We start from the raw sequence: 56,009 nt of genomic DNA on the forward strand, positions 1-56,009 counted from the left end.
ATGTACGCGCAGCTCAAGCCCACGTCCGACGCGCTGGTGAAATGCCTGCGCTGGAGCAGCCTGCTGCATGAGGTGGGCCTGGCCGTGTCGCAGACGGGCTACCACAAGCACGCCTCCTACATCGTGGAAAACGCGGACTTGCCCGGTTTTACCACGCGCGAGCAGAAGACCATGAGCCGGCTGATCCTGGCGCAGAAGGGCAACTTGCGCAAGATCGGCGAAGTGCTGTCCGACCCCGATTTCGCCAAGGCCGTGCTGGCGCTGCGCCTGTCGATTTTGCTCATGCATGCGCGCATCGAAGCCGATTTCAGCGAACTGCGCCTGCGCATGAAGAACCGCATCGAGCTCGATATCAAGCGCGGCTGGGTGGCGCACCATCCGACCGTGTCGTTCTGGATCGAGAAGGAGCAGGAATTCTGGGACGAGGTGGGGGTCGATTTCACCATCCGCGCCAGCGCGTAGTGGGTCATTGGGTCATGCCATGCGCATGACTTGATGTGCAGCAAGCAAGATTTTTAAAAACAGTATATATTGTTTATATTATTTACTAGATTGGAAAATCCATGACCAAAACCGTCCCAGCGAAAAAGCCCGACAGCGCGCCCGTATCGATGTTCCCTACCAGCGCCTCGATCAATGCGGCAGCGGCCAAGGCCGCACCGGCCGCCAAACCGGCAGTGAAGCCTGCCGCCAAGCCGGTGGCAAAAGCCGCCGTCACGCCAGTGGCCGCCAAACCGGCCGCTGCGAAGCCGGCAGCAGTGAAGCCAGTAGCAGCGAAACCTGTCGCCGCCAAGCCTGCCGCTGCCAAGGCGCCAGCCGCCAAGCCGGCGGCCAAGGCCGTTGTCGCCAAACCAGCCGCCAAGGCGGCAGTGAAAGCCGTTGCCAAGCCAGCGGCCAAAGTCGCTGCGAAACCCGCCGCAAAGCCTGCCGCCAAGCCGGCCGCGAAAGCCGCCGTCAAAGCGGTAGCCAAACCAGCCGCCAAGCCTGCGCCAGCGAAAAAAGCGCCGGCCGCCAAGGTCGCCGCCGTCAAGGAAAAAGCCCGCAAGCCGAAACTGGTGCGCGACAGCTTCACCATGCCGGAAGCGGAATACGAAGTCCTGGGCCAGGTGAAGAAAGCCTGCCTGAAGGCCGGTTTCGAGATCAAGAAAAGCGAATTGCTGCGCATCGGCGTGGCGCTGATCAGCCAGATCGACCTGGCTACCCTGCAAAACGTGCTGGCCGGCTTGCCGCAGCTGAAAACGGGCCGTCCGAAGAAGGATTGATGGCGCGGGCAGGGGCCGCCCCCTGCCTGGCCGTTCTGGTTTACCATGGGGCCTGTGAAAGTTCCCCCATGGTTGCCATGTCAGAAGATACAGAGATCGAACGCGCCGGCTTCGTCGAGCGCGCCATCGTCCGCCACCAGGCGGGCGTTGCTACCCCCGCCATCGACCACGTCGCCGAGGAAATCCCCGTCGCGCTGGTCTTCAATGGCATTTCCCACGTCGTCATGATGGCCACCCCGCGCGACCTGGAAGCGTTTGCCTACGGCTTCGCGCTGACGGAAGGCGTGGTCGCTTCCGCCGATGCCATCTTCGATTGCGAAGTGTTCCTGCGTCCCGATTCCGCCGAAGTGGCCTTGAGCATCGCCCAGGAGGATTTCGTGCGCCTGAAGGACCGGCGCCGCCAGCTCACGGGCCGCACGGGCTGCGGCGTGTGCGGCATCGACAGCATCGACATGCTCGACTTGCAGCCGGCGCCGCTGCCGCCACCCCTGATCCGCGTCGACCTGCCGGCCGCGCTGGCGCGTGCCTCCGCCGGCTTGCGCGAGCACCAGACGCTGATGCGGGAGACGGGCGGCGTGCACGCGGCCGCGTGGTGCACGCCCGATGGCGATATCGTGCACGTGTGCGAGGATGTCGGCCGCCACAACGGCCTCGATAAACTGATCGGCCATCTCGCGCTGCACGGTATCGACATGCGGCGCGGCTTCGTCTTCCTGTCCAGCCGCGGCAGCTACGAGCTGGCGCGCAAGGCGGCGCGCATGCAGATTCCCTTGCTGGCGACGATTTCCGCCCCCAGTTCGCTGGCCATTTCCATCGCCACGCAGGCCGGCATGAAGCTGGCGGGATTCTGCCGCCAGGATGCCTACGTCGACTACACGCCCGGCATTACCTTGTAACTTACGCTGCGCTCCAGCAGCACGGGCACGGACTTCGATGTGGGCGTGCCGGCGCCGTCGGCCGTGCTGGCCAGCGGCACCAGCGCGTTCGTCTCCGGGTAGTACGCGCCCAGGCAGCCGCGCGGGATGTCGTAGGCGACGAGCCGGAAGCCATCGGCGCGGCGCGCCACGCCATCGTCCCAGGCGCCGGTCAAGTCCACCATATCGCCATCGGCAAAGCCCAGCATGGCGATATCGTCCGCATTGGCGAAGACGACCTTGCGCGTGCCGTACACGCCCCGGTAGCGGTCATCCATGCCGTAGATGGTGGTGTTGTACTGGTCGTGCGAACGCGTGCTCATCAAGACCATCAGGCGCTCGCCGTGGCGCGCTCTAGCGTGGTGCAACGGCGTATCGAGGTCCAGCGGGGCGACGAGGAAGCTGGCCTTGCCGCTGGCCGTCTTCCACACGCGTTCGCGCGACGCCACCGTCAGATGAAAGCCACCCGGCTGCGCCACCCTGGCGTTGTAGTCGTAAAAATCGTCAAACACCTTTTCGATGTCGTCGCGGATGCGCGCATAGTCGGCCGCATACGCGCGCCAGTTCACCAGGACGCTCCCCACCGTCGCTTCGGCCATGCCGGCCACGATGGCCACTTCCGAGCGCAGCTGCGGCGAAGCGGGCGCATTGCGGCCGTACGAGATATGCACCATGCTCATCGAGTCTTCCACCGTCACGCCCTGCGCCACACCGCCTTGCACGTCGATTTCCGTGCGCCCCAGGGTGGGCAGCAGCAGCGCTTCCTTGCCGATGACCAGGTGGCTGCGATTGAGCTTGGTGGCCACCTGCACCGTCAGCGCGCACTGGCGCAGGGCGGCAAAGGTCAGCGGCGTGTCCGGCGTGGCGGCCGCGAAATTGCCACCCAGCGCAATGAACACTTTTACCTCGCCGCGCTGCATGGCTGCGATGGTGGCCACCACGTCGTGGCCATGCGCGCGCGGCGGCGCAAAACCATATACCTGGCCCAGGCGGTCGAGGAAGGCCGCCGTCGGCTTTTCCTCGATGCCCACCGTGCGGTCGCCCTGCACGTTCGAGTGGCCGCGCACGGGACACAGGCCGGCACCCGGCTTGCCGATCTGCCCGCGCAGCATCATCAGGTTCGACAGCATGCGGATGGCCGCCACGCTGTGCTTGTGCTGCGTCAGGCCCATGCCCCAGGTGGCGATGACGCGCTGGCCTTTGATGAAGATGTCGGTCAATGCCTCGATCTGCGCACGATTCACGCCCGATTCTGCCACGAGCAGTTGCCAACTCTCTGCGCGCAAGTCGTCGCGGAAGGCGTTGAAACCGCTGCAGTGTTCAGCGATGAAGGCGTGGTCGATGACGGCGGGCCTGCCTGCCGCCTGCGCCGCATCGTCATGCTCGACGATCCGCTTGGCGACGGCCTTGATCAGGGCGAAGTCGCCGCCCAGCGTCGGTTGCACGAACAGGCCGGCCAGGCGCGTGCTGCCCAGGGTCGCCATTTCCAGCGCGCTTTGCGGGTCCATGAAGCGCTGCAAGCCCCGTTCGCGCAGGGGATTGATGGAGACGATGCTGCCGCCGCGGCGCGCGCAGTCGCGCAGTTCGCCCAGCATGCGCGGATGGTTGGTGGCGGGATTCTGGCCGAAGATGAGGATGGTGTCGGCCAGTTCGAAGTCGGCAAGGGTCACCGTGCCCTTGCCGATGCCCACGGTGGCCGGCAAGCCGCGGCTGGTCGCCTCGTGGCACATGTTGGAGCAGTCGGGGAAGTTATTCGTGCCGTACAGGCGCGCCATCAGCTGGTACAGAAAGGCGGCTTCGTTGCTGGCGCGCCCCGACGTGTAGAACGCGGCCTGGTTCGGGTCGGGCAGGGCGCGCAGGTGGCGGCCCACGAGGGCAAAGGCGTCTTCCCAGGAAATCGGCACATAGCGGTCGCTGGCGGCGTCGTACACCATCGGTTCCGTCAAACGGCCGTGCTGTTCGAGCGCGTAGTCCGATTGCTCCAGCAGCTGCGTGACGGTATGGCTGGCGAACAGCTCGGGGCCGGCGCGGCGGCTGGTCGCTTCGGCGGCGACGGCCTTGGCGCCGTTTTCGCAAAAGGCAAACGTGGAAGCGTGGTTGCGGTCGGGCCAGGCGCAGCCGGGGCAATCGAAGCCGTCCGGCTGGTTTTGTGCCAGCAGCGCCTTCAGGTTCTCGGGCGCGACCCGTTCCTGGCGCAGGCTGATGGCCACGTGTTTCAGCGCGTCCCAGCCGGCGGCCGGCTTGGTGTAGGGCGTGATGTGCGGTGCGTCCTGGTCTTTCATGGGCTCTTTCGGCTGGGCGAGTGTGGTAATTATGCACGATCCCAGAATGACATTGACTTGCGTCACGGAAATGACATTCGGCTGTCATTTTCCTGACATATTAGGCAAGTACGCTGGAGTCGTCTTGATCACAGGGATGAAACCATGCAAAACATAATCGCATCAAACGAAGCCAAGGCCCGTCCGGTCCAACTGGTGCTGAGCCAGGCCACGACAGCGGCGGAATTGCGCGAAGTGCAGCGTTTGCGTTACAAGGTGTTTATCGAGACCATGGGGCTGACGTCGCTGGCCAACGCCGATGGCCTCGACAGCGATGAATTCGACGCGCATTGCGATCACCTGATCGTGCGCGACGCCGATACCCTGAAAGTGGTGGGCACCTACCGCGTGCTGAGCGCGGCCAAGGCGGCCAAGATCGGCCGGCTGTATTCGGAAAACGAGTTCGACCTGAGCCGCCTGAAGAACCTGCGCGGACGCATGGTCGAAGCGGGCCGCGCCTGCATCCATCCGAAATACCGGGGCGGCAGCGTGATCATGCTGCTGTGGTCGGGCCTGGCCGAGTACATGCGCCGCGAGCGCTGCGACTACCTGGTCGGCTGCGCCAGCATCAGCCTGGCCGATGGTGGCCATAACGCCGTCGCCGTGTACCAGGCGCTGGCCGAAAAGCACATGGCCCCAAGCGAATACCGCGTCACGCCGCACCTGCCTTTCCCTATCCACCAGGTGGAAGCGGCGCACAAGCCGCAAGTGCCGCCGCTGATCAAGGGCTATCTGCGTTCGGGCGCCTGGATTTGCGGCGAACCGGCGTGGGATCCTGATTTCGAAAGCGCCGACATGTTCATGATGATGCCGCTGGCGAATCTGGACGAACGCTATGCGCGCCATTACGGGGTGGTGCCTGGCTAAGGCTAGCGCCGGGAAGTGATGCCTGCAGCTGGCCGGCCAGGGCCTGCACGGCGCTGCGCAAGCCGGTGTCCGGGCTGTCGGACGGCAGCAGTTCAAGCAGGAAGCGCAGCGGCGCCGTGATCGTTTCGGGTTCGCCGATGCTGCCGTGGCGCCGCACGGCGTCGTGGTACAGGGCCAGGAAAGCGGCGCGCGCGGGCGCGTCGAAGGGCTGGCCGTCCGGCACCTGCCACAGGGCCGCCAGCAGTGCGGCGCGCACGGGGGCGCCGGCGTCGATGGCGCGGTGTTCGTCCGCGTGGCGCTGGCGCGCGTAGGCGATGGCGTCGTGCAGCAAGTCGCCCAGCTGCGGATCGAGCGCGCGCCAGGCGCCGCCGTCGCCATGGGCTTTCAGCAGCAGGGCACCGGCCAGCACCTGGAAAATCAGGTCGCAGTCGGCCACGCCGCTGCGCCGCCGCGCTTCTTCCAGCGCGGCCAGGCAGGCATCCGTCATGGCGCGCAGGGCCTGCGCGCCCGGGTTTCCTTCGCGGCAGGCCAGGCGCGCCTGCAAGGCCCAGTAGCTTCCCAGCAGGGCCAGGCGCTGTGCCGTGGGCGCCAGCGCCACCAGCAGGTCGATATGCTGTTTTCCATCCTGCAGCAACCGGCGTCCCTGCGCCATATCGGGCACGGCCGGCACCTCGATGCCGGCGCCCGCATCGAGGCCGCACAGGGCCGCGCCCTGGCGTATCTCCAGTTCCGCCCAGTGCGCCAGCGCGCGCAAGCCCACCTTGCCGTCGGCCGCGCTGTGCGCCGCCCGGTAGTGTTCGATGGCGCGCAAGGTGTTCTCCAGTCCACCGAGGCCGGCGCGCGTGGCGGCCATGTTTTCGCGGATGTCGGCGCAGCCGAAGAAGCGGGCGCGCACGGCTTCCTCGATGCTGGCCAGCTTTTCCTCGATGGCCGCGCGGCGCGCAGGATCGGCGCCGGCCAGGCGCGCGTGCAGGGTTTCCAGGTCGGCCAGCAAATGGCCGTGGTAGTGGTAGTCGGGCGCTTGCCAGGGGCGGCTCTGGGTGTTCGGAAAGCGGTAGCGGTCGTCGCCATACGCCTGATAGGCGCCCCAGGTGTTCGAGGCCGGGAACTGCAGATAGGCCGCCTCGCGCGCCAGGCGCACGGCGTCGCCGAAATATTCGCCGCTCAGCATGGCGTGATAGAAGCTGTGCGCGAAGATGCTGGCCGCCTGGTCGTCGATGCGCCAGCCGGCCGCGATCACGGCCTGCGAACCCATTTCAATGAAGGCCGTGGCCAGGCTGGCGGCAAGTTTCGACCACGGCGCGATGGCGTCCGGGCGCATGTCGCCCAGGTGGCAGCAATTGATGAAGACGAATTGCGGCACGCGCTTCAATTTACCCACCTGCGCCGCCGTCAGCCGCGTCTTCGGTCCCAGCACCAGGCCCGTATGGGCGATGCCGGGGCCGGCCACTTCGCCGTGGCCGGCCAGGTGGATGGCGAAATAGCGCTCGTCGAACAGGTGCACGAGCACGCGCTGGGCCTGCGTGCGCAGCAGCTCGCGCACCTGGTAGCCGTACGTGCTGAACATGTGCGCCACGTCCTGCGCCTCGGCCTGCGCGGCGGGCAGTTCGGGCAGGCCGGAATCGGTGTCGCCGATCACCAGCACGCTGTTGCTGGGCGGGCTGACGGCGGGCGGCTGCTCGCGCAGGCTGGCCAGCTGGCGCACCATGCCGATGCGCGTCGACAGCGGGCTTTCCTCGCTGCCCGCCTCGTCGCGCATCAGTTCCCACGGATAGATGGCGGCGCTCTGGTCGACGGCCAGGATCAGGCCGCGCATTTCGGGGATGGCCGCCTTCAGGCCATTGGGCAGCATCAGTTCGTACAGGGCGCGCGACAGGCCCGGCTGGTCGGTGGTGTTGTCGGTGGCGTCCATGATCAGGCCATCGACGGCCTGCCGCTGGTTCGGTTCCTCGTCGACGCTGTTGTGGGCGCGGTCCGTCAGCACGGTGAAGCGCAGGGCGCCGGAGAGGTCGGCGGCGACGATCTGCACGCGGCGCCAGCCATTGTCGCCGCTCAGGCTGGGCAGGATGCGCCGGTAGCCGCCGGGGCTGTGGCGGATGCGCCGCTCGAACGTGAAGCTGCCCTGGTAGCGCGCTTCGGCCATGATCTGTTCGATGGCCACGGCGGCGGCGATGGCGCGCGCCTCGGACTGTTCATAGATGGCGATGTGGCCGATGCGGCACGCCATGCCCGCGTCTTCCAGGCGCCGGTTGGCACTGCGCGCGCCATCGATCAGGGCCCGCGCGCACAGGGCGATGCTCAAGCCGCCATAGCCGGAACCGGACAACAGGCTGGCCACGCGCAAGCCGTGTTCGCCCATCGGCGGCGCGGCCACGTGGCCGGCGGCGCGCACCTGCAGGCAGACGCACGCGTATTCGAGCAGGCCGCCGGCAAAGGCGCGCGCCAGTTCGCCCGGCGTCAGCTCGCCCAGCGCGCCCAGGCCGATGACGATGGCGCCGCCGGGACGGCGCGCCGCGTCGGGCTGCAGCACCACGAGGGCGGAGTCGGGGCGTTGCGGAAAGCGGCCCAGCGCGTGGATTTCCTGCAGCTTGCCCGCCAGCAGGCGGTCGAGAAAACTCATGCTGCCGCGCAGCGATTCGGACGCGTAGCAGCCGCTCATGACGGGCGCGTCGGCCGAGGCCATGCTGCCGTGGATGACGGATAGGCTCAGCTGCGGCGCGCGGCTTTCCGGCGCGCTGGCCGGGCCGGCGGCGCCGATGGCCGCGTCGAGCAATTCCTGCGGCTGCGGGTACAGCGGCGTCGCCTCGGGCACGTAGGGATGGAAGCGGGGCGGGGCGCCGCCGGGCGCGTGCGGCGGGTGGCGCGGCAGGGCTGCGGCCTGGCCGCTGTCGAGCAGCTGCGCGATGGCCGGGTAGTAGTCTTTTTGCAGCAGCAGGTCGCCATGCGCCACGGGCAGGTAGCAGGCCGCCACGCCGTCGGGCACCGCGCCTTGCCAGGCCGTGCGGCCATCGCCGTCGGGCGACCAGGCCGTCTCGATGCCGCCGTCGCGCAGGCGCAGCGCCACCGGCGTGTCGGCGCAGCCGGCCAGGTAGCTGCAAAGGCGGGCGTCGAGCGGGGCCGCTTCCAGCAAGGCGACGGTGGCGCGCGCCGCAGCCAGCGCTTGGGCCTCGGGCGCCTGCCAGCCGCCGGGCAGGTTCGCTTGCGCGTCGCCGGCGGCCAGCTGCGCCCAGGCCTCGGGGTCGAAATAATCGATGCCGCCCGCCTGCGGCCACGGCAGCATGTCCAGCACGCCGGGAAAGGCGCGCACGAAGCCGAGAAACTGGCGCCGCGTGTGCTTCCAGCCGATCCAGCACGCCAGCATCTGCACCAGCCAGTCGCGCCCCAGCAGCACTTGCACCATCGCCTGCGTGCCGCGGTTGGCCGTGCCCACCTGCAGCAACCGGCTGCCGGGCAGGGCGCCGAAGCGCTGCCAGCGGTCTTTCAGGGCCAGGCGCGCCACCAGTCCGCCCATGCCGTGGGCGACGATGCGCAACGGTTGTCCGCGCTGTTCCGCGTCGCGCATGGCGTCGTCGAGCACGGGCAGGAAGGCGCGGCACGACTCCTGCAGCGACAATCGCCAGTCATAGGTAAAAGGCCGCACTTCCTGGCTTTGCGCGAGAAAGCGGGCAAACGGTTCATAGCACGATTCGATCCAGCCGGCGCTGACGATGTGCGGCTGGCCCACGGCCAGGCGTTCGATGCGTCCTTCAACGAGGTTGACAGGGTCGAACCAGATGCGGTTGCTGCCCACTTGCAGATGGCTGCCCATGATATCGGGCAGCAGCAGCACGATGGGCGCGTGCGCGCGCCGTTTCGGCACTTCGCCGCCGCGCGCCAGCGGGCCGTGCTCGATGCCGGGCAGCGGCTGGTAGGCTGCCTCGTCGCCGGTGAGCACCTGCACGGCGGCCTGGCTGGACGGCGCGCGCTCGAAGTAGTTCAGGTGGTGCGTGTGCGGCCCGCGCAGCAGCAGTTGCCGCACCGGCGTGCTGCGCGTGGCGCCGCCGGCCATCGAGGCGCAATTGACCACCAGGTCGTTCTGCCCGCCGTACAGCTGGTCGCCGAGGCAGTCGCCCAGCCAGCCCAGCAAGCCATCGCCGCTGCAGGCGCCGGCCAGCACGTGCAGCGGACTGGCCACGCGCACGTCGGGCGCGTTGAGCAGCGCTACCAGCGGCGAGTCGGGCATCATCGCTTCCAGGCCGGGCAGGATGCGCGCGTCGCAGCGCTGCCGCACCACGGCCAGCAGGAAGGCCATGGCGCCGTCGGGAACGCCGCCGTGCAGCAGCAGGTTGAACATCACGCTGGCCCAGCGGTCGAGGCGGCCCGACATCAGGGTGGTGCCGCGCGCAGGACACGCCACGCGCACGAAGCGGGCGATGCGGATGGCGCGCGTCTTCAGTTCCACGCTGAGTGCGCGCAGGCGCGCCGCATCCTCGTCGTAGCCGCCGCGTCCGCCCAGCCGCGCCTGCGCCGTGAAGTGTTCGATATCGTGGCTGTTGAACGCTTCGCCACCCACCGTGTTTTCGCTCAGCCGCTCCAGGCCGTCGCCGGCCAGGTCGACGGCGCCGCGGCTGTCGATGCGCTGCGCGCGCGCCAGCAATTCGCCCACCAGGCCGCCGCGCGAATGGGCCAGCAGGTGCAGCACGGCGCCGTGCGGCAGCTGGCGCACGAGGGCCAGCGCATTCTCGATGGGGCTGTCGCTGAGGCTGCGGTGCTCATAGCCGTAGATGCGGTTGCCGTATTGCGCCGCCAGTTGCGGCGCCAGGCCGTTGCGCCACAGGCCGCCAAAGCTGCGCCGGGTCGACGAGGCCGTGCCGTGCAACAGCAGCAGCACCGGTTCCGGCCCGGCGGGCAGGCTGGCGACGGCCGTCATGCTGCCCGCCTCGATGCCGCAGCGGTACAGGCCCAGGCGCTGTTCCAGCTGGCGGTCCTGGAAGGCGCCCGCCGCCGCCAGCGCCGTCATGGCGGCGGCGCCGCAGCGGTACACGCGCACGGCGCGCAGCATCCAGGCGCCCAGGCCGTCGCGGCTGGCGCCGGGCGGCTGGCGCGCCGCCTGCGGACGCAAGGCCAGTCCCACTTCGATGCTGGCGGGCGCGCCGTCGCGCGCCACCGTGGCCGGCCCCAGGTAGCGTGGCAGATCGAGGCTGCCCGCCAGCAGCGAACTGCCGTCGCACAGCAGCAGTTGCACGACGTCGGCCGGGCCGATATCGAGCATGGTGCGGCAGCTGCCGATGCCGCGCGCGCTGGACAGCACATGGGTTTCGGCGTGCCAGCCGGGCGCGGCGGGGCAGTCGCCGGCGCTGGCGAGGGGATCGCGCGTGAGCGTCAGGCGCAGCACGGACGGCGCAAGGGGATCGCTGGACATGCGGTTGGGATCGCTGGTTAAAAGCTGACCTTGATGCCTGCTGGGACTATGCGTGTTGTGTCAGATCAAGTTTGCGTGGAAATGCAGGGGGGGAGAAGCTGGAGAGGGCTTGCTGGAGCGGGAGGGCAGAGAAACGGTCAGCATGGTTTGGGCTGGGTCTCTTCGCTATCGTGCTCGGATGTTGTGCGGTGAGCGAACTACGCGAATTGTATGGCAAAAGTTCATTGCGCCGGGAACCTGGGGTGCCTGGCATGGCATTACAACAGCGGGTGCTTCAATGGACTGGCGTGGCGGACAGTTCCTTCAGTTCGCGGATGGTGATGTCCGATTTTTCATGCATGCGCAATAAAATCGTTGCACCGACCGACAGTTTTCCGTGCCGAATCTTGCTGATGATGGGAGGCTGAACTTCCAGGACACGGCACAGTTCCGCATCATTTTTCAAGTTCAACTTCTCGATCAAGGTATCGAGCAGCTTGTTGGGCACAAAACTCGATGGTTCGAGCGCACGCGCCCGGTTCATCGCTTCAATCATTTCCAGCTTCTTTTGCCGAACGTTCATTTACTCCTCCTTCAGGTTATGCAAGGGACGAGACCACTTTATATGGTCCCGGCTATAGTTCGTCATCGCAGTACGGCTGTCTGGGTGACGTGACAACATTCGCGTTACAACATTGATAACCAGGCAAGTGTTTAAATAATACTACGATAACAAAACTTGTGACAGATGGTCAGTTAAATTAACTGATTGTTTGATCAATTTGGTTGACGATTGTTGTATTTTGTAATCCGCTTTTCGTCAGGATCATGGTCCGGTCCGCCATTTCGGCGGCGGCCAGCGAATGCGTGACCATGATCGCGCAACTGCCGTTGGCCTTGATTTCGGCGCGCAGCAATTGCAGGATGCTGTGCGCCGTGTCCGGGTCGAGGTTGCCGGTCGGCTCATCGGCCAGCACCAGCGCCGGCTTGTGGACGAGCGCGCGGGCGATGGCCACGCGCTGCATTTCGCCGCCCGACAATTGCTGCGGGAAGTCGCCGCCGCGTCCGCCCAGGCCGACGGCCTCGAGCATGCTGGCGGCACGCTCCTGGGGCAGTCCGTTGAGCAGCAGCGGCAGGGCCACGTTTTGCAGCAGGGTCAGGTGCGGCAAGACGTGGAACGCCTGGAAGATAAAGCCCATGCGGGCGCGACGCAGCCGGGTCGCGGCGGCGTCATCGAGGCTGGACATGGCAATGCCGTCCACCAGGATAGGGTGCGCTTCGGCACCCGCGTCGGGCGTATCGAGGCCGGCGATCAGGTTCAGCAGTGTCGACTTGCCCACGCCCGAGTCGCCCATGATGGCGATGAATTCCCCGGCCTTGAAGCGGCAGGAAATGTTGGCCAGCACGGGACGGGCATTGGCATAGGACTTCGACAGATGGCGCAATTCGAGCATGGTGTTAACGGTTACCGTAAAGGGAGGCACGCGGGGGAGAGGGGGGCCTGGGAACTGCAATGGCGCGCGGATTGTTTGGCCGGCAATGTGTAGTATACGACAGGCTTATGCTTTTTGCTTGGTAATACCAATTTTTCTGTGCGCAGCCTGTTTGACCTTAAGTTACCTGCCGCACGGCTGGCTTGTGCGGATTCCGTTATGATGGAAAAAAGTCATCGGCAAGGCGCCTGCAAACCGCTATGGCAGGGGCGGCGCGCCCGTTGGCTGACCGTGCAAGCCCTTCGTGAACCTAATATTGACGACGCCAGCCCATGACCATGCCACTTGCGCAACAGCAGTCCAATTTGTATCCCGCCAGCAACGCAGAAGCGGCCAGCGCCACTCCTGCCACGATAGCCGAGATCAGCAGCGGCCTGCTGGCGCGCGATGCCTGGACCTCGCCCAAATACCTGTACGACGCGCTCGGTTCGAAACTGTTCGAAGCCATCTGCGCCTTGCCCGAGTACTATCCGACGCGCACGGAAGCGGCCATCTTCGCCCGCCACGGCGCCGAGATCGCGCACGCCGTGGGGCCGGGCAGCACCCTGATCGACTTGGGAGCGGGCAATTGCGCCAAGGCCGCCAGCCTGTTTCCGCTGCTGCATCCGGCCCAGTACGTGGCCGTGGATATTTCCTACGATTTCCTCAGCGAATCGCTGAGCCGGCTGCAGCAGCGCTTTCCGCACATCGAGATGACGGGTCTGGGCCTGGATTTCTCCAGCCGCCTGGACTTGCCCGACAGCGTGCGCGACGCGCGACGCCTGTTCTTCTACCCCGGCTCGTCGATCGGCAATTTTGCGCCTGAGCAAGCGACCGCCTTTTTGCGCCGCCTGCGCGCGAATGCGGACGGCGATGGCGGCCTGTTGATCGGTGTCGACCTGATCAAGGACGACGCCATCCTCGACGCCGCCTATGACGATGCGCTGGGCGTCACGGCCGCCTTCAACCTGAACATGCTGCGCCACGTGAACGGCCTGATCGGCGCCGACTTCGACGTGCGCGCGTGGCAGCACCACGGCTTTTTCAACGCCGACGAGCGCCGCGTGGAAATGCACCTGGAAGCGCGCAGCGAGCAGCTTGTCCATTGGAAAGGCGGCCAGCGGCGTTTCGCGAAAGGCGAGCGTATCCATACGGAAGATAGCTACAAATACACGCGCGCCAGCTTCGTCGGCTTGCTGGAGCAGGCCGGGTTTTCCACCGTGCAAGTCTGGACGGACCCGCAGCAGTGGTTTGCCGTGATTTACGCACGCGTGATCAGGGACTAAGAAAAAGATGCTGATCGATCACTACAACAAGGTGCGCCAGCACTCGCTGCTGCTGGCCGAACCGCTGTCCGACGAGGATTGCGGTGCCCAGTCGATGCCGGACGCCAGTCCCGTGAAATGGCACCTGGCGCATACGACCTGGTTTTTCGAAACGTTTATCCTGGAAAGCATGGAAGCGGCGTTCGCGCCCTTCCACCCGGCCTTCCGCGTGCTGTTCAACTCGTATTACAACGGCGTGGGCGAGAAGCACCCGCGCGCCCAGCGGGGCTTGCTGACGCGCCCCGGCATGGCCCAGGTGCGCGCTTACCGCGCCGACGTCGATGCGCGCATCGCGCGCCTGCTGGCGGGCGAACTGGCGCGCGAGGAGCGCGAACGGCTGACCATGCTGCTGGCGCTGGGCCTCGAGCATGAGCAGCAGCACCAGGAGTTGCTGTTGACGGACGTCAAGCACCTGCTGGCGCAGAGCGCCCTGTTTCCCGCTTACCTTGACACTGCGCCTGCGCCGGCGCAAGAACACGTGCAGCCGGCGGCCTGGCTGGCGTTCGACGGCGGCCTGGCGCAGATCGGCCATGCGGGCGATGGCTTTTGTTTCGACAATGAATTGCCGCGCCACCCGCAATACGTGGCGCCGTTCGAACTGGCCAGCGCGCTGGTGACGAATGGGGAATTTCTCGCCTTCATCGAGGCGGGCGGCTACCGCACGGCGCATTTGTGGCTGGCCGAAGGCTGGGACTGGGTACGCAGCCAGCAGCTGGCATGCCCGCTGTACTGGCAGCGCGACGAGGCGGGACACTGGCAGGAATTCACCTTGTTCGGTTTGCGCCCGCTCGACCTGCGGGCGCCGGCCACGCATCTGTCCTTGTTCGAGGCGGACGCCTATGCGCACTGGGCTGGCGCGCGCCTGCCGACGGAAGCGGAGTGGGAGCTGGCGGCGCAAGGCACCGCCGTGGAAGTTGGCCAGCTGCATCCGGAGGCCGCCGGCGCGCCGGGAACGGGATTGCGGCAGATGTTCGGCCACTGCTGGCAATGGACCAGCAGCAGCTACGCGCCGTATCCGGGCTACCGCACGGCACCCGGGGCGCTCGGTGAATACAACGGCAAGTTCATGCTGAACCAGTATGTGCTGCGCGGCTCGTCCTGCGCCACGCCGGCCGGCCATGCGCGTGCCAGCTACCGCAATTTCTTCCCTGCCGGCGCGCGCTGGCAATTTTCCGGCATCCGCCTGGCACGCCAGGTGGAGTAATCGGCTTAGTGCAAGCGCGGGACGGCAGGTGGCGGCGTTTTGCCTCCGGCATTCTGTTCCAGCTTGAACTGGCTGACGAGGGTTTCCAGTTCGCCCGCCTGTTCATGCATGGCCGCCGCAGCCGCGGCCGCTTCCTCGACAAGGGCCGCGTTTTGCTGCGTCGTCTGGTCCATCTGCATGATGGCGGCATTGATCTGCTCGATGCCTTCGCTTTGCTCGTGGTTGGCGACGCTGATTTCACCGACGATGGCGCTGACCCGGCCCACGCTGGCCACCACTTCATCCATTGTGGCGCCCGCCTGGCTGACCAGCTGCGCGCCCTGGCCGACCCGGTCGACGGAGTCGGCGATCAGTTCCTTGATTTCCTTGGCCGCCGCGGCCGAGCGTTGTGCCAGGTTGCGCACTTCGGAGGCTACCACGGCAAAGCCGCGTCCCTGTTCGCCGGCACGCGCTGCCTCGACTGCCGCATTCAGGGCCAGGATATTCGTCTGGAAAGCGATGCCGTCAATGACGGCGATGATGTCGACGATCTTGCGCGACGATGCATTGATGGCGTCCATGGTGCCGACCACTTCCGCCATGGCCGAGCCGCCGCGCTGCGCGATGGCCGACGCCGAGCGGGCCAGGCTGTCGGCCTGGCGCGCATTGTCGCTGTTGCTGCGCACGGTGCCCGTCAGTTCGATCATCGACGAGGCTGTCTCTTCCAGCGCGCTGGCCTGCGCTTCCGTGCGGGCCGACAGGTCGGCATTGCCGCTGGCGATCTGGCTCGACGCGACGGCAATGGTGCCCGTGCCGCCGCGCACTTGCCCCACCAGGGTGGCCAGGTTGGTGTTCATGTCGCGCAGCGCTTGCAGCAACTGGCCAGCTTCATCCTTGCCGTCGGCCACAATCTTGCTGCTCAAGTCGCCTCCGGCCACCGCTTGCGCCACGCGCAGGGCATATGCGATCGGCGTGGTGATCGAGCGCGTGACCCGCCAGGCAAAGAGCACGCCCAGCAGCAGGGCGGCCGTGCCCAGGCTGGCCATCAGCACATTGGCTGCGGAAATATTTTGCTTGATTTGCTGGCCGCCATGCACGACGACGCCGCGCTGGATTTCATTCAGGCGGTTCACGGTCTTTTGCAACTGGTTCAGGGCGGGCAGGGTGTCGTCGCGCACGTGCGAGGCCGCTTCCGCGCGCTGTCCCGCCACCAGCAGCTTGTCGGCCTGGCTGAACGAGACGACATAGGCCTTGCGCTGCTGCTTCAGCGTAGCCAGTAGTTCCTTGCCTTCAGGCAGCACGATCAGGCGGTCGAGGATGGTCAGCGCATCGGTGATGGTGGCCTTGTTGGCGTCGATTTCACCGTGGATGGCGTTGGCGCGGGCCGGATCTTCATGGATGAACAGTTCCAGCACCAGTGCCGCGTTCGAACGCGTGGTGCTGCGGATGGTGGCGATGGCGTCGGCCTTGGCCCAGTCTTTCTCGATGATGGCTTCGCTGAGCGCGCCGATCTTGTCCAGCCGGAAAAGGCCCGTGCCTACCAGCACTGCCATCAGCAGCAGCACCACGCCAAAACCGGCGCCCAGGCGCACGCCTATCTTCATATCCGTCAATTTCATACTGATTCCCTCGGTAGCTAGTGATCTGTCTCCGGTGGTCTTGTTATGAAATGATTATACGGCTGGCGATACCTGATTTGCACTACTAATTGCCTTATAGAAATGAAAAAGCGGCACGGCGATCAAGCCGTACCGCTTTTTCTCCCTATGAGAGATGCTTGATCCGTGTTCAGGCGGCGCTGGCAGCCACGTCGGCCGCTGTTGTTTTTTCGGCGTCCGTCTGCTTGATGCGGCGGTTCACGGCCGACAAGACGGCCTTGAACGAGGCGGTGACGATATTGCTGTCGATGGCGGCGCCGAACAGGGTCGGACCGTTATCGAGGCGCAATTCCACGTAGCAAGCCGCTTGCGCGTTGGCGCCGGAGCCGATCGAGTGCTCATGGTAATCCATCAGCTTGATGTCGAGACCGAGCGCGTTGACGAAGGCATCGATGGGGCCGTTGCCGCCGCCTTGCAGGGCCAGCGGCGTCTGGCGGTGCGACAGGCTGATGTCGATTTGCACGGATTCGTCGCTGCTCGTGTCTTCCACCATGCGGTGCGAAGCGTAGGCGTACGGCGCCGTCTGCTCCAGGTATTCCTGCTGGAAGATTTCATGGATATCCTGCGCGGCGATTTCGCGGCCCGTGGCATCAGCCACCGCTTGCACGGCGCGCGAGAATTCGATCTGCAGGCGGCGCGGCAAGACCAGGCCGTATTCCTGTTCCAGCAAGTACGCCATGCCGCCCTTGCCGGACTGGCTGTTGACGCGGATCACGGCGTCGTAGCTGCGGCCCAGGTCGGCCGGGTCGATCGGCAAGTACGGCACTTCCCAGATGCTGTCCGGTTGTTGCTTGGCGAAACCTTTCTTGATCGCATCCTGGTGCGAGCCGGAGAAGGCCGTGAAGACCAGGTCGCCCGCATACGGGTGGCGCGGGTGGACGGGCAACTGGTTGCACTCTTCCACGCATTTGCGCACGCTGTCGATGTCGGAGAAATCGAGGCCCGGGTGCACGCCTTGCGTGTACAAGTTCATCGCCAATGTCACCAGGTCGACGTTGCCCGTGCGCTCGCCATTGCCGAACAAGCAGCCTTCCACGCGGTCGGCGCCCGCCATCACGGCCAGTTCGGCCGAGGCGACGGCCGTGCCGCGGTCGTTATGCGGGTGCACGCTGATGATGATGGAATCGCGGCGCGCCAGCTTGCGCGACATCCATTCGATCTGGTCCGCATACACGTTGGGCGTGCTGCATTCCACGGTCGATGGCAGGTTGATGATCATCTTGTTGGCGGGCGTCGGCTTCCAGATGGCGCTGACGGCGTCGCAGATATGCTTGGAGAAATCGAGTTCCGTCGTCGAGAACGACTCCGGCGTGTATTCAAAGCCCCATTCCGTTTGCGGATGCTGGGCCACCAGCTGTTTGACGAGGGTGGTGCCGGTGGTGGCGATGTTCGTGATTTCCTCGCGCGACATGCCGAACACGACCTTGCGGAACACGGGCGCCACGGAGTTGTACAGGTGGACGATGGCGCGCTTGGCGCCGACGACGGATTCCACCGTGCGGCGTATCAATTCTTCACGCGACTGTGTCAGCACGATGATGGTGACGTCGTCCGGGATGCGGCCTTCATCGACGAGCTTGCGTACAAAATCGAAATCCGTCTGCGATGCCGATGGGAAGCCCACTTCGATTTCCTTCAGGCCGATGGCGATCAGCATCTCGAAGAACCGCAGCTTCTTTTCCGCGCTCATCGGCTCGATCAGCGACTGGTTGCCGTCACGCAAGTCGGTGCTCATCCAGATCGGCGGTTTGCTGATGATCTGGTTCGGCCATTGACGGTCGGTCAATTTAACTGGAGGAAAGGCGCGGTATTTGGAAGCTGGGTTTTGCAACATCATGATCGGGTACTCCTGAAAATAGGGGGAAATCAATGGTTGTGGCGCAAGCTTGCCGGGCGGCCACGAGACACTAGGCCAGGCAAGCGATCGGTAGCGGTAGCAGAGCGGCTGCGATGCCAGCAGGGGCGGTCGCAGTGGGGATTACGTGTACGAATGGGGATGGTGCAAACATCATCAAACCTTCCAGGGTTTTTTGAAACACGCCGGCGTGTGGCCAGGCGAAGCAAAGCGGCAAACTTATGCGCGTGCTAGGTGTAGTCGCGATAGCGACAGCAGGGAAGGGGATGGATGTTTGAAGGAGGACATGCACTCAATGTAAGGGAAGTCGGGCCGGGCTGTCAAGCGTTTCCGTGCTACATGTAAAGCACATGCGCTGCCTCGTCGGGCATTTCCTGTGCCATGCGCGCCAGGATGCGCTGCAACTGGGCCGCATCGTGAGGGAGCCGTGCCGCGAAGGCTGGCCAGCCGCGCAGCTCGATCTGTTGCGGCATGTCCACCAGGCCCGTGACGGCATCCCAGAACGCATCCCAGTTCATGCCATAGAAGGAAGGGAAAGCCAGCGCGGTAGCCAGGGCCGCATGCAGCTGGCGCGGCGAGTTGATCTCGCTCAAGTCGATTGTCACGAGGGCTTGTCGATTCATCCTATTTCCTTGAGCAAGTTCCGCAGGTCCGTTTCGGCAAAATGGACTGGACGCCGCTACGGCGCCGATTTTTGGCAGCGTGCGGAAAATTGCATGGTGGCACTGTTTTCAAAAGGGGAATTGAACTCGCCCTTTACCTGCGTCAAGTTGCCAGTAAAGCGCATGGTCAGCGGGCCGCTGGCCGGCCCTGCGTCGTATGTGCAAGACAGGCGGTCGCCGCTTTGCCGGCAGCCGTAAAAGTTGCCCGCTTTGCCGCGCCCGTCAACCAGGTGGGTGCCTTGCGCGCCGTGCTGGTCGGGGGCGTCGAAGCTGAGCTCAATCGTGTGCTCCTGCGTATCATTGGGAATTTGTATGTTCCCCGTACAAGTAAAGCCCTCCATTCTTGCCGCGATGCTATCCTGGCGCTCCGTCGCCGTGACGGGGGCGGCGTTGGCGCAGGCCGCACCCAGCAGGGCTGCAACGAGCAAGCATGGGTGCGCGATGAGATGGAACAGGTCTGTTTTCATAAGCCGCTTAATGAAAGTGGGGGAGGTGGGACGCCAGGGGCCAGTCTAGCAGCCGGCGTGGCGCGCACGGTTCGGAACATTGTCATTTGTAAACATTTAAGACGGGCTTCAGTGCGGGCGGCCCCGCTTGCGCTACAATCGGCTCTCCTTTATTGCCACTGCCGCGCGCGGTTTCCCCTCTCCACCATGCTCCCTAAACGCCTGACCCTGCTTGCCCTGGCCGCCTTCGTGCTGGCCGGCTGCGATACCACCGCCCCGAAACCCATCCAAGTATTGACGCCACCCGAACCCATCGTCGTCACGCCGCGCAAGATCAAGATCGGCCTGGCGCTGGGCGGCGGCGCGGCGCGCGGTTTCGCGCATATCGGCGTGATCAAGGCGCTCGAATCGCAAGGCATCCAGGCTGATATCGTCACCGGCACCAGCGCCGGCAGCGTGGTGGGCGCCATGTATGCGGCTGGCAACTCCGGCTTTGCCCTGCAAAAGATGGCGTTCGACATGGACGAGGCGGCCATTTCCGACTGGGCCTTGCCCCTGTTCGGCAAGTCGTCCGGCGTGCTCAAGGGCGAAGCGCTGCAAAGCTATGTCAACAAGGCTGTCGGCGGCGTGCCGCTGGAAAAACTCAAGATTCCATTTGGCGTGGTGGCGACCGATCTGAAAAATGGCCAGCCGATCCTGTTCCAGCGCGGTAACACCGGCATGGCCGTGCGCGCCTCGTCGGCCGTGCCTGGCGTGTTCCAGCCCGTGACGATTGCCGGCCACACCTATGTCGATGGCGGCCTCGTCGCTCCTGTGCCCGTGCGCTTCGCGCGCGACATGGGCGCCGATTTCATCATCGCCGTGAATATTTCGTCGCAAACGGATACCCAGAAGGCCATCAGCTCGATGGAAGTGCTGATGCAGACGTTCGCCATCATGGGCCAGCGCATCAATCAGTTTGAATTGAAAGATGCGGACGTGGTGATCCAGCCCAGCCTGGGCACCATGAAGGGCAACGATTTCAACAGCCGCAACCAGGCCATCCTGGCGGGCGAGCAGGCGACCTTTGCCGTGATGGCGCAGCTCAAGCAAAAGCTGAAAGCCAAACGCGAGCAGTGATGAATAGCGCCACCGCGCATTTCGTATACAATTTTGTTTCAACATAACAAGGATGCACCATGCAATCGAAACCGATTTTGACCCTGGACGACGTAAAGAAAATCGCTGCCGCCGCCGAAGCGGAGGCGGTCAAGAATAACTGGGCGGTCACGATCGCCATCGTCGACGACGGCGGCCACCTGCTGTGGCTGCAGCGCATGGATGGCGTGGCGCCGATCTCGTCGCACATCGCCCCATCGAAGGCCAAGACGGCCGCGCTGGGCCGCCGCGAATCGCGCATCTATGAAGAGATGATCAATGGTGGCCGCGTGTCGTTCCTGAGCGCGCCGGAAATCGACGGCTTGCTCGAAGGCGGCGTGCCCATCGTGTTCGATGGCCACTACGTGGGTGCCGTCGGCGTTTCGGGCGTGAAATCGGCGGAAGATGCGCAAATCGCGAAAGCGGGTATCGCTGCTCTGACAGCCTAAGTAGTAACCGATATTGCTTTGCAAGCCGCCTCGCGCAAGCCGGGCGGCTTTTTTCATGGGGCAGGGGATTTATGCTGCTGCGCAAAAAAATGCCGGGCCTTCTGTACTTTCTTCCTTGTGGAAAAGCTTCCTTTTGGTTATAATTCAAAGGTTTAGCCAATCACACATATACCGTAGCGACTACCCATCCCCTCATTCAAAATGACCGTTGAAACACCCTGAGTGCATCTGGCTCGGGTATCTAGGCGGTCGGTCTGACGTGGCGCAGCTACGGTAACTTTATCAGGAGTTGCCCTTGCCGCCATTTTTTTCTGGCCCTGCCGTTCCAGCCATATTAGCGCTTGCTGATGGAACGATCTTTAAAGGTTTTTCGATCGGTGCCGCCGGTCATACCACGGGCGAGGTTGTTTTCAACACCTCGATGACCGGGTATCAGGAAATCCTTACCGACCCAAGCTATTGCCGCCAGATGGTCACCCTGACCTATCCGCATATCGGTAATACGGGCGTCAATCCGGAAGACGTCGAATCTTCCAAGGTACACGCCGCTGGCCTCATCATCCGCGATCTGCCATTGCTGGCATCCAATTTCCGTTCCACCCTCTCCCTGTCCGATTACCTGAAAGCTGAAAATATCGTCGCCATCGCCGGCATCGATACACGCAAGCTCACGCGCATCCTGCGTGAAAAAGGTGCGCAGGGCGGCGCCATCCTCGTCGGTACGCAAGGCAACGAGCCATCCGCCGCGCAAGCGCTGGAACTGGCCCGCTCCTTCCCCGGCCTGGCCGGCATGGACCTGGCCAAGGTAGTCTCAAGCAAGGATGCCTACGAATACCGCGAAACGGAATGGACCCTGGGTGCAGGCTATGGCCAGCTGGCCGATGCCGACGCGAAATACCATGTGGTCGCCTTCGACTATGGCGTCAAGCGCAACATCCTGCGCATGCTGACGGCGCGCGGCTGCAAAGTCACCGTGCTGCCTGCGCAAGCGACGGCCGCCGACGCCCTGGCACTGAATCCGGACGGCATCTTCCTGTCGAACGGCCCCGGCGACCCGGAACCGTGCGATTACGCCATTGCGGCCACCAAGGAATTGATCGAGAAGGGCATCCCGACCTTCGGCATCTGCCTCGGCCACCAGATCATGGCGATCGCTTCCGGCGCGAAAACCTTGAAGATGAAGTTCGGCCACCACGGCGCCAACCACCCGGTGCAAGACCTGGAAACGAAACAGGTCTTGATTACCTCGCAAAACCACGGTTTCGCAGTCGACGCGGCAACTCTGCCCGCGAATTGCCGCGTGACCCATGAATCGCTGTTCGACGGTTCCCTGCAGGGCTTTGCCCGCACGGACAAGCCGGCCTTCTGCTTCCAGGGCCACCCTGAAGCGTCGCCGGGCCCGATGGATGTTGCTTACCTGTTTGACCGCTTCATCAACTTGATGGCTGCGGAGGAGAAAAAGAAAAATGCCTAAACGTTTAGATATTAAAAGTATTCTGATTATTGGCGCTGGCCCGATCGTGATCGGCCAGGCCTGCGAATTCGATTATTCCGGCGCGCAAGCGTGCAAGGCCCTGCGCGAAGAGGGCTACAAAGTCATCCTGGTCAACAGCAACCCTGCGACCATCATGACGGACCCGGAAATGGCCGACGTCACCTACATCGAACCGATCACCTGGTCGGTCGTTGAACGCATCATCGCCAAGGAGCGTCCTGACGCGATCCTGCCGACGATGGGCGGCCAGACGGCGCTGAACTGCGCGCTGGACCTGTTCAACAATGGCGTGCTGGCGAAATACAACGTTGAGCTGATCGGCGCGTCGCCGGAAGCCATCGACAAGGCGGAAGACCGTTCCAAGTTCAAGGACGCGATGACCAAGATCGGCCTCGGTTCGGCCCGTTCCGGCGTGGCGCACTCGATGGAAGAATCATGGGCCGTGCAGCGCACCTTGGGCTTCCCGACCATCATCCGTCCATCGTTCACCATGGGCGGTTCCGGCGGCGGCATCGCCTACAACGAAGAAGAATTCGAAACCATCTGCAAGCGCGGCCTGGAAGCTTCGCCGACGAAAGAGCTGCTGATCGAAGAATCGTTGCTGGGCTGGAAAGAGTACGAGATGGAAGTGGTGCGCGACAAGGCGGACAACTGCATCATCATCTGCTCGATCGAAAACCTCGATCCGATGGGCGTGCACACGGGCGACTCGATTACCGTCGCTCCTGCGCAAACCCTGACGGACAAGGAATACCAGATCATGCGCAATGCCAGTCTGGCAGTGCTGCGCGAGATCGGCGTCGACACCGGTGGTTCGAACGTGCAATTTTCGATCAACCCGGTCGATGGCCGCATGATCGTCATCGAGATGAACCCGCGCGTATCGCGTTCGTCGGCCCTGGCATCGAAAGCGACGGGCTTCCCGATCGCCAAGATCGCCGCCAAGCTGGCCGTCGGTTTCACCCTGGACGAGCTGCGCAATGAAATCACGGGCGGCGCCACGCCGGCATCGTTCGAGCCATCGATCGATTACGTCGTCACGAAGATCCCCCGTTTCACGTTCGAGAAATTCCCGACCGCCGACCACCACCTGACGACGCAGATGAAATCCGTCGGCGAAGTGATGGCCATCGGCCGTACCTTCCAGGAATCGTTCCAGAAAGCCTTGCGCGGCCTGGAAGTGGGCGTGGACGGCATGAACGAAAAGACCAAGGACCGCGAAAAGATCGAAGAAGAACTGGGCGAGCCTGGTCCTGAGCGCATCTGGTACGTGGGCGACGCGTTTGCCCAGGGTTTCACTTTGGAAGAAGTGCACCAGCTGACCAAGATCGACCCATGGTTCCTGATCCAGATCAAGGAAATCGTCGACCTGGAACTGTGGCTCGATACGCAGAAGCTGGAAAACCTGGACAAGAACACCCTGTACAAGTTGAAACAGAAGGGCTTCTCGGATCGCCGCCTGGGCTTTTTGCTGCAGACGACCGACACGGCCGTGCGCCAGCAGCGCCATGCGCTGAACATCCGTCCTGTCTACAAGCGCGTCGACACCTGCGCGGCCGAGTTTTCGACCGACACGGCGTACATGTATTCCACGTATGACGAAGAGTGCGAATCGAACCCGACCGACAAGAAAAAGATCATGGTGCTGGGCGGTGGCCCGAACCGTATCGGCCAGGGTATCGAGTTTGACTATTGCTGCGTCCACGCTGCCCTCGCCATGCGCGAAGACGGCTACGAAACCATCATGGTCAATTGCAACCCGGAAACCGTGTCGACCGACTACGACACTTCCGACCGTTTGTACTTCGAGTCCCTGACCCTGGAAGACGTGCTGGAAATCGTCGCCATCGAAAAGCCGGTCGGCGTGATCGTGCAGTACGGCGGCCAGACGCCGTTGAAGCTGGCGCTGGACCTGGAAGCGAATGGCGTGCCGATCATCGGCACCTCTCCTGACATGATCGATGCGGCCGAAGACCGCGAGCGTTTCCAGCAAATGCTGCACAAGCTGGAACTGCGCCAGCCGCCTAACCGCACCGCGCGTACGGAAGCCGACGCTCTGGCGCTGGCGCAGGAAATCGGCTACCCGCTGGTCGTGCGTCCATCGTACGTGCTCGGTGGCCGCGCCATGGAAATCGTCCACGAGCAACGCGACCTCGAGCGCTACATGCGCGAAGCCGTCAAGGTCTCGCATGATTCGCCGGTGCTGCTGGACCGCTTCCTGAACGACGCCATCGAGTGCGACGTCGATTGCATCTCCGACGGCGAAACGACGTTCATCGGCGGCGTGATGGAACACATCGAACAGGCTGGCGTCCATTCGGGCGACTCGGCTTGCTCGCTGCCACCATACTCGCTGGCGCCGGAAACCATTGAAGAACTGAAGCGCCAGACGGCGCTGATGGCCAAGGGCTTGAACGTGGTCGGCCTGATGAACGTGCAGTTCGCGATCCAGAAGCAAGAGATCGACGGCGAAATGAAAGACGTCGTCTTTGTGCTGGAAGTGAACCCGCGCGCGTCGCGCACCGTGCCTTTCGTCTCGAAAGCCACCGGTCTGCAACTGGCGAAGATCGCCGCGCGCTGCATGGTCGGCCAATCGCTGGCCTCGCAAGGCATCACGCAGGAAGTCGTGCCGCCATACTTCAGCGTCAAGGAAGCCGTGTTCCCGTTCGTCAAGTTCCCTGGCGTGGACACCATCCTGGGCCCTGAAATGAAATCGACGGGCGAAGTCATGGGCGTGGGCCTGACGTTCGGCGAAGCGTTTGTGAAATCGCAATTGGGCGCCGGCGTCAACCTGCCAAAATCGGGCAAGGTCTTCATCAGCGTGAAAGCGTCGGACAAGCCGCGCGCCGTGCAAGTGGCGCGTGACCTGGTCGAGTCCGGTTTCACCGTGGTCGCCACCAAGGGCACCGCCGCCGTGATCGCTGCCGCCGGCATCGCCGTCACGCCAGTGAACAAGGTGATCGAAGGCCGTCCGCACGTGGTCGACATGATCAAGAACCATGAAATCGTGCTGGTGATCAACACCGTGGAAGAAAAGCGCAGCGCCATCGTCGACTCGCGGGCCATCCGCACCTCGGCCCTGGCGTCGCGCGTGACGACCTACACCACCATCGCGGGCGCGGAAGCGGCCGTCGAAGGCATCCGTCACCTGGATGAGCTGCGTGTGTACGATTTGCAAGGCCTGCACAAGACCCTGCAGCAAGCGTAGTCCGCGTGCCATTTGCAGTGACCGCCGTTAGGCGGTACACTGCATGCTTATCAACCACAGAGTTCCGTGCAGAGCAGCGCGCGGCCTCTGTGGTTTTCACTTGGTAAGGCCGTTAAACGTGGCAACACACTGCAACGGCGCCGATAACTAGCAGATAGTAGAGATAACATGACCTCAGTCCCATTGACCAAATACGGCGCAGAACTCTTGAAAGAAGAGCTGCATCATTTGAAGACCAAGGAACGCCGCATCGTCATCGATGCGATCGCCGAAGCGCGTTCGCACGGTGATCTGTCGGAAAACGCCGAGTACGATGCCGCCAAGGAACGCCAGGCATTCGTCGAAGGCCGCATCGCCGAACTCGAAGGCAAGCTGGGCGCAGCGCAAATCATCGACCCGACCGCGCTCGACGCGGAAGGCCGCGTGGTGTTTGCCTCGACCGTGAACCTGGAAGACCTGGAGTCGGGCCAGAAAGTCACGTACCAGATCGTCGGACTCGATGAAGCCGACCTGAAAATGAACAAGGTGTCCGTGACGTCCCCGATCGCCCGCGCGCTGATCGGCAAGTACGCCGGCGACGTGGTGGAAGTGCAGGCGCCATCCGGCCCGCGCGAATACGAAATCCTGGAAGTGCTGTACATCTGATGCTCGCCCGCGTGCGCATCCTCGTTGCCACCCTGTGGGCCGGCAGCTTGTGGACCATCGGCTTCATCGTGGCGCCGACCTTGTTCGCTACCTTGAGCGACCGCGTGCTAGCAGGCAATATCGCCGGCAGCATGTTCCGCGCCGAGGCCTGGCTGTCGATCGTTTGTGCCTTGATACTGCTGGCCTTGCTGCAATGGGCGCCCGGCGCGCTGGAGCTCAAGCGCCGCCGCCTGCTGGGGGCGCTGGTGCTGTCGATGCTCGTGTGTGCGCTGCTCAGCCATTTTGGTATTTCGCCGCTGATGGCCGAACTCAAGGCGCAAGCCCCGCCGGGAATCATGGACGAGGCCATGCGCAGCCGCTTCGGCATGCTGCATGGCGTGTCGACCGTGATCTTTGCCGTGCAAAGCTTGCTGGCAGGCGTGCTGATCTGGAAACAGCAGTAATTGTTGCCGTGTGTGTCGGATTACGCGCTGTGCGCTAATCCAACCTACCGGTCGATGCCGTAGGTCGGATTAGCGGCGCCCTGGCGCCGCGTAATCCGTGCAATAAAAAAGCGGAGCAGGGAAGATCCCGTGCTCCGCTTCTTGTTTCAACAGCCTTGCGGCTGCTGAACGACAGGCTTACTTGCTGCCCAGTGCGCTTTTCTTGGCGCTTTTCTGACGTGGCTTGGCACGCTTGATGGAACCGCCTTCGGTAACGCGCTCATTGCCCTTGATCATGACTTTCGTCACGCTCGGGCGCTTGGTGCCGCTGGCGCTGGCCTTGACGATGGTCACTTCGCGCATGCCTTTGCCGGCGCTGACCTTCTCCTTAACCACTTCTTTTTTCGGACGGTAGATTACCAGCAGTTTGCCAATATGTTGTACCGGGGCGGCGCCGAGATTGCCGCAAATCGTATCGTACATTCCGACGCGGGCTTCGCGGTCGTCGCCGAACACGCGGACTTTAATCAGACCGTGCGAATCCAGGCCAAGGTCGATCTCTTTGAGGACAGCAGGTGTCAAGCCCGCTTCGCCAATAATGACGATAGGCTTCAGCGCGTGTGCTTCGGCGCGCAGTGCGCTGCGCTCTACGGGTGTAAGTTTTAGCATAATAATATTTAGTAATTCCCTTAAAAGCAGTATTCTACGCGAATGGCAAAGAAGAAATTAAACAAAAACTGGTTGCACGACCACATAAATGATCCATATGTGAAGTTGGCGCAAAAAGAGGGCTACCGCGCCCGGGCAGCATACAAGCTCAAAGAAATCGATGAAGACGAAAAACTGATCAAACCTGGCCAGGTGATTGTCGACCTTGGTTGCACTCCTGGCAGCTGGGCTCAGTACACGCGGCGCAAGCTGGCCGGCAAGGACGGCGGCGGGGTCAATGGTACCCTGATTGGCCTGGACATGCTGGAAATGGAGCCGATCGCCGATTTCCACTTCATCCAGGGCGACTTCCGCGAAGCGCGCGTGCTGCGTCAGCTGGAAGTGGTGTTGCAGGGCCGCAAGGTGGACCTGGTCCTGTCGGACATGGCGCCCAACCTGTCGGGCATCGCCACGGCCGACGCCGCGCGCATGGAGCATCTGATCGACCTGGCCATCGAATTTTCGCAATTGCACCTGAAGCCGTCTGGCGTGCTGCTGGTGAAATGCTTCAAAGACATGGGTTTCAGCCAAATCGTGGAGAAATTCCGCGCTGAATTCAAGGTCGTGGTGCAGAAAAAGCCCAAGGCCAGCCGCGATAAATCGTCGGAAATCTTCCTGATGGGCCGTGGAATCAAGAATCCGCTGAAAAATGCCGTTGAAGAAGATGATTCCGCCCTTGATATTTAAGCGGGAATCCGCACATGGGAACGAGAAGTGCAGTAGCGTCTGATGGTATAAAAGCCTAAATTGTTTATACTGCATTTTTTTTGCGTGAACGCGGTTTTTTCGCGCGCACGGATCGGCGGGCTTTGGCACGGCCCGCTTATTGCGAGTAAAATCGTGTTTCTAGCTATAGGTAAAGAGATGCGCACTGCATCCAAGGAGTCTTCGTGAATAACATGTTTTCCAAATCTGCCATCTGGGTAGTCGTATTGCTGCTGTTGTTCATGCTGTTCAAGCAATTCGACAGTCATGGCGCCACAGGCGGCAGCAAGGCCATCGCTTATTCCGATTTGCTGGATGAAGTCAAAGCCAAGCGCGTCAAGGATGTCGTGATCGAAGGTTCGTCGATCACCGCCAAGCTGATGGACGACACCAAGGTGCGTACCACCGCCACCAGCCTCGACAAGGGCCTGATCGGCGACCTGCGCGACAATGGCGTGCATTTCGATGTGCGTCCGCCTGAGGAAGCGTCTTTCCTGCAAACTATTTTTGTTTCCTGGTTCCCCATGCTGCTGTTGATCGGCGTGTGGGTATTCTTCATGCGTCAAATGCAAGGCGGCGGCAAGGGCGGGGCATTCTCGTTCGGCAAGTCGAAGGCGCGCATGATGGATGAAGCCAGCAACACCGTCACCTTCGCCGATGTCGCCGGTTGCGACGAAGCGAAAGAAGAAGTCAACGAAGTGGTCGACTTCCTCAAGGATCCGAGCAAATTCCAGAAACTGGGCGGCCGCATTCCCCGCGGCGTGCTGATGGTCGGTCCTCCTGGCACGGGTAAAACCCTGCTGGCGCGCGCCATCGCCGGCGAAGCCAAGGTGCCGTTCTTCTCGATTTCCGGTTCCGACTTCGTGGAAATGTTCGTCGGCGTCGGTGCCAGCCGCGTGCGCGACATGTTTGAAAACGCGAAAAAGCATTCGCCGTGCATCATCTTCATCGACGAGATCGACGCTGTCGGCCGTCACCGCGGTGCCGGCATGGGCGGCGGCAATGACGAGCGCGAACAGACCTTGAACCAGTTGCTGGTCGAGATGGACGGTTTTGAAGCGAACTCCGGCGTGATCGTCGTGGCCGCCACCAACCGCGCCGACGTGCTCGACAAAGCCTTGCTGCGTCCGGGCCGTTTCGACCGCCAGGTGTCCGTCGGCTTGCCCGATATCCGCGGCCGCGAACAGATCTTGAACGTGCACATGCGCAAAGTACCTATCGGTACCGACGTGAAAGCCGATATCCTGGCCCGCGGCACCCCTGGTTTCTCGGGTGCGGACCTGGCCAACCTGGTCAACGAGGCAGCCCTGTTTGCGGCACGCCGCAGCAAGCGCCTGGTGGAAATGATCGACTTCGAAGATGCGAAAGACAAGATCTACATGGGTCCTGAGCGTAAATCGATGATCATCCGCGAGGAAGAGCGTCGCAATACGGCTTACCATGAGTCCGGTCACGCCGTCGTCGCCAAGCTGCTGCCGAAGGCCGATCCCGTGCATAAAGTTACGATCATGCCGCGCGGCTGGGCCCTGGGCCTGACGTGGCAGTTGCCGGAACACGACAATCTGTCCGCCTACAAGGACAAGATGCTGGAAGAAATTTCCATCCTGTTCGGTGGCCGTATCGCCGAAGAGATTTTCGTGGGGCAAATGTCCACGGGCGCGTCGAACGACTTCTCGCGTGCCACCAAGCTGGCCCGCTCCATGGTGACCCGCTTCGGCATGTCCGACAGCATGGGCGTGATGGTCTACGAAGACAGCGAAAACGAAGGTTTCTTCGGTGGCGCCACCAAGACGATCTCGGAAGCGACCCAGCAAAAGGTCGATGCTGAAATCCGCAACATTCTCGACAAGCAATATGCTTTGGCGCGCACCTTGCTGGAAAGCAACCGCGACAAGGTGGAAATGATGACCAAAGCCTTGCTGGAATGGGAAACCATCGATGCCGAGCAAATCAATGACATCATGGCCGGCCTGGAGCCGCGTCCACCGAAAGTCATTCCGCCACGCCGCAATGCGGGCGACAACGGCACGGGCGGCATCTCGCCAAACGTGACGGCGCCAGCCTGATAAAGGCCGCCCTGACGGGCGACACGCAAGGGTATGGCAAGAACGAGGGTAAGGAGCAATCCTTGCCCTTTTTCGTTGCCGCGGCAGTTTTTTCCTGACGACTACAAAGATTCACATGCGACATTATTTGCAATTCGGCCGTTTCGGCTTCAACCTGCAGGGCACGCAGGCGCTGGTGATGGGTATCCTGAACATCACGCCCGACTCGTTTTCCGATGCGGGCCAGTATCAACACCTGGAGTTTGCCATCTCGCGCGCCGAGCAGATGATTGTTGACGGCGTCGACATCATCGATATCGGCGGCGAATCGAGCCGTCCCGGCGCGCCGCCGCTGCCGCTGAAGGACGAGCTTGCGCGCGTCATGCCGGTGCTGTACGCCTTGCGCGACTGCGGCAAGCCCCTGTCCGTCGACACGTACAAGCCGGAAGTGATGCGCGAAGCCATCCTGGCGGGCGCCGACATGATCAACGACATCAACGGTTTCCGTGCGCCGGGCGCCATCGAGGCCGTGCGGGACAGCGACTGCGCGCTGTGCATCATGCACATGCAAAGCGTGCCGCAAACCATGCAGGACCAGCCGCAGTATGAAGACGTGGTGCGCGAAGTCATCGACTTCCTGCGCGCGCGCATCGACACGATGACGGCGGCCGGCATCGCCCGCGAACGCCTGTGCATCGATCCCGGCTTTGGCTTTGGCAAGACGGTGGAGCAGAACTATGCCTTGCTGCGCGCCACGCGCCAGCTGCGCAGCGAACTGGGCCTGCCTGTGCTGGCCGGGCTGTCGCGCAAGTCGATGATCGGCGCCGTCACGGGCCGTCCCGTCGAGCAGCGCCTGGCCGGCAGCGTGGCCGGCGCGCTGGCTGCGGTAGCGCAAGGCGCGGAAATTATCCGTGTGCATGATGTCGCGGAAACCGTCGATGCACTGAAGGTCTGGCGCATGGCGCACTGACCCTGTAAGATTCATTATAAACAACAAAAAGAGAAAATTATGACGCGTAAATATTTTGGCACCGATGGCATCCGCGGCCTGGTGGGCACGGCTCCGATCACCCCCGATTTCGTCATGCGCCTCGGTTATGCTGCCGGCAAGGTGCTGGCCAAGTCGCAAGGCGGCAAGGCGCGCCCGACTGTGCTGATCGGCAAGGACACGCGCATTTCCGGCTACATGCTGGAAGCGGCGCTGGAAGCGGGCCTGTCGGCCGCCGGCGTGGACGTGATGCTTGCCGGCCCCATGCCGACCCCGGCGATTGCCTACCTGACGCGGGCACTGCGCCTGGCGGCCGGTGTCGTCATTTCCGCCTCGCATAATCCGTATCACGACAACGGCATCAAATTCTTTTCCGGCCAGGGCACCAAGTTGCCGGACAGCGTGGAACTGGAAATCGAGGCGGCGCTCGACGAACCCATGGCTTGCGTGCCATCGGACAAGCTGGGCCGCGCCAAACGCCTGGACGATGCCCAGGGCCGCTACATCGAATTTTGCAAGAGCACCTTCCCGAACGAACTGGACTTGCGCGGCCTGAAGATCGTCGTCGATTGCGCGCACGGCGCGGCCTACCATATCGCCCCGCATGTGTTCCATGAGCTGGGTGCGGAAGTCATCGCCATCGGCAACAAGCCCGACGGCTTCAATATCAATGCGGGCTTCGGCGCCACGGCAACCAAGGCCATGGCCGAAGCCGTCGTCGAGCACGGCGCGGACTTGGGCATCGCGCTCGATGGCGACGCCGACCGCCTGATCATGTGCGACGCCACGGGCCGTATGTACAACGGCGACGAGTTGTTGTACGTCATGGTCAAGGACCGCCTGGCGACGGGTCCCGTGGCCGGTGCCGTCGGCACGTTGATGACGAATATGGCGCTGGAAGTGCTGTTCAAGCAGCAGGGCATCGGTTTTGCGCGCGCCAAGGTGGGCGACCGCTACGTGCTGGAAGTCATGAAGGAAAAGGGCTGGATACTGGGCGGCGAAGGCTCGGGCCATTTGCTGTGCCTGGATCGCCACACGACGGGCGATGGCATCGTCTCCGCGCTGCAAGTGCTGTCCGCGCTCAAGCGCAGCGGCCAGAGCCTGCAGCAATGCCTGGCCGAACTGGTGCTGTTCCCGCAAACCCTGATCAACCTGCGCGTGGCACCCGGTTTCGACTGGCAGAAAAATGCCGCCATGGTGGCCGAGAAAGAGCTGGTCGAAGCCGAACTGGGCGATACGGGCCGCGTGCTGATCCGCGCTTCGGGCACGGAACCGCTGATCCGCGTGATGGTGGAAGCGAAAGACAAGGAGAAGGCCGAGAGCATGGCGCGCCGCATCGCCGATAAAGTCGGCGCTTAAGGGGCGGGCACGGGGCAGGGACGATAGTTATTTCCATCTAATTCGTCTATGGCAATTGACGAAATTGGGTGGGGGCGTTATTATATTGTCTTCGGAGTGTGGCGCAGCCCGGTAGCGCACCTGGTTTGGGACCAGGGGGTCCAAGGTTCGAATCCTTGTACTCCGACCAAAGTCATAAGCGGGCTGTCAGAAATGACAGCCCGTTTTCTATTTCGCGCTGGCATTTCATTGCTGGCGCGCATGGATTAAAATACTGCACCTTCCGCCCATCGTTCAACGGATAGGACAACGGTCTTCTAAACCGTGAATGGGGGTTCGATTCCCTCTGGGCGGACCAGCTCATGCTGGCCATGCATGCGACAGCCTGTCGCATTGCCATCACTCTTCATCCCTGTTCTTCGCTCGCCAGCAAGCCGTGTCACGGCTGCGCAAACAGCACCACGCTCAACAAATACAATAGCGGCGCCGCGCACAGCAGCGCCGAGCATGCCGAAATGATTTTCCTGTTGGCCAGCCGGGCCAGGCGCAGCCGTTCCCGCACGGGCAGGTGCTGGCGGATCACGCTGCGCGCGCGTGGCTGAAACGGTTGTTCATGCATGAGTACTCCCTCGTCGGTCAGCAGTGGATGCCGTCGAGCATAGCGAGGGGAGTCTAAAGATGGTGTAAAAAACGGGACCTGCGCCGCAAGCGCGGTGTAAACGGGCCAAACAGGCCGCTGGCGTTGAGGGCGGCAGCGGACGCTGGTGCGCCGCTGCCGCAGATGAGGCTTACTTTCCCTGGCGGCGGCGTGCCATGAAGCCCAGCAGACCCAGGCCGGCCAGCAGCATGGCATAGGTGCCAGGTTCCGGCACGGCTGAAATGAAGGCCCTGTAATTGCTCAGGTCCTTGGGCAGGCCTTCGATCGTGAAGGTGGTGCCGGCAGCCACGGGTGCGGCCCAGTGGAACACCAGTTCGCCCTGGCCGAAGTGGATGGCCAGGTAGTCATAGGCGGCCGCGCTCGTATACGAATTGACGCCGCCGCTCAAGCCTGCCGTGGTGCCGGCAGTGCAACCCGAGGTGGCGCTTTCGCAATACGAGACGGCGGTGCCCAGGCTGGTGCCGAACACGCCATTGATATAGCCCTGGATGTCCGAGGGGCTTTGTGGCACGAGATTGTCGTCATAATATTTCACCTGCAGTGCCGGAGATGGTGAATAAGTGACGGTGCTGCCGTCAATGACGAAACCGCTGGCCGGACCCACATCCACCCAGGTGGCGGCTTGGGCCGCACTTGCCAGTACGGTCATTGCGGCCAGCATGGATGCCTTGATGGCAATGCTCTTTACGCTTTTCATGAAAATCCCCTTGTGCTTGAGACAGTCGCTTCATAGTGTTGGGACGCGTCCCTACATACCGGGGAAGTCATCCCATTGCCCGTTTTTATCTATTTCTTGTGCGTAGAGAGTACGCAAATGCAAGCTTACTCTTGATATAAATTAATACAATTTAAATAATACTATTGGTTCAGTTGACAACATCGCATACGGCTATGTCTGCTTGTGTTAACGATAGACAACATAACGTTAGGAAACGGCGTGACAAGGCGCGCCAGCTTGTGCTAGCGGCGTCTCGGCTTTTTTGGGAGGGAGGGGAGGAAGGTGCTTCAGTCGTTGTTGTTGCTGACGCCAAACAGGCGATCCTTGGCGTTGAGCAGCTTTTGTACCTTGGCGCCCATTTTCATCAGCTGCGCCATCGATTCGGGCGACAGGCGCTGCAAGTCGTCGAACCAGGTATTGGCCAGGTCGACCAGTTCATACATTTCACGCATGCGTTCCTGCGCATATTGATCCACGGGTTCTGTGGCCGGCGCCAGCAGCGATTCGCGCAGCACCGTCAGGGTGGGCGCCACTTCGCGGCGGCGGCGCTCGGCGGCCACCACGCGGAAGATTTGCCACACATCGCCCAGCGAGGAAAAATACTCGCGCCGGTCGCCGGGAATGCGCGACTGGCGGATCAAACCCCAGCCCTGCAATTCCTTCAGGCCGATGCTCACGTTCGAGCGTGAAAAACTCAGGTGTTCCGCGATTTCATCCGCGTGCAAAGGGTGCTCCGCGACAAATAACAAGGCGTACACTTGCCCTACCGTACGGTTAAAGCCCCAGCGGCTGCCCATCTCGCCGAAATGGCTGACAAAGGTCAGGATCAGCGGCGTCATTTGGATATGTTGAGTTTTCATAATTATCTGAATTTTTTCACGCCATACTGGTGGGGTCAATTGATATATGTCATGTTTCGCAGTATTATACAAAATATCGAATTTACAGAAAATTCTGAAAACTCAAGAAGTATAGAAGATGCCGACCACGTCCTTGTCCTTGCCCCGCTTTATTCTTCCCCGTGCCGCCAGCCTGGCGCAAGGCGGGGCCGCCTTGCTGTGGCTGCCGCAGGCGGCCTTGCTGGCCTGGGCCGTGCAAGCCATGCAAGACGGTGCACCCTGGCGCGCGGCCCTGTTGCCGGCCGCTGGCGTGCTGCTGCTGGGCGTGCTGCGCGCCGGCTGCGAAGCGTGGGGCGCGCGGCGTATGTATGCGGCGGCGCGCGCACACCTGTCCACCTTGCGGGAACAGGTGGCGCAAGCGCTGGCGCAGCGCTCGCCGCTGGACCGCCAGCGCGCCCAGTCGGGCCAGGCGGCCAGCGTCATCGCCGAACAGGCCGAAGCCATCGTGCCGTATCTGGTGCGCTACAAACCCGCGCGCTGGAAAGTCATGCTCGTGCCGCTCGTGATCCTTGCCGTGGTGACGCCGCTGTCGTGGATCGCCGCGCTGATCCTGCTCATCGCCGCCCCCTTGATTCCCGTCTTCATGGCGCTCGTCGGCATGGGCGCGCAAGCGGCCAGCCGCGCGCAGATGGTGGAAATGGGCAGCATGAACGCCTTCCTGCTGGACCGCCTGCGCGGTTTGGCCACCTTGCGCGCGCTCGACGCCGTCGACGCCACGGCCGAACGGCTCGATGCCTCGTCGCAATCGGTGCGCCGGCGCACGATGGTGGTGCTGCGCATCGCCTTTTTGTCGTCCGCCGTGCTCGAGCTGTTTTCCGCACTCGGTGTGGCCATGGTGGCGGCATTCATCGGTTTCTCTCTGCTGGGCAGCATCAATTTCGGTACCTGGGGCCGCGAGCTGAGCCTGGGGCAGGGCTTGTTCATCCTGCTGCTGGCCCCCGCGTTCTTCGAGCCGCTGCGCGAACTGGCCGCCGTCTGGCACGACAAGGCGGCCGGCGAAGCGGGCCTGGCCGGTTTGCACGACCTGGCGGCCGATGGCGTGCCTTTGCCTGGTTTTGGTGTGGAAGTGGCAGCCGTTTCCACCGCCGCCATGGCTGTGGCGGCGGCGCCCGCCGTGGAACTCCGGCAATTGCGCTTTGCCCATCCCGGCGAAGCGCCCGTGTTCGACGGCTTTGACCTGACCGTGCGCGCTGGCGAACATGTGGCCCTGCTGGGCGCCAGCGGCGCCGGCAAGACCACCTTGCTGTCCCTGCTGGCCGGCTTGCTGCCCGCCAGCGGCGGCGACATCCGCATCGGCGGCGTGCGCCTGACCGACAGCACGGTCAACACCTTGCGCCAGCGTATGGCCTGGATGGGACAGCGTCCGCACGTGTTTGCCGCTTCCGTCAGCCAGAACGTGACCCTGGGCCGCGTTGGGGCGAACGCCGCGCAGGTGACGCAGGCGCTGCACCTGGCGGACCTGGCCAAGGTGGCGCAGGCGCAGCCGGCCGTCATGCTCAGCGATGGCGGCCAGGGCTTGTCCGGCGGCGAAGCCGTGCGCCTGGCCCTGGCCCGCGTGGCCCTGCATCCGCATGCGGATTTGCTGCTGGTCGATGAACCGACTGCTCACCTGGACAGCGAAACGGCGGCGCGCGTGACGGACGCCCTGCTGGCACTGGCGAAAGGCAAGACGATGATCGTCGCCACGCACGATCCGGTGCTGGCTGGCCGGCTGCAGCGCACGGCGCAGGTCGATGCGCATGCCCAAGTGCAGGAGTTGCGCGCATGAAAACTTCACTCATATCGAACTCCGTCTTGCGGCAATTGCTGCTGGCCCAGCCCCGCAAGCTGATCGGGGGCGCCTTGCTGGCGGCCCTGACGGCGGTGGCCGGCATGGCGTTATTGGGCTTGTCCGGCTGGTTTATCACGGCCACGTCGATTGCCGGCTTGCACGCCTCGACGGCCATCGTGTTCGACGTCTTCGGCCCGTCGGCCGGCATCCGCCTGCTGGCCATCGGCCGCACGGGTTCGCGCTATGCGGAGCGGCTCGTCACGCACGACGCCACGTTCGCCGCGCTGGCCAGCATCCGCGTGCGCCTGTTCCGTGGCTGGTCGCGCCCGGAAGCGGCCAGCCGCTTGCTGCGCCAGCCCGCCAAGCTGCTGTTCCGCCTGACGGCCGATATCGACGCGCTTGAGTCGTTGTATTTGCGCCTGTTGGTGCCTGCCTTTACGGCCCTGTGCGCGGCCTTGCTGGCCGGCGTGGTGCTGGGCGTGATGCAGTGGCAGCTGGGCCTGGGCCTGGCCGTGTGGCTGCTGGCCGCCGGCGGCGGCGTCAGCTGGATCGTGGCGCGCGGCGCCCGCCGTCCCGCCATCGTGCGCTCGCGCGCCATCGAAAAATTGCGTTCCGGCACCATCGACCTGGTGGCAGGCCAGACGGATCTCGTGATGGCGGGCCGCATCGACGCCCAATGCGCGGCGCTGGGGCAGATCGACCGTTCGCTGGCGCAAGCCGATTTTGCCCTGCTGCGCCTGGAAACGGCGGCCGGCGCCGCGTATGGTGTGGCCGGCAGCGCGACTCTGGCTGGCGTGCTGCTGGCCGTGGCCGCGCTGGTGGAACAGCAAACGATGAGTTTGCCGCTGGCGGCTCTGGCCTTGCTGATCGCCCTGACGGCCGTGGAACCGTTTGCGGGACTGCGCCGCGGCGCGCTGGAAGCGGGGCGCATGCTGCTGGCCGTACGGCGTCTGGCGCCGCGCCTGGATGTTGAAGAGATTACTGCGCCGCCTGTCGGCGCCGCACCGGGCTTGCGCCTGGAACACGTCAGCGCCGCGCATGCGGGCAGCAATAATGCCATCTTGCATGACGTATCGCTGCACATCGCCGATGGCGAGCGCGTCGCCTTGATCGGCCCCAGCGGCGCGGGCAAGTCCACCTTGCTGGCCATCGCCGCGCGCGAACTGGCGCCCTTGTCGGGCACGGTGGCCGCGCCGCGCGCCTGCCTGTTCACGCAGAAGACGGAACTATTTCAGGACAGCTTGCGCGACAACCTGCGCCTGGCCGACCCGTCCGCCAGCGATGCGCAGCTGTGGGAAGCGCTGCAATCTGCCGGCCTGGACGACGAGGTGCGTGCGTTTGCGGGCGGCCTGGACACCATGCTGGGCGAGGGCGGCCTGGGCTTGTCCGGTGGCCAGGCGCGGCGATTGGCGCTGGCGCGGCTGTTCCTGCATGAATCGACCTTGTGGCTGCTGGACGAAGCGACGGAAGCGCTCAATGCGCAGACGGCGATTGACGTCCTGCAGCGCCTGCGCGCCCGCAGCGCAGGGCGCAGCTTGCTGATCGCAACCCACTTGCGGCGCGAAGCGGCGCTGGCGGACCGGCTGGTCAGCCTGCGCGATGGCCGTATCGTGGGCGACGCGCGGCGTGGCACGGATGCCTTCGAGACTGCTCTGGCGGGCTTGCGGGGGGACTGACGGGCAACCAGTCAGTATTGGAAAGGTAGCAAGTTTACACACAGTAGGGTAACACCAAGGAAATCATATGGACTTCGATATTGTCGCTTTATCCAGACTGCAGTTCGCGCTGACAGCTCTGTACCACTTTATATTTGTTCCGCTGACGATAGGCCTGTCAGTGCTGCTCGCCATCATGGAGACGGTCTACGTGATGACGAACCGTCCCATCTGGCGCGACATGACCAAGTTCTGGGGTGTCTTGTTCGGCATCAACTTCGCCATGGGCGTGGCGACCGGTGTCGTCATGGAATTCCAGTTCGGCATGAACTGGAGCTATTACAGCCATTATGTGGGCGACATTTTCGGCGCGCCGCTGGCCATCGAAGGCTTGATGGCTTTCTTCCTGGAAGCGACCTTCGTCGGCCTGTTCTTCTTCGGCTGGGACAAGCTGTCGAAGCGGGGCCATCTGGTCACGACCTGGCTGGTGGCCATCGGCTCGAACTTCTCGGCCCTGTGGATTCTGATCGCCAACGGGTGGATGCAAAATCCCGTCGGCGCGGCCTTCAATCCGCAGACCATGCGCATGGAAGTGACGGATTTCGGCGCCGTGCTGACGAACCCGGTAGCGCAGGCGAAATTCGTGCATACGGTGTCGGCCGGTTACACGGCAGCATCGATTTTCGTGCTCGGTATTTCCGCCTGGTATCTGCTGAAGGGCCGCCACGTGCAGCTGGCCAAGCGCTCGATGACGGTGGCCGCCTCGTTCGGTCTGGCCGCCACCTTGTCGGTGGTGGTGCTCGGCGATGAAAGCGGCTACCTGTCGTCGGAACATCAGAAGATGAAGCTGGCCGCGATCGAAGCCATGTGGACGACGGAGCCGGCCCCGGCCGCCTTTACGGCCATCGGTTTCCCCGATGCGAAAGCGCGCGAGACGCATTACGCCGTGCACATCCCGATGGTGATGGGCTTGATCGGCACGCGTTCGCTGACGACGGAAATTCCCGGCATCGAGCAACTGGTCGACCGTGGCGAACTGCTGATCCAGGATGGCATCAAGGCGTATGACGCGCTGCAAACCATCCGCAGCGTGGCGCCAGGCGCGCCCGTGCCGCAGGACGCGAAGGATATGTTCGAATCGAAAGGCCAGTCCATGGGCTATGCCTTGTTGCTGAAACGCTATGTCGACGATCCGCGCCAGGCCACGCCCGAGCAGATCCGCAAGGCCGCGCTCGATACCGTGCCGCCCGTTGGGCCATTGTTCTGGTCCTTCCGCGTGATGGTGGGCCTGGGCATGTTCTTTATCCTGTTGACCGGCACGTTCTTCGTGCTGTCGACGCGCCGCACGCTGGACAAGCACCGGTGGCTGCTGAAGCTGGCCGTGTTCGCCATCCCGCTGCCGTGGGTGGCCATTGAGGCGGGCTGGATCGTGGCCGAAGTGGGCCGCCAGCCGTGGGTCATCGAAGGCGTGCTTCCAACGGCCGTGGCCGTCTCGAACCTGGGCGCTTCGACCTTGCTGATCACCATTGCCGGCTTTGCCGCCATCTACACCGTGCTGTTGATTATCGAAATGAAGCTCATGCTCAAGGCCATCCGCAAGGGGCCGGAAGAGACGGCGCCGGCCCCCGTGCCAGCGGCCGCAGCCATTCATACTCAACGCGCCTGAGGAGGACCAGACCATGATTTTGCATGAAATGATTTCGTATGAAACCCTGCGCCTGATATGGTGGCTGCTGATCGGCATCTTGCTGGTGGGCTTTGCCATCACGGACGGCTTCGACCTGGGCACGGGTATCTTGCTGCCGTTTGCCGGCAAGACGGACCTCGAGCGCAGAGTCATCATCAACAGTATCGGCCCCGTGTGGGAAGGCAACCAGGTGTGGCTGATCCTCGGCGGCGGCGCCATCTTTGCCGCCTGGCCGCAGCTGTACGCCGTTTCGTTCTCGGGCTTCTATCTGGCCATGTTTGTCATCCTCGTGGCGCTGATCGTGCGTCCCGTGGCGTTCAAGTTCCGCAGCAAGCGCGAAGATCCGCGCTGGCGCGCCCGCTGGGATGCGGCCCTGTTCGTGGGCGGCTTCGTGCCGGCCCTGATCAGCGGCGTGGCGATCGGCAACGTGCTGCAAGGCGTGCCGTTCCGTTTTTCGCCGGACATGCACATCTTCTATGACGGCAGTTTCTTTGCGCTGCTCAACCCGTTCGCGCTGCTATGCGGCCTCGTCTCGGTGGCCATGCTGGTGATGCACGGCGCCACCTGGCTGCAAGTGAAAACGGACGGTGCCGTGGCTGAACGCTCGCGCCGCTACGGCAGCGTGGCGGCGATCGCCACCGTCGTGCTGTATGCACTGGCCGGCGTGGCCCTGTGGCTGTGGGTCGATGGCTACCGCGTCACCAGCGCCGTTGTCACCGATGGCCCGTCGAACCCGATGCTGAAAACGGCGCAGGTGCACGTGGGCGCCTGGTTCCTCAACTTTGCCACCCATCCGTGGACCTGGATCGCCCCTGCGCTGGGCTTGCTTGGGCCCTTGCTGGCGTTCGCCTTGCTGCGCGCGCGCCGCGAAGTGTCCGCCTTGCTGGCCAGCGCGGCCAGCATCGCCGGCATCATCCTCAGCGTGGGTGCGGCCATGTTCCCGTTTATCCTGCCATCGTCGATCGACCCGCGCGCCAGCCTGACGGTGTGGGATTCCTCGTCCAGCCACATGACCCTGTTCATCATGCTGGTCGTCACGGCCGTCTTCATTCCCCTCATCGTGGCGTACACGACGTGGGTGTATAAAGTGCTGTGGGGTAAGGTTGACGGCAAAGCCATCGAAGACGAAACCGGTCACGCCTACTAAGAATTTACGAAAGGAATTAACTATGTGGTATTTCGCCTGGATACTGGGTCTGCCGCTGGCGGCGACCTTCGCCGTACTCAATGCGATGTGGTATGAAATCGCCGATGGCGACACGACGCCCGAGCAGTACCGCGACTAGTTCAACTGGCCGCAGTACGGACTGAACAGCCCCGCCCGGCGCAATGCCCGGCGGGGCTTTTTGCTTGCTACAGCAAGATGAATTCGCCACGGATGCGCAGTTTCATGCCGCGCGGCGCGTCGGCACCCGCCGCCACGGCCCAGGCGGTAATCCAGCGTGCACAGCGTTCGCGCGCCGCCGCATCGGCCAGCGCCTCGTTCAGCCGCCGTAGGCGCGCATCGGCCCGGTCGATGCGCTGGGCCAGGTACAGGCGCTGGTCCATGGGATCCGTCTTTTTGCTGTAATGCTGCATAGCTTTCCCTTTCCGCGTGGTAACAAATCAGGTGGTGGCATAGCCATCTACGCACGGGAGCGTCATTTGGATGTGGTGCAGGCATAACCACCATGGCGGTGGCTGGCGACGGTGGTGTCGTCGGCTTATGTCCTGCAGGCCAAGCCGACCTACTGGCGGGTGGATGGGTTGCTGGCGGCGGGGAGGTAGGTCGGATTAGCGGGGCCGCCGAGGCGCGCAAGCGCGTAATCCGACAATATTGTTGGCCGCGACGGTGGTGTCGTCGGCTTACGACCTACCGGCAGGTGGCTTGCTCGGCGGTTTGGGTGTTGCAATGGCAATCGGGTCGCTGGCCGGAAAGCTTTCCTTCAGCGCTTCATCGAGGATTTCCTCGGCGTGGCTTTCGCTGGCCGGCGTGGGTGAATCGCGCTCCGGTGGCGGGGCGGGTGCGGTGGCGGCGTTGGTGCTCGAATGCATGATGATCTCCTCGCGGTGGTGCGCCACGCTGCCGAGGTGGCCGTGGCGCGTGCTGCTGTTTCCAGCCTAGCACATCGTGCAGGAATGGCGCGCCGGATGCGCCTGCCGAAGCGATGGCGGCGGCGTCTGCTACACTGCGCTCCACTTTTATCGATGGAACCGCCATGACCTCCCTTCCTTTGCCATACCGCGCCACCGCCTTTGACGCCTGTGCCTGGCTGGCGCAACAGACAGGCACGCCGTGGACCCTGGCGCGCTTGCTGGAGCAGGGCGGCTTGCCATACGTCTGGCTCGATTACAGCGAAGCGTGGAGCGAGCTGTTCCATGACGGCGTGACGCGCTACGCGGCGCCCGTCGTGTTCATTGGCGACAAGCAGCATCTGGCTTCGGGCGCCGACGATGTGTGGCTGCGTTTTACGCGCGATTCAAGCAACATCGCCATCGAACTGAAGGCGCCAGGACTGCGCGTGCCGCTGGACAGCTTGCATTTCCAGGAGCGCGATCTGCTGCGTTTGCTCAAGGAATTGCAGCACCCGCAGCCGGCCGAAGCGGAAGCGGAGAAGGCGCCCGCCGTTCTGCCCAGCGCCCTGAAGGGTCTGGGGCGCGAGCAGATTCTGATGGCCTTTGCCGGTGTGGGCAAGGTTGACCTGGAACAGGGGCTGGCCAGCGGCGTCGGTATCTTTGGCGACGATGGCGCGCGCGTGCGCAAGAATTCGCGCGGCGGCAAGAACAGCCACCTGTGGCATCCGGTGACCCTGGCGTTCGGTTTGCACGACGTGCACCGCGTGCCGATGGCGCATCTGAAAAAGGCCTTCGCCACGCAACCGTTGCTGCGCGAATGGAAGGCGGACTGGCTGGAATCGCTGCGCCTGCTGGGCGAATAACTAGACGAAGCTAGCCTGCCGCGCCGGCGTCTTGTTAAGCGGCATATGCCTTCCGGCCGTTTATTGGCTTTCCTCGATCCTGCCGCCGCACTGCGTATAGCATGCTCTGTAATCGGAGTCGCATTGCCATGTCGATGCGCTGGATGAACAATATTGGCGTTTCTTTGCGCATAGTTCGCGGTCCGCATCTGTTTTCGCCACGGCCAGGCAGATGGAAACGGTACTGGTGTTGCGCATCTCACAAGCCTGTGCCTGGCTCGCCGCAATCTGCTCTTTGCCGGCAATGCATATTTGCTGATTGGTCCCGCAGCTCGTCACGCATTGACGGCCCGCATCCGAATCCGGAGGAATATAGCGATAGCTTGTGCAGCCGGCCAAGGTGATTGCGAAACAAATCGCAACAGCAAGGCGGAACAAGTAGAAATTGTGGATTTGCAAAGTGCGCATGGTCGAAAAGTGCTTTCCCGTGTCGATGAATTAGGTTGATTGCCGGATATATTAATATTCTGACAGGCGAGCTTTTTACCTACAACGCGCCGCAATAACTGTTACATTTTCGCGTTGATAGATTTACAGCTCGATGGGTGCCACTTCGGTGCCGATATCGGGCGCCGCGTAATGCATGCTGAAATACACGAAAGCACCGATATTGATGGCGACCGTGATCCAGAACAGCACGCGGAATGAGCGCTTGCTGGACTTGTGGCGCAGCCATTGCTGGGCAAGCACGGCGCCGGGCCAGCCGCACAACAATCCCAGCAGCAGCAAGGTGCGCTCCGACGTGCGCCAGCGGCCTTCCTTGGCGGCGGACTTGTCGATTGCGTAGGCAACAAAGCAGCTCAGGCTCAGCACGCCATACACGAGGGCGATCAAGACGGGGATGTGGAAAAAGAACGTGGCCAGCAAATACAGAACGACAAAGAACAGGATGACAAGATAGGACATAGGATGTGTTGGCTTGAGCGGAGGGCGTGAGTATCCCACAAGGGAAGCGATGCCGCAGCCTAAAACAGACAGCCTTGCGCCGTATCTATTTGAACAGCGCGGCGCCGGGCATGGCCCGTCTTCAGCGCTTCGCGGTCGCTGGACAGGGTGATGCCTTCCAGCGCCAACAAGGTTTCCTTGGCATGCAAGCCGCCCGCAAAGCCCGTCAACTCGCCCGTGGCGCCGATGACACGGTGGCAGGGGGCGATGATGGAAATGGGATTCTTGCCATTGGCGGCACCCACGGCGCGTACGGCGGCGGGGCGGCCGATCTGGCGCGCGATCTCGCCATAGCTGCGCGTCTGGCCGTACGGTATCGTCAGCAGCGCGCGCCACACTTCCTGCTGGAATGGCGTGCCGGCAAAGTCGAGCGGCACGTCGAATTGCTGGCGCGTGCCGGCGAAATATTCAGCCAGCTGGCGCGCCGTTTCCTGCAGCACGGCGCAACCGTCATCGACGCGCATGGCGCCCAGACGCACGCGGTTCGGCTTGTCGTTTTCCCACAGGATGGCGGTCAGGGCTTCCCCGCGCGCCACCAGGGTCAGCTCGCCCACGGGCGAAGGCACCACGATGCAGTCGTATTCCATGTTTGTTCCTCGGTCAGATGGCGCCAGTGTAGCAGGATGGCGGCATGCCGCATATTGCGTGTAGGATGGCGTTTTCGGCATGGAGCACAGGCTTTGACGACGATCCCCACTTATGACGATATCCGCGCGATTGCCCTGCGGTTGGTGCACGAACGCTATCCCTCGGCCGTGGCGGCCATCATCGGCGGCTCGTTCGCCACGGGCCGGCAAACGACCACTTCCGATATCGACTTGCTGCTGCTGTTCGACCACGTCGACTGCGCCTGGCGCGACACCCTCGTCGCCGAAGGGCGCACGGTGGAACTGTTCGGGCACGACATGGCCACGTTTACGTATTTTTGCAAGGAAATGGATGCGCCCGGCGGCAAGGTGCCGCTGGCGATGATGGTGGTCGAAGGGGAAAACATTGTCGCTGCCGGCGACGCCTACGCCCGGCTGCATGCGCTGGCGCACGCCATCGAGACGGCGGGACCGCCCGTGCTCGACGTGGAAAACCTGCAGCGCCGCCGCTATGCCATCACCACCGCGCTGGAAGACCTGGTCGACAGCACGCATCCGGGCGAGGCGCTGGCCGTCGCTTGCCAGCTGTACGAAGCGCTGTCCGACCTGCACTTGCGCGCGGCCGGCGAATGGAGCGGCGGCGGCAAGCATTTGTTCCGGCGCCTGCAGACATTTGACGCCGCCATCGCCGCGCAGCTCGACGGTGCGCTGCGCCTGGTTGCCAGCGACTTGCCGGCCGGCCAGCGCGCCTTCGAGCAAGTCGCCGCCGCCGTGCTGGCGCCCGTGGGCGGTCCCTTGCTGGAAGGATTTACCCTGCCGGCGCCCGCGCACTGGCGTGCTTAAAACGCAGTGCGCACGGAGAGGCTGATGTTGCGCGGTTCGCCCCAGAACACGCCGTCGAAGAATCCCACGTTGCGGTAGTACTTTTTGTCGAGCAAGTTATTCACGTTCAGTTGCACGCTGGCGTGCCGGTTGAGCGCGTAGCTGGCCATGGCGTTGACCAGCGCGTAGCCCGCTTGCGGGATATTTGTGATCGCGTTCGATGGCGGGCGGCCATACCACGATTCGCTGTAGGTGGCGCTCTGTGCCGTCATGCTGGCGCCCGCTCTCAAGCCGGCCAGCTTGCCGTCGAAACGGTAGCTGGTGGCCAGGCGCAGCAAATGGCGCGGCTGCGTGGTGGCGGCGCGGCGGCCATCGGCCTCGGCCGCGTGCAGATAGGTATAGCCGCCGCTCGCTTCCCAGGCGGGCGTGATCTGGCCGGCAACGTCGAACTCGACGCCCTTGGCCGTCACGCCCTTGCCGTTGGCCACCATGGCCTGGCCGCCGTCGGGCAGCAAGAAGCCGGGCGGCACCGTGCGGTCGAGTTCCGCCAGGTTCTTTTTCTTCGTGTGGAACAGGGCGGCCGATGCGTTCAGCTTGCCTTCATAGAATTCCCCCTTGATGCCCAGTTCCGCGTTGTCGCCCGTTTCCGGTGGCAAAAACTTGTCGTTGCGGTCCTTGCTCGATTGCGGGTTGAACAGCTGCGTGAGGCTGGCATAGGCCGAATATTGTTTGTTGATGTCGAACACGGCGCCCACATAGGGCGTCACTTCATTGCGCGTCTCGGAAAAGTCGCTATTGTCCGTGTGCACGCCCCGTGTATCGTAGTTGCGCGTATCGGTGCGGTAAGTGCTCGTGCGCGCGCCGATGATGACGTGCAGCGGATCGGCCAGGCTCAAACGCGTGGCGACATAGCCGCCTGCCAGACGCGTGACGGTTTCCGAGTGCGAACCGTCCGGATGGAAAACGGGGCGGGGAATGTTGCCCGTCCAGCTGCGGTAATCGGGAACGAAGGCCGGGTAATCGATGTCCGCCTCGCCACCGAGCGAACGGGCGCGCTGGTTGCCGCCGTTCCAGCCGACGATGGCCGTGTGCTTGCGCCCCAGCAAGGTGAACGGGCCGCTGGCGTACAGGTCGAAATTGTCGTTGGTGGTCTTGCCCGGACCATAGGCGCCCGTCCACAGGAGCATGCCTGCGCCCGTGGCCGGGTCTGGATGGCCGCCACCCGCATAGGCGACGGTGGTGCGGTTCGTGCTTTCCGTGCGCGCGTAGCCCAGATGCATATTCCAGTTGCCGGGCAGGCGCTGGTCCAGCGACGTGAACAGCGTGTGCTGCTTGTTGGCCCAGGTGCTCCATGGCGTCGTGAAACTGGTGTTGCGCGGCAAGTTGGCCAAGCTGCCATCCGCATTCCAGTAAGGCACGGCACCCCAGGTGGCGCCCGTGGGCTTGTTGTCCTGGAAGTCGACACCGGCCGTCAGCAGGGTGCCGGGGCGCAAGTCCGCCTCGACGATGACCATGCCGACCGTCTTGCGCTCGTGATACATGTCCAGGTAGGAATCGCGTTTTTGCCAGGCCAGGGCCGTGCGCGCCCGCACGCTGCCCTCCGCGTTCAGCGGCGTAGACAGGTCGGCTTCGAAGCGCTGGTCGTCCCAGCGGCCCATGATGAGGCCGGCACTGGCCTGGAACTCCTTCGTGGGCCGCTTGCGTATCATGTTGATGGTGGCCGACGGGTCGCCCGTGCCGCCCATCAAGCCGGTGGCGCCGCGCACGACTTCGATGCGGTCGTACAAAATCGTGTCTTGCAGCGGCGCATTGCCGCCGCGCGCCATGCCGTCGATCTGGAGATTGTTGATGCCGAAGCCGCGTGCATAAAACCGCGTGCGCTCGGTGTCGTTCTGGCCCACCTGGATACCCGTCGTCTGCGCCAGCGCCTGGTCCAGCCGCACGGCGCCCAGGTCGTCGAGCAACTGGCGCGTGATGACGCTGACCGATTGCGGCGTCTCGCGCAAAGTCAGCTCCATGCGCGTGGCGCTGCGCGCTTCGCCTGCCGTGTACGACTGCGTGCCTTCCGTCGTCGCCGTCGACTGGCCCAGCACGGTGACGGCCGGCATGGTGACGTCGGCCGCGGCCGCATCGGCAGCCTGTGCCGGCAAGGCCACGCCGGCCGCGAGGCTCAGCAGGCTGATGTGTAACAGATGGGGGAGGGGGCGCAAGGCGGGCTGGCGCGAAGAAGAGGAGACTGTCGTTGATTGCATCATTTTCCTGGAATATTTTTTGTCGTGAGTGTTCCTATCTCGTCTGGCGAGGTGCGCAGTAGCTGGGGGGATGGCTGACGCTGGCCCGTGGTCTGGCTTGGATAGCAGTTCCACCGCAAGGCCCGGCGCGGACGGGCAGTGGAAAAGAAGGCGCGCGATTCTTGTCATTTCATTGAATAAGAATCATTATCAATATAAGTGGTATTTGCCAAATAATCAAGCGTGCGCACCAAAGTAGTGCGGGCAGGAGTGCAAGTAGGGCAATGGCGCGCATCGGCTGGCCTTCTGCGATAATGCAGGCGCTGACAAATATTTTCCTCATTGAAAGAAATGCATGCGTACATGGATCGCTTGTGCCGGATGGTTGTGTGTCGTGTCGCTGGGCCAGGCTCAGGAACACGCGCCGCCGCCGGCAGTTCCCGTGCAGTTGCAGAGCGCCAGCGTGCCGCCCGCCACCGATACCATGCCAGCACCTCTTGCGCCGGTCACGCCCGCCGCGCCAGCGGAAGAGGCGCTGCCACCGCAAACGGTGACGATCACGGCCAGCAGCGACGCCAAGGCGCCGCGCGTGCGCTTCACGGCTTACCGCGAAAGTTATCTGACGGCCAGGAAAGTGTGGCAAGTGTCGAGCGGCAGCGTGGTCATGGCCCTGCGCCTGATTCCTGCCAAGCTGAGCGCCACCATCGACGACGTGCGCGTGGCCTTGCAAGGCAATGGCGCGCCCATGCCGATCAAGGTGTCGGACGGCGGCGTGTTTGTCGTGCCGCTCAACGATGACATCGCCGCGCAAGATGGCACTTTCCTGGTGAACAAGGGCAGGGGCGAGCTGACGGCGAATATCGTGCTTCAGCCCGCCGTGGCGCGCGATGCGTGGAACGTCACGCGTGTGGGGCAAGTCTTGCGCGACGCCCGGCGCGCCGTGCGGGCCATCACCCCGTGGTACAAGCGGCCGTTCGCCAGCGACGTGCAATCGCTGGCCTTTTGCGCGGCCGAGCGGGGCAGTGCCTTGCAGTTGATGGATGGCGAGCAATTGATCGCCACCTTGCCCATGAACGAGCAGGCCGTCAACGACATCAACCAACCCGTGTTTTGCAAGATTTTCGATGGCGAAGACAAATACCCGGGACACTACCGCGTGGTCATGCCCGAGCAGGCGACGGTGCTGCTGCTATAAGAATCAGTTGGGCTGGCGCTGCACCAGTTCCAGCGCCGCCGCCAGGGCCAGGTCCATGGTGGCCTGGTGGAAGATCAGCCATTGCGGCAACAGCGACAGCGCATGGCGCCCCTGTTCCAGGTCGCCTTCATCGACGGCGGCCCAGGCATGGTGCAAGCCGCTGAGCACGCGCGCATGCTGTTCGCGGTGGTTGGCCAGCGAGGGAAAGGCGATTTGTTCCATCAAATCCTCCTCCTCGCGGAAATCGCGTTCGACGGCCGCTATCAGCTCGCGAAACGCCACGCTGAAATGCTGGTCGCCCAATTGCTGCAACCGCGCCAGCTCCTGAAACAGCGCCTCATGCGCCTCGTCGATGACGGGAACACCCAGCGCCATCTCATCCTTCCAATGCGATTTACCCATGCCGATGCTCCCGGTTAAGTCCGTCGCGGTGCGAAGCGGACTGTTCCAGTGTGGGCGCAGCGAAGAGGGAAATCCATGACCTGGATCAAAAGTATGGTGAAGAGGGGGCGAGGAAAACAAAGCAAAAACAAATGGATGTAGGAACCAATTTCCCCTCCGTAATAAAGCGGTTTCAGCGATGCGTCTTATTGCCGAGGCCAATGGCTCCACATGGCATGCGCATCGACATTGGGCACCTGCAACTGCTGCCCGGCGGATAGCTGCATCGTATCCCTCAACACGAGGGGTGCAAGCATCAGGGCCGAGAGGGCAAGGCAGGCCAGCACTTTGAGCGTCAACATGGTCGTCTCCCGGTGTCCCGGCGGCGGCGCGGGGATGCGGCGCCTGCCGGTCACTTCCTTATGTACTACCATGCTTGCAGTTTAGTTCACCTGATCGTAACTTCAACTTATTGCTGTGATGCACTGCACCAGTTCGCCTGCTGCCAGGGGCCTATTTGGCCTTGCGGCTGCGCCGTGGCTTGCCTGTGGGCGGCAGGAAGGAATCGAACCACACTTGCGTCAACTGCCGCGTATTTTTCGCCGCCTCGCGCTTGACGGCGGCCGTGGCGTGGCCGCGCGCCGTGTTGGCGATGCGGTTGGCGGCGCTCAGGTACATGCTCATCCAGGGATTTTTCATGGCTAGCCTCGCAGACAGTGGGTGGGGATGACTCCACTCTAGTCCGATGGCTGGTGCTGACCGTGCGCCTGCCCACATAGCAGGGCGGCGCGGCCGGCAGGCTGATCTAAGTCAATACACGTCGCGGCGGTAGCGTCCGGCCGCCAGCAGGGCGTCGACGCCATCCTGGCCCAGCACTTCTTGCAGTACAGCATCGATTCCTGCCGCCATGCCTTGCAGGCTGCCGCACACGTAGACGATGGCGCCTTGCGCCAGCCACTCGCGCAGCTCGCCGGCGCTGGCGCGCAGGCGGTCTTGCACGTATTGCCGGGTTTCACCATCGCGCGAAAAGACCCTGTCCAGGCGCGCCAGGTGGCCATCGTCTAGCCAGCCTTGCAACTCTGCGCCGCAGACGCTGTCAAAAGCTTGCTGGCGCTCGCCGAACAGCAGCCAGTTGCGGGCCAGTCCCGCCCGCTGGCGCGCGCGCAAATGCGCACGCAGGCCTGCCAGGCCGGAACCGTTGCCGATATAAATGCAGGGCACGTCGACCAGGGCGGGCGCGAAGGCGGGATTGGCTTGCAGGCGCAAGCGGATAGGGCCGCCCAGAGGGGCGAAGCGCGTGAGCCAGCCGGAACAGACGCCATGGCCCTGGTTCTCAATGCCTGCATGACGTTCCTGGCGCACCAGCAATTGCAGTTCACCATCGGATGGCAGCGAAGCGAGCGAATAGCTGCGGGGCGCGTGGTGGGTATGGTCTGCATCGCCATCACTGCCATCCGCGTTGCAGGCGATGATTTCGGCCAGCGCGCCCGCTTCCCATGTGGCGCCGGCAGGGCCCGTCAAGGTGATTTCATGCAGTTCGCCACCCTGGCTGCCAGGGTTGAGCAGCACGCGGCGCGCCAGGCGCCACTCGGCATACGACGCTTCTTCCTGCACGCCGATGGCGTCGATGGCGCTGCCGCTGCAGCGGGCCAGCGCTCGGGACCAGTCGGCCAGGGCGGCGGGGTCGTGCTTGTCGACTTCGATCAGCGGGAATAATGGATGGGCGCCCAGCGCTTGCAATTGCTGCGCCAGCGCATGGCCAAAGCCGCAGAAGGCGCTGTAATGGCGGTCGCCCAGGGCCAGCATGCCAAATTCCAGGCCCGCCAGCGGCGTGCCCGATGTTGCGTGCAGCAGGCGCGCGAAGCGGCGCGTGCCGTCCGGCGCCTCGCCTTCGCCAAAGGTGCTGGCAACGATCAGCGCCCGTTCGTACTGGCGCAATTGCGCGGGATCAAACCGGTCCAGCGACTGCACGTCGACGGCGACCCCGGCCTGCTGCAGGGCGCGCGCGCTTTCCAGGGCCAGGCGTTCGGCCTGTCCCGACTGGCTGGCATAGGCGACGAGGGTAGGTAAACCGGTGCCCGTCTTGCCCGGCGCACCGGCACCCAGCATGTCGCGCTGCGCCTGGACAGCTCGCTTGGCCTTGCGGCGGCCCAGGTACAGCATCCAGCCCGTGATGGCGAACAGGGGCAGGCCCAGACTGGCCAAGGTAACGATGATGCGGCCCGGCAAGCCGAAATACGTGCCCATGTGCAGCGGATAAATTATGTTGACGAGGCGCGCACCGAGGCCCTGCTGGCCGTACGGCTCGTTTTCCGTGACCGTTCCGTCGGCCGGCAGGATGCTCATGCGGCTGCGCGCCCGTTCGTGCGGCGCATCGATGGCCAGCCACGTGAATTGGACGGCTTCGCCGGCGCGCGTGGGCAGGCGCACGCTGGCCAGGGTCCAGCCGGCGGCGTGCTGCTGGAAGCTGGTCCAAGCCAGGCTGATGTCGACGGCGGGCGCTTTCTCCTTGCCGCCGCCTTTTTTCGCGGGTGCCTGTGCCATCCTTGGCGGCTTGCCGGCCCAGGCGTCGATATTGTCGCGCACCACGTCATAGCTCCAGTAAATGCCCGTCAAGGTCAGCGCCACGTAGACGATCAGGCACCAAGTGCCGGCCACGGCGTGCAGATTCCACAAAAAGGAGCGGCCCTTCAGGGCGGGATCGAAGGTCAGCCACGTGCGCCAGTCCAGCGGACGGCGGGGCCAGCGCAGATACAGGCCGGACAGGGCTAACCCCAGCAGGCACAGGGCCAGCGCACCCGCCACTTGCCGCCCCGGATCGCGCGGCAGCAGCAGCCAGCGGTGCAGTGATTCCGTCCACTCGAAAAATTCCGCACCCGCCAGCGCAGGTTGGGTCGTGCCCGTGTATGGATGCACATAGATGGACTCGCCGCGCCGCTGGCCATTCTTCGGCGCGAAGAACAGCCGTGGCGCCGTGCCCGCTTGCGCATACATGGTGATCGAGGCCACGCGCTGGCCGTGTTCGGCAGCGGCAATGTTGCTCAGCTGGGCAGGCGTCAGCGGGGCGCGGGTTTCCACGGCGACATGGCGCACGCCGGGGTTCATGAGGTCCAGCAATTCATCCTTGAAGGCCAGGGTGGCGCCGCTCAGGCCAATGATCACCAGCACCGTGCCGGCAGTGATGCCGATAAACCAGTGCAATTGAAACCATATCTGCTTCCAGGTCCAGTGCCAGCGCCGTTGTTGCGGGGCGGCGCTTGGCTGGCGCACTGCGGACACGGCGTCGGTGCTGGCGCGCAACTGGGGGAGGGAAGAAGTGGTCATGGCGGCTTTCGATAGCGCCGCCATGCAGGAAGTCAGGCATGGCGGGAAGAAGGAAGGCTGACATTTTAACGAAAACGAGAATCATTCGCAAATGATGGTGCCCTGTTTTCACGTGGCGGGGGCCATCCCCGTTTGCCTGATCGGGCGCCATAGGCGCTACAATAGGAATACTGTTCACTAGTTCCCATTGCTGCCATGACCACTTCCACACCGAATCTCGTCGTCACTCCATCCGCCCACCCCTTGTCCGACGCCGAGCGCGCCGCACGCATGGTCAATCCCGCCTTTGGCCGCATCTTCACCGACCACATGGTGGTGATTCCTTACCGTGACGGCAAGTGGCAGCAGGGCGAACTGAAGGCTTACGGCCCGCTGATGCTGGACCCGTCCGCCTCGTCCCTGCACTACGGCCAGGCCATCTTCGAAGGCTACAAGGCGTTTGCCCAGCCGGACGGCAGCATCAAGACTTTCCGCCCGGAACAAAACGCGGAGCGCTTCAACCGCAGCGCCGCGCGCCTGGCCATGCCGGCCATTCCTGTCGAGCTGTTCCTGGAAGCGGGCGACGCGCTCATTTCGCAAGACCGCAACTGGGTGCCGAAGAACACGGGCGAGAGCCTGTACATGCGTCCGCTGATGATCGCTACCGATCCTTACCTGGGCGTGCGTCCATCGGAAGAATACCTGTTCGTACTGTTCGCCTCGCCAGCCGGCGCCTACTTCCCGAAAGGCGTGAAACCCGTCACCGTATGGATCAGCGAAGACTTCGTGCGCGCCGCGCCGGGCGGCACCGGTGAAGCCAAGTGCGCGGGCAACTACGCGGCCAGCCTGATGGCCCAGTCGCAAGCGCAAGAGAAGGGCTGCGACCAGGTCGTGTGGCTGGACGCCGTGCACCGCGAGTTTATCGAGGAAATGGGCGGCATGAATTTGTTCTTCGTCTACAAGGATGGCGAAAAGATCACCGTCGTGACGCCGGAACTGACGGGCACCTTGCTGCCAGGCATCACCCGCCGCAGCCTGCTGGAAATGGCGAAAGACCTCGGCTATGCGACCGAAGAGCGTAAATTGTCCGTCCAGCAATGGCGCGACGACATCGCCTCGGGCCGCATGACGGAAGTGTTCGCCTGCGGCACGGCCGCCGTCATCACGCCGGTGGGCGTGGCCAAGGCCAACGGCTTTGAAATGACCATCAACAACAATGAAAACGGCGCCGTCACCCTGGCCCTGCGCGAAGCGCTGCTGGGCTTGCAGCATGGCACGGCGGCCGATACGCATGGCTGGATGCACAAGGTCTGCTGATCAGCTTGTTTGATTGATACCGCGCCGGCACCCAGTTGCCGGCGTTTTTATATCTTGAAGGAATACGATGAAAATTCGCTCTGTCTTGCCTGCGCTGGCCGCCGTTTTCCTCAGCCTGTCCGCTGGCGCCGTCCATGCGGCCGACGCCAGCTGCACCATTCCGCGCAACGTCAGCTATTACGATTACGACGTCAAGCCGTCGGACGAGAAAAACACGTGCTACAAGCAAAGCACGAACGTGCCCACCGATTACTTCATGCTGGCGCTGTCGTGGTCGCCAGGCTTTTGCGACAGCCAGCGCCGCCGTGGCGCCGTGTCGAAGAAGGCCGCTTTCCAGTGCGCCGAGAGCAACCAGTTCGGCTGGATCGTGCATGGGCTGTGGGCGCAGTCGAACAATCCTGCCACGTGCGAAGACATTTCCGTGACGCCGCCGCGCAAGACGGACATGCACCCGCGCTATTGCAAGGGCAATTTGCCGAAACTGGCGCCTTCCGACATCTTGCCCTACATGTGCATGCAGCCGGGCGAAGCCTTGCTGCAGGGTGAATGGGAAAAGCATGGCGCCTGCGATTTCGATACGGCGAAGGAATATTTCGAGAAGGAACGCGAACTGTTCCAGGCCTTGAAGCTGCCGGACTCCACCATGCCGAAAAACGAGTTGTTCCAGTGGATGAAGCAGCACAACCCACAGCTGAAAGGCCGCTGGCTTGGCTATGAAAAGCATTCGGGCGAGTTGCGCATCTGTTATTCGAAAGATTTCAAGGTCATCGACTGCCAGAAGTGATGGACCTTGCCTGCCCGGCAGAGTCCGCCCATCCATGCTAGTGTATTGCCCGGATCAGCAAGATGAACAGGTAGTGTATTTATGCAGACGCAGCACACGCAAGCCGTCATGGTGGGCGAGGACGGCTTGCCGCCCGGCGCCCGTTTATGGGCCATGCTGGCGCTGGCCATCGGCGTGGGCATGGCCTCGCTCGATACGGCGATCGCCAACACGGCCTTGCCGGCCATTGCCAGCGAGCTGCACACGACGCCGGCCGCCTCCGTCTGGATCGTGAACGTATACCAGCTGGCCATGGTGGCGACCTTGCTGCCGTTCTCGGCACTCGGCGAAATCGCCGGCTACCGGCGCGTGTTCATCTCCGGCATGTTTCTGTTTACCTTGGCCTCGCTCGCCTGCGCGCTGGCCTGGTCCTTGCCCTCGCTGGTGGTGGCGCGCCTGTTCCAGGGCGTCGGCGCCAGCGCCATGATGAGTGTCAACACGGCGCTGCTGCGCGCGCTGTATCCGAAACATTTACTGGGCCGCGCGTTTGGCAACAATGCGCTGGTGGTGGCCGTCGCGTTCGCCATCGGGCCCACGGCCGCCTCGCTGATCCTGGCGACGGCCTCGTGGCCGTGGCTGTTTGCCATCAATGTGCCGCTGGGCGTAGCCGGCTTTTTCCTCGCCAGCCGCATGTTGCCGGCGACAAAACTGTCTGGCCACACGCTCGATGGGCGCACGGCGCTGTACAACGTGGGCGCCTTCGGTTTGCTGATTCTGCTCTTTGGCGATGCGGCCCATCACGCGGCCCTGTCAACCTTGCTGCCGGAACTGGTGGCCGTGGTGATCTTTTTTATCTTGCTGCTGCGCCGCCAGGCGGGGCACGCTGCACCGATGCTGCCGATCGACCTGTTCCGCCGTCCATTATTCCTGCTGTCGTCGCTGACGGCCATCTGCACGTTTGCCGCGCAGGGTCTGGCTTTCGTTTCGCTGCCATTCTATTTTGAAGTGACACTGGGCCGTTCACCCGTCGAGACGGGCTTCCTGATGACGCCATGGGCCGTGCTGGTGGCCGTGATGGCGCCTGTCGCCGGGCGCCTGAGCGACCGGTATTCGCCGGGCGTGCTGGGCGGCATTGGCCTGGCGGCGCTGGCTGGCGGCTTGCTGACCCTCGTGTGGATACCGGCTCACCCGAGCGTCTTTGACATCGGCTGGCGCATGGCCTTGTGCGGCATCGGCTTCGGTTTTTTCCAGGCGCCCAATCTGAAAGCCATCATGGGCAGCGCGCCGCCCGAGCGGGCCGGCGGTGCCAGCGGCGTGGTGGCCACGTCGCGCCTGATCGGCCAGGCCACGGGCGCGGCGCTGGTCGCCTATTGCTTCACGGTCTCCGCCACCCGGGGCACGACGTTTGCGCTGTGCCTGGCGGCAGGGTTTGCCGCTGTGGCCAGCGTGGCCAGCTTCTCGCGCCTGGTGGTGGCGCAGCCGGCGTGGCTTGCCGGCAAGCGCGACTGAGCGATCGCGGCCGTCAGACGTCGATGGCCTTGTCGGACTGCATGCGCTTGCGCAGTTCGAACTTCTGGATCTTGCCCGTCGACGTGCGGGGCAGGGGGCCGAAATAAATGGCTTTCGGCACCTTGA

General features: G+C 63.4%; 50 protein-coding genes and 2 tRNA genes (2 of these 52 running past the window's edge). 29 read left to right on the forward strand and 23 right to left on the reverse strand.

Annotated features, from left to right (window positions below; all coding sequences use genetic code 11):
- The 3 genes from SKZ59_RS20055 to fdhD all read left to right on the forward strand — a co-directional run.
- Window positions 1–462, forward strand: partial view of a Ppx/GppA phosphatase family protein gene (locus SKZ59_RS20055; RefSeq protein ID WP_034757385.1) — the final stretch only. Its footprint begins 996 nt before the window's first position; the window shows 462 of its 1,458 coding nt (coding positions 997–1,458); its start codon lies off the left edge, out of view; it ends in the stop codon at window positions 460–462.
- Window positions 463–563: 101 nt separating this feature from the next.
- Window positions 564–1,262, forward strand: coding sequence for a hypothetical protein (locus SKZ59_RS20060; RefSeq protein WP_319992749.1), 699 nt, complete (start codon window positions 564–566; stop codon window positions 1,260–1,262).
- Window positions 1,263–1,339: 77 nt separating this feature from the next.
- Window positions 1,340–2,158 (forward strand): formate dehydrogenase accessory sulfurtransferase FdhD, encoded by an 819-nt coding sequence (gene fdhD / locus SKZ59_RS20065; RefSeq protein WP_413774579.1) that lies wholly within the window; start codon window positions 1,340–1,342, stop codon window positions 2,156–2,158.
- Here the strand turns inward: fdhD and SKZ59_RS20070 are convergent.
- On the reverse strand, window positions 2,134–4,458 hold the full coding sequence (locus tag SKZ59_RS20070; protein WP_319992751.1) for an FdhF/YdeP family oxidoreductase: 2,325 nt from the start codon (window positions 4,456–4,458) through the stop codon (window positions 2,134–2,136). The genes fdhD and SKZ59_RS20070 overlap by 25 nt on opposite strands.
- Before the next feature lie 144 nt (window positions 4,459–4,602).
- Here SKZ59_RS20070 and SKZ59_RS20075 point away from each other — a divergent pair, with 144 nt between their 5' ends.
- Window positions 4,603–5,364 carry a GNAT family N-acetyltransferase gene (locus SKZ59_RS20075; RefSeq protein ID WP_046683713.1) on the forward strand — a complete coding sequence of 254 codons (762 nt, stop codon included), beginning with the start codon at window positions 4,603–4,605 and terminating at the stop codon, window positions 5,362–5,364.
- Here SKZ59_RS20075 and SKZ59_RS20080 read toward each other — a convergent pair.
- From SKZ59_RS20080 to SKZ59_RS20090, 3 genes are all read right to left on the reverse strand, one after another.
- The gene (locus SKZ59_RS20080; RefSeq protein WP_319992752.1) at window positions 5,297–10,765 is read right to left on the reverse strand and encodes a CHAT domain-containing protein; all 5,469 of its coding nucleotides are present in this window, start codon (window positions 10,763–10,765) and stop codon (window positions 5,297–5,299) included. The genes SKZ59_RS20075 and SKZ59_RS20080 overlap by 68 nt on opposite strands.
- A 274-nt stretch (window positions 10,766–11,039) precedes the next feature.
- Window positions 11,040–11,327: a hypothetical protein gene (locus tag SKZ59_RS20085; RefSeq protein WP_034757399.1), complete on the reverse strand. Its 288-nt coding sequence runs from the start codon at window positions 11,325–11,327 to the stop codon at window positions 11,040–11,042.
- A gap of 178 nt (window positions 11,328–11,505) precedes the next feature.
- Window positions 11,506–12,198 carry an ABC transporter ATP-binding protein gene (locus tag SKZ59_RS20090; RefSeq protein ID WP_034757401.1) on the reverse strand — a complete coding sequence of 231 codons (693 nt, stop codon included), beginning with the start codon at window positions 12,196–12,198 and terminating at the stop codon, window positions 11,506–11,508.
- Between the two features lie 311 nt (window positions 12,199–12,509).
- Between SKZ59_RS20090 and egtD the strand changes: the two genes are divergently transcribed.
- Together egtD and egtB are read left to right on the forward strand one after the other, a co-directional pair.
- The gene (egtD, locus tag SKZ59_RS20095; protein ID WP_319992753.1) at window positions 12,510–13,502 is read left to right on the forward strand and encodes an L-histidine N(alpha)-methyltransferase; all 993 of its coding nucleotides are present in this window, start codon (window positions 12,510–12,512) and stop codon (window positions 13,500–13,502) included.
- A 7-nt stretch (window positions 13,503–13,509) separates the two neighbouring features.
- The gene (gene egtB, locus SKZ59_RS20100) at window positions 13,510–14,745 is read left to right on the forward strand and encodes an ergothioneine biosynthesis protein EgtB (protein WP_319992754.1); all 1,236 of its coding nucleotides are present in this window, start codon (window positions 13,510–13,512) and stop codon (window positions 14,743–14,745) included.
- A gap of 5 nt (window positions 14,746–14,750) precedes the next feature.
- Here the strand turns inward: egtB and SKZ59_RS20105 are convergent, their stop codons facing one another.
- From SKZ59_RS20105 to SKZ59_RS20120, 4 genes are all read right to left on the reverse strand, one after another.
- Window positions 14,751–16,343 (reverse strand): methyl-accepting chemotaxis protein, encoded by a 1,593-nt coding sequence (locus SKZ59_RS20105; protein WP_319992755.1) that lies wholly within the window; start codon window positions 16,341–16,343, stop codon window positions 14,751–14,753.
- Window positions 16,344–16,512: 169 nt separating this feature from the next.
- Window positions 16,513–18,219, reverse strand: a complete 1,707-nt coding sequence (leuA, locus tag SKZ59_RS20110; RefSeq protein WP_070304348.1) for a 2-isopropylmalate synthase — start codon at window positions 18,217–18,219, stop codon at window positions 16,513–16,515.
- A gap of 353 nt (window positions 18,220–18,572) precedes the next feature.
- Complete coding sequence (locus SKZ59_RS20115) at window positions 18,573–18,860, reverse strand: barstar family protein (protein ID WP_070304349.1); 288 nt, start codon at window positions 18,858–18,860, stop codon at window positions 18,573–18,575.
- A 56-nt stretch (window positions 18,861–18,916) separates the two neighbouring features.
- Window positions 18,917–19,366: a hypothetical protein gene (locus SKZ59_RS20120; RefSeq protein ID WP_319992756.1), complete on the reverse strand. Its 450-nt coding sequence runs from the start codon at window positions 19,364–19,366 to the stop codon at window positions 18,917–18,919.
- 186 nt (window positions 19,367–19,552) lie between these two features.
- Between SKZ59_RS20120 and SKZ59_RS20125 the strand changes: the two genes are divergently transcribed.
- The 6 genes from SKZ59_RS20125 (at window position 19,553) to SKZ59_RS20150 (ending at window position 26,722) form a co-directional block, all read left to right on the forward strand.
- Entirely contained in the window at window positions 19,553–20,464 is a 912-nt protein-coding gene (locus SKZ59_RS20125; RefSeq protein ID WP_070304351.1) for a patatin-like phospholipase family protein, read from the forward strand.
- A gap of 59 nt (window positions 20,465–20,523) precedes the next feature.
- The gene (locus SKZ59_RS20130) at window positions 20,524–20,931 is read left to right on the forward strand and encodes a GlcG/HbpS family heme-binding protein (RefSeq protein ID WP_034786036.1); all 408 of its coding nucleotides are present in this window, start codon (window positions 20,524–20,526) and stop codon (window positions 20,929–20,931) included.
- Window positions 20,932–21,226: 295 nt separating this feature from the next.
- A complete protein-coding gene (gene carA / locus SKZ59_RS20135; RefSeq protein WP_034757422.1) occupies window positions 21,227–22,405 on the forward strand; it encodes a glutamine-hydrolyzing carbamoyl-phosphate synthase small subunit in 1,179 nt (392 codons plus the stop codon).
- Window positions 22,398–25,634, forward strand: a complete 3,237-nt coding sequence (carB, locus tag SKZ59_RS20140; protein WP_034757425.1) for a carbamoyl-phosphate synthase large subunit — start codon at window positions 22,398–22,400, stop codon at window positions 25,632–25,634. The genes carA and carB overlap by 8 nt, the downstream gene beginning before the upstream one ends.
- Window positions 25,635–25,802: 168 nt before the next feature.
- Window positions 25,803–26,279: a transcription elongation factor GreA gene (greA, locus tag SKZ59_RS20145; RefSeq protein WP_034757428.1), complete on the forward strand. Its 477-nt coding sequence runs from the start codon at window positions 25,803–25,805 to the stop codon at window positions 26,277–26,279.
- Window positions 26,279–26,722, forward strand: a complete 444-nt coding sequence (locus SKZ59_RS20150) for a DUF4149 domain-containing protein (protein WP_319992757.1) — start codon at window positions 26,279–26,281, stop codon at window positions 26,720–26,722. Before greA ends, SKZ59_RS20150 begins: the two co-directional genes overlap by 1 nt.
- A gap of 177 nt (window positions 26,723–26,899) precedes the next feature.
- On the opposite strand, the gene SKZ59_RS20155 is transcribed toward SKZ59_RS20150, so the two are convergent.
- The gene (locus tag SKZ59_RS20155; protein ID WP_010397237.1) at window positions 26,900–27,370 is read right to left on the reverse strand and encodes a YhbY family RNA-binding protein; all 471 of its coding nucleotides are present in this window, start codon (window positions 27,368–27,370) and stop codon (window positions 26,900–26,902) included.
- Window positions 27,371–27,412: 42 nt separating this feature from the next.
- Between SKZ59_RS20155 and SKZ59_RS20160 the strand changes: the two genes are divergently transcribed.
- The 6 genes from SKZ59_RS20160 to SKZ59_RS20185 all read left to right on the forward strand — a co-directional run bounded on the left by SKZ59_RS20160 (window position 27,413) and on the right by SKZ59_RS20185 (window position 32,843).
- The gene (locus tag SKZ59_RS20160) at window positions 27,413–28,096 is read left to right on the forward strand and encodes an RlmE family RNA methyltransferase (protein WP_034757436.1); all 684 of its coding nucleotides are present in this window, start codon (window positions 27,413–27,415) and stop codon (window positions 28,094–28,096) included.
- Window positions 28,097–28,299: 203 nt separating this feature from the next.
- Complete coding sequence (gene ftsH / locus SKZ59_RS20165) at window positions 28,300–30,180, forward strand: ATP-dependent zinc metalloprotease FtsH (RefSeq protein WP_319992758.1); 1,881 nt, start codon at window positions 28,300–28,302, stop codon at window positions 30,178–30,180.
- Window positions 30,181–30,295: 115 nt separating this feature from the next.
- Window positions 30,296–31,129, forward strand: coding sequence for a dihydropteroate synthase (folP, locus tag SKZ59_RS20170; RefSeq protein ID WP_072454633.1), 834 nt, complete (start codon window positions 30,296–30,298; stop codon window positions 31,127–31,129).
- Between the two features lie 39 nt (window positions 31,130–31,168).
- Window positions 31,169–32,506: a phosphoglucosamine mutase gene (gene glmM, locus SKZ59_RS20175; RefSeq protein ID WP_072454632.1), complete on the forward strand. Its 1,338-nt coding sequence runs from the start codon at window positions 31,169–31,171 to the stop codon at window positions 32,504–32,506.
- A gap of 92 nt (window positions 32,507–32,598) precedes the next feature.
- Window positions 32,599–32,675 (forward strand) — tRNA-Pro (locus SKZ59_RS20180).
- 93 nt (window positions 32,676–32,768) lie between these two features.
- Window positions 32,769–32,843: transfer RNA gene (locus SKZ59_RS20185), tRNA-Arg, on the forward strand.
- A gap of 81 nt (window positions 32,844–32,924) precedes the next feature.
- On the opposite strand, the gene SKZ59_RS20190 is transcribed toward SKZ59_RS20185, so the two are convergent.
- The 3 genes from SKZ59_RS20190 to SKZ59_RS20200 form a co-directional block, all read right to left on the reverse strand.
- The gene (locus SKZ59_RS20190; protein ID WP_034757449.1) at window positions 32,925–33,104 is read right to left on the reverse strand and encodes a hypothetical protein; all 180 of its coding nucleotides are present in this window, start codon (window positions 33,102–33,104) and stop codon (window positions 32,925–32,927) included.
- Between the two features lie 169 nt (window positions 33,105–33,273).
- The gene (locus SKZ59_RS20195) at window positions 33,274–33,840 is read right to left on the reverse strand and encodes a PEP-CTERM sorting domain-containing protein (protein WP_051991862.1); all 567 of its coding nucleotides are present in this window, start codon (window positions 33,838–33,840) and stop codon (window positions 33,274–33,276) included.
- Window positions 33,841–34,148: 308 nt separating this feature from the next.
- Window positions 34,149–34,700, reverse strand: coding sequence for a GbsR/MarR family transcriptional regulator (locus tag SKZ59_RS20200; protein ID WP_175560510.1), 552 nt, complete (start codon window positions 34,698–34,700; stop codon window positions 34,149–34,151).
- A gap of 139 nt (window positions 34,701–34,839) precedes the next feature.
- Here SKZ59_RS20200 and cydD point away from each other — a divergent pair, with 139 nt between their 5' ends.
- The 5 genes from cydD (at window position 34,840) to cydX (ending at window position 41,159) form a co-directional block, all read left to right on the forward strand.
- Entirely contained in the window at window positions 34,840–36,528 is a 1,689-nt protein-coding gene (cydD, locus tag SKZ59_RS20205) for a thiol reductant ABC exporter subunit CydD (protein ID WP_319992759.1), read from the forward strand.
- Entirely contained in the window at window positions 36,525–38,207 is a 1,683-nt protein-coding gene (locus SKZ59_RS20210; RefSeq protein ID WP_319992760.1) for an amino acid ABC transporter ATP-binding/permease protein, read from the forward strand. Before cydD ends, SKZ59_RS20210 begins: the two co-directional genes overlap by 4 nt.
- A gap of 67 nt (window positions 38,208–38,274) precedes the next feature.
- Complete coding sequence (locus tag SKZ59_RS20215) at window positions 38,275–39,852, forward strand: cytochrome ubiquinol oxidase subunit I (protein WP_319992761.1); 1,578 nt, start codon at window positions 38,275–38,277, stop codon at window positions 39,850–39,852.
- Between the two features lie 13 nt (window positions 39,853–39,865).
- Window positions 39,866–41,020 carry a cytochrome d ubiquinol oxidase subunit II gene (cydB, locus tag SKZ59_RS20220; protein WP_319992762.1) on the forward strand — a complete coding sequence of 385 codons (1,155 nt, stop codon included), beginning with the start codon at window positions 39,866–39,868 and terminating at the stop codon, window positions 41,018–41,020.
- A 22-nt stretch (window positions 41,021–41,042) separates the two neighbouring features.
- Window positions 41,043–41,159, forward strand: a complete 117-nt coding sequence (gene cydX / locus SKZ59_RS20225) for a cytochrome bd-I oxidase subunit CydX (protein ID WP_034757467.1) — start codon at window positions 41,043–41,045, stop codon at window positions 41,157–41,159.
- Window positions 41,160–41,226: 67 nt separating this feature from the next.
- On the opposite strand, the gene SKZ59_RS20230 is transcribed toward cydX, so the two are convergent.
- The gene (locus SKZ59_RS20230) at window positions 41,227–41,451 is read right to left on the reverse strand and encodes a hypothetical protein (protein WP_034757471.1); all 225 of its coding nucleotides are present in this window, start codon (window positions 41,449–41,451) and stop codon (window positions 41,227–41,229) included.
- 267 nt (window positions 41,452–41,718) lie between these two features.
- Window positions 41,719–41,907 carry a hypothetical protein gene (locus SKZ59_RS20235; RefSeq protein ID WP_070304418.1) on the reverse strand — a complete coding sequence of 63 codons (189 nt, stop codon included), beginning with the start codon at window positions 41,905–41,907 and terminating at the stop codon, window positions 41,719–41,721.
- Between the two features lie 164 nt (window positions 41,908–42,071).
- On the opposite strand from SKZ59_RS20235, the gene SKZ59_RS20240 reads away from it, so the two are divergent.
- Complete coding sequence (locus SKZ59_RS20240) at window positions 42,072–42,791, forward strand: hypothetical protein (RefSeq protein ID WP_319992763.1); 720 nt, start codon at window positions 42,072–42,074, stop codon at window positions 42,789–42,791.
- Window positions 42,792–42,851: 60 nt separating this feature from the next.
- On the opposite strand, the gene SKZ59_RS20245 is transcribed toward SKZ59_RS20240, so the two are convergent.
- From SKZ59_RS20245 to SKZ59_RS20255, 3 genes are all read right to left on the reverse strand, one after another.
- Window positions 42,852–43,238: a hypothetical protein gene (locus tag SKZ59_RS20245; RefSeq protein WP_139143464.1), complete on the reverse strand. Its 387-nt coding sequence runs from the start codon at window positions 43,236–43,238 to the stop codon at window positions 42,852–42,854.
- A gap of 123 nt (window positions 43,239–43,361) precedes the next feature.
- Window positions 43,362–43,736 carry a DUF1294 domain-containing protein gene (locus SKZ59_RS20250; RefSeq protein ID WP_034757483.1) on the reverse strand — a complete coding sequence of 125 codons (375 nt, stop codon included), beginning with the start codon at window positions 43,734–43,736 and terminating at the stop codon, window positions 43,362–43,364.
- A gap of 59 nt (window positions 43,737–43,795) precedes the next feature.
- Window positions 43,796–44,362: a methylated-DNA--[protein]-cysteine S-methyltransferase gene (locus tag SKZ59_RS20255; protein ID WP_319992764.1), complete on the reverse strand. Its 567-nt coding sequence runs from the start codon at window positions 44,360–44,362 to the stop codon at window positions 43,796–43,798.
- A gap of 93 nt (window positions 44,363–44,455) precedes the next feature.
- Here SKZ59_RS20255 and SKZ59_RS20260 point away from each other — a divergent pair, with 93 nt between their 5' ends.
- The gene (locus tag SKZ59_RS20260) at window positions 44,456–45,205 is read left to right on the forward strand and encodes a nucleotidyltransferase domain-containing protein (protein WP_319992765.1); all 750 of its coding nucleotides are present in this window, start codon (window positions 44,456–44,458) and stop codon (window positions 45,203–45,205) included.
- Here the strand turns inward: SKZ59_RS20260 and SKZ59_RS20265 are convergent.
- Window positions 45,202–47,436, reverse strand: a complete 2,235-nt coding sequence (locus SKZ59_RS20265) for a TonB-dependent siderophore receptor (RefSeq protein ID WP_319992766.1) — start codon at window positions 47,434–47,436, stop codon at window positions 45,202–45,204. The genes SKZ59_RS20260 and SKZ59_RS20265 overlap by 4 nt on opposite strands.
- A gap of 334 nt (window positions 47,437–47,770) precedes the next feature.
- On the opposite strand from SKZ59_RS20265, the gene SKZ59_RS20270 reads away from it, so the two are divergent.
- Window positions 47,771–48,610 carry a hypothetical protein gene (locus SKZ59_RS20270; protein ID WP_319992767.1) on the forward strand — a complete coding sequence of 280 codons (840 nt, stop codon included), beginning with the start codon at window positions 47,771–47,773 and terminating at the stop codon, window positions 48,608–48,610.
- A 3-nt stretch (window positions 48,611–48,613) separates the two neighbouring features.
- On the opposite strand, the gene SKZ59_RS20275 is transcribed toward SKZ59_RS20270, so the two are convergent.
- From SKZ59_RS20275 to SKZ59_RS20290, 4 genes are all read right to left on the reverse strand, one after another.
- Entirely contained in the window at window positions 48,614–49,012 is a 399-nt protein-coding gene (locus SKZ59_RS20275) for a bacteriohemerythrin (RefSeq protein ID WP_070304367.1), read from the reverse strand.
- A 185-nt stretch (window positions 49,013–49,197) separates the two neighbouring features.
- Entirely contained in the window at window positions 49,198–49,353 is a 156-nt protein-coding gene (locus SKZ59_RS20280; protein WP_161781522.1) for a hypothetical protein, read from the reverse strand.
- A gap of 151 nt (window positions 49,354–49,504) precedes the next feature.
- The gene (locus tag SKZ59_RS20285) at window positions 49,505–49,690 is read right to left on the reverse strand and encodes a hypothetical protein (RefSeq protein ID WP_099402374.1); all 186 of its coding nucleotides are present in this window, start codon (window positions 49,688–49,690) and stop codon (window positions 49,505–49,507) included.
- A 111-nt stretch (window positions 49,691–49,801) separates the two neighbouring features.
- Window positions 49,802–52,315 carry a sulfite reductase flavoprotein subunit alpha gene (locus SKZ59_RS20290; RefSeq protein WP_319992768.1) on the reverse strand — a complete coding sequence of 838 codons (2,514 nt, stop codon included), beginning with the start codon at window positions 52,313–52,315 and terminating at the stop codon, window positions 49,802–49,804.
- A 195-nt stretch (window positions 52,316–52,510) separates the two neighbouring features.
- Here SKZ59_RS20290 and SKZ59_RS20295 point away from each other — a divergent pair, with 195 nt between their 5' ends.
- The 3 genes from SKZ59_RS20295 to SKZ59_RS20305 all read left to right on the forward strand — a co-directional run bounded on the left by SKZ59_RS20295 (window position 52,511) and on the right by SKZ59_RS20305 (window position 55,883).
- On the forward strand, window positions 52,511–53,611 hold the full coding sequence (locus tag SKZ59_RS20295; RefSeq protein WP_058050799.1) for a branched-chain amino acid aminotransferase: 1,101 nt from the start codon (window positions 52,511–52,513) through the stop codon (window positions 53,609–53,611).
- Between the two features lie 67 nt (window positions 53,612–53,678).
- On the forward strand, window positions 53,679–54,395 hold the full coding sequence (locus tag SKZ59_RS20300) for a ribonuclease T2 family protein (RefSeq protein ID WP_319992769.1): 717 nt from the start codon (window positions 53,679–53,681) through the stop codon (window positions 54,393–54,395).
- A gap of 81 nt (window positions 54,396–54,476) precedes the next feature.
- Window positions 54,477–55,883 (forward strand): MFS transporter, encoded by a 1,407-nt coding sequence (locus SKZ59_RS20305; RefSeq protein ID WP_319992770.1) that lies wholly within the window; start codon window positions 54,477–54,479, stop codon window positions 55,881–55,883.
- Window positions 55,884–55,896: 13 nt separating this feature from the next.
- On the opposite strand, the gene SKZ59_RS20310 is transcribed toward SKZ59_RS20305, so the two are convergent.
- On the reverse strand, window positions 55,897–56,009 hold the 3' portion of the coding sequence (locus SKZ59_RS20310; protein ID WP_319992771.1) for an acyl-CoA synthetase. The gene runs 1,522 nt beyond the window's last position; 113 of the gene's 1,635 nt are visible here — the last part of the coding sequence; the start codon falls outside the window, past its right edge; it ends in the stop codon at window positions 55,897–55,899.

Origin of the sequence: Janthinobacterium sp. GMG2, from assembly GCF_033949445.1 — a bacterium.
Classification (GTDB): domain Bacteria; phylum Pseudomonadota; class Gammaproteobacteria; order Burkholderiales; family Burkholderiaceae_D; genus Janthinobacterium; species Janthinobacterium aestuarii.

Excerpts from the sequence above, each read along its gene's own strand:
- SKZ59_RS20255 (WP_319992764.1), bottom strand. The coding sequence starts at position 44,362 with ATGGAATACGACTGCATCGTGGTGCCTTCGCCCGTGGGCGAGCTGACC.
- SKZ59_RS20090 (WP_034757401.1), bottom strand. The coding sequence starts at position 12,198 with ATGCTCGAATTGCGCCATCTGTCGAAGTCCTATGCCAATGCCCGTCCC.
- SKZ59_RS20230 (WP_034757471.1), bottom strand. The coding sequence starts at position 41,451 with ATGCAGCATTACAGCAAAAAGACGGATCCCATGGACCAGCGCCTGTAC.
- SKZ59_RS20290 (WP_319992768.1), bottom strand. The coding sequence starts at position 52,315 with ATGACCACTTCTTCCCTCCCCCAGTTGCGCGCCAGCACCGACGCCGTG.
- SKZ59_RS20080 (WP_319992752.1), bottom strand. The coding sequence starts at position 10,765 with ATGTCCAGCGATCCCCTTGCGCCGTCCGTGCTGCGCCTGACGCTCACG.
- SKZ59_RS20120 (WP_319992756.1), bottom strand. The coding sequence starts at position 19,366 with ATGAAAACAGACCTGTTCCATCTCATCGCGCACCCATGCTTGCTCGTT.
- SKZ59_RS20295 (WP_058050799.1), top strand. The coding sequence starts at position 52,511 with ATGACCACTTCCACACCGAATCTCGTCGTCACTCCATCCGCCCACCCC.
- glmM (WP_072454632.1), top strand. The coding sequence starts at position 31,169 with ATGACGCGTAAATATTTTGGCACCGATGGCATCCGCGGCCTGGTGGGC.
- SKZ59_RS20085 (WP_034757399.1), bottom strand. The coding sequence starts at position 11,327 with ATGAACGTTCGGCAAAAGAAGCTGGAAATGATTGAAGCGATGAACCGG.
- leuA (WP_070304348.1), bottom strand. The coding sequence starts at position 18,219 with ATGATGTTGCAAAACCCAGCTTCCAAATACCGCGCCTTTCCTCCAGTT.
- cydB (WP_319992762.1), top strand. The coding sequence starts at position 39,866 with ATGATTTTGCATGAAATGATTTCGTATGAAACCCTGCGCCTGATATGG.
- egtB (WP_319992754.1), top strand. The coding sequence starts at position 13,510 with ATGCTGATCGATCACTACAACAAGGTGCGCCAGCACTCGCTGCTGCTG.
- SKZ59_RS20070 (WP_319992751.1), bottom strand. The coding sequence starts at position 4,458 with ATGAAAGACCAGGACGCACCGCACATCACGCCCTACACCAAGCCGGCC.
- SKZ59_RS20150 (WP_319992757.1), top strand. The coding sequence starts at position 26,279 with ATGCTCGCCCGCGTGCGCATCCTCGTTGCCACCCTGTGGGCCGGCAGC.
- SKZ59_RS20240 (WP_319992763.1), top strand. The coding sequence starts at position 42,072 with ATGACCTCCCTTCCTTTGCCATACCGCGCCACCGCCTTTGACGCCTGT.
- SKZ59_RS20215 (WP_319992761.1), top strand. The coding sequence starts at position 38,275 with ATGGACTTCGATATTGTCGCTTTATCCAGACTGCAGTTCGCGCTGACA.
- SKZ59_RS20235 (WP_070304418.1), bottom strand. The coding sequence starts at position 41,907 with ATGCATTCGAGCACCAACGCCGCCACCGCACCCGCCCCGCCACCGGAG.
- cydD (WP_319992759.1), top strand. The coding sequence starts at position 34,840 with ATGCCGACCACGTCCTTGTCCTTGCCCCGCTTTATTCTTCCCCGTGCC.
- folP (WP_072454633.1), top strand. The coding sequence starts at position 30,296 with ATGCGACATTATTTGCAATTCGGCCGTTTCGGCTTCAACCTGCAGGGC.
- SKZ59_RS20195 (WP_051991862.1), bottom strand. The coding sequence starts at position 33,840 with ATGAAAAGCGTAAAGAGCATTGCCATCAAGGCATCCATGCTGGCCGCA.
- SKZ59_RS20200 (WP_175560510.1), bottom strand. The coding sequence starts at position 34,700 with ATGACGCCGCTGATCCTGACCTTTGTCAGCCATTTCGGCGAGATGGGC.
- SKZ59_RS20275 (WP_070304367.1), bottom strand. The coding sequence starts at position 49,012 with ATGGGTAAATCGCATTGGAAGGATGAGATGGCGCTGGGTGTTCCCGTC.
- SKZ59_RS20105 (WP_319992755.1), bottom strand. The coding sequence starts at position 16,343 with ATGAAATTGACGGATATGAAGATAGGCGTGCGCCTGGGCGCCGGTTTT.
- SKZ59_RS20270 (WP_319992767.1), top strand. The coding sequence starts at position 47,771 with ATGCGTACATGGATCGCTTGTGCCGGATGGTTGTGTGTCGTGTCGCTG.
- egtD (WP_319992753.1), top strand. The coding sequence starts at position 12,510 with ATGACCATGCCACTTGCGCAACAGCAGTCCAATTTGTATCCCGCCAGC.
- SKZ59_RS20155 (WP_010397237.1), bottom strand. The coding sequence starts at position 27,370 with ATGCTAAAACTTACACCCGTAGAGCGCAGCGCACTGCGCGCCGAAGCA.
- SKZ59_RS20060 (WP_319992749.1), top strand. The coding sequence starts at position 564 with ATGACCAAAACCGTCCCAGCGAAAAAGCCCGACAGCGCGCCCGTATCG.
- SKZ59_RS20285 (WP_099402374.1), bottom strand. The coding sequence starts at position 49,690 with ATGAAAAATCCCTGGATGAGCATGTACCTGAGCGCCGCCAACCGCATC.
- SKZ59_RS20250 (WP_034757483.1), bottom strand. The coding sequence starts at position 43,736 with ATGTCCTATCTTGTCATCCTGTTCTTTGTCGTTCTGTATTTGCTGGCC.
- carB (WP_034757425.1), top strand. The coding sequence starts at position 22,398 with ATGCCTAAACGTTTAGATATTAAAAGTATTCTGATTATTGGCGCTGGC.
- SKZ59_RS20305 (WP_319992770.1), top strand. The coding sequence starts at position 54,477 with ATGCAGACGCAGCACACGCAAGCCGTCATGGTGGGCGAGGACGGCTTG.
- cydX (WP_034757467.1), top strand. The coding sequence starts at position 41,043 with ATGTGGTATTTCGCCTGGATACTGGGTCTGCCGCTGGCGGCGACCTTC.
- SKZ59_RS20075 (WP_046683713.1), top strand. The coding sequence starts at position 4,603 with ATGCAAAACATAATCGCATCAAACGAAGCCAAGGCCCGTCCGGTCCAA.
- SKZ59_RS20280 (WP_161781522.1), bottom strand. The coding sequence starts at position 49,353 with ATGTTGACGCTCAAAGTGCTGGCCTGCCTTGCCCTCTCGGCCCTGATG.
- SKZ59_RS20300 (WP_319992769.1), top strand. The coding sequence starts at position 53,679 with ATGAAAATTCGCTCTGTCTTGCCTGCGCTGGCCGCCGTTTTCCTCAGC.
- SKZ59_RS20125 (WP_070304351.1), top strand. The coding sequence starts at position 19,553 with ATGCTCCCTAAACGCCTGACCCTGCTTGCCCTGGCCGCCTTCGTGCTG.
- SKZ59_RS20265 (WP_319992766.1), bottom strand. The coding sequence starts at position 47,436 with ATGCAATCAACGACAGTCTCCTCTTCTTCGCGCCAGCCCGCCTTGCGC.
- fdhD (WP_413774579.1), top strand. The coding sequence starts at position 1,340 with ATGTCAGAAGATACAGAGATCGAACGCGCCGGCTTCGTCGAGCGCGCC.
- SKZ59_RS20130 (WP_034786036.1), top strand. The coding sequence starts at position 20,524 with ATGCAATCGAAACCGATTTTGACCCTGGACGACGTAAAGAAAATCGCT.
- SKZ59_RS20245 (WP_139143464.1), bottom strand. The coding sequence starts at position 43,238 with ATGCGCACTTTGCAAATCCACAATTTCTACTTGTTCCGCCTTGCTGTT.
- SKZ59_RS20160 (WP_034757436.1), top strand. The coding sequence starts at position 27,413 with ATGGCAAAGAAGAAATTAAACAAAAACTGGTTGCACGACCACATAAAT.
- SKZ59_RS20115 (WP_070304349.1), bottom strand. The coding sequence starts at position 18,860 with ATGAATCGACAAGCCCTCGTGACAATCGACTTGAGCGAGATCAACTCG.
- greA (WP_034757428.1), top strand. The coding sequence starts at position 25,803 with ATGACCTCAGTCCCATTGACCAAATACGGCGCAGAACTCTTGAAAGAA.
- SKZ59_RS20210 (WP_319992760.1), top strand. The coding sequence starts at position 36,525 with ATGAAAACTTCACTCATATCGAACTCCGTCTTGCGGCAATTGCTGCTG.
- SKZ59_RS20190 (WP_034757449.1), bottom strand. The coding sequence starts at position 33,104 with ATGCATGAACAACCGTTTCAGCCACGCGCGCGCAGCGTGATCCGCCAG.